The organism is Cupriavidus sp. GW821-FHT07C08 (assembly GCF_059419025.1).
In genome coordinates this window covers 55,368-110,129 of record NZ_JBWKQZ010000025.1, presented here as the reverse complement: position 1 = coordinate 110,129, position 54,762 = coordinate 55,368, and the positions used below count along the sequence as shown (strand labels likewise).

At 66.5% G+C, this 54,762-nt stretch carries 53 protein-coding genes and 4 tRNA genes (2 of these 57 running past the window's edge); 34 read left to right on the top strand and 23 right to left on the bottom strand.

Annotated features, from left to right (window positions below; translation table 11 throughout):
• Both AC07UK_RS27120 and AC07UK_RS27115 read right to left on the bottom strand, forming a co-directional pair.
• Positions 1-622, bottom strand: partial view of an NAD(P)/FAD-dependent oxidoreductase gene (locus AC07UK_RS27120; RefSeq protein ID WP_436221307.1) — the 5' portion only. 485 nt of this gene lie to the left of the window's left edge; the window shows 622 of its 1,107 coding nt (coding positions 1-622); its start codon is at positions 620-622; its stop codon lies off the left edge, out of view.
• Between the two features lie 36 nt (positions 623-658).
• Positions 659-1,372 (bottom strand): FadR/GntR family transcriptional regulator, encoded by a 714-nt coding sequence (locus AC07UK_RS27115; protein WP_436221308.1) that lies wholly within the window; start codon positions 1,370-1,372, stop codon positions 659-661.
• A 240-nt stretch (positions 1,373-1,612) separates the two neighbouring features.
• Between AC07UK_RS27115 and AC07UK_RS27110 the strand changes: the two genes are divergently transcribed.
• The 3 genes from AC07UK_RS27110 to AC07UK_RS27100 all read left to right on the top strand — a co-directional run bounded on the left by AC07UK_RS27110 (position 1,613) and on the right by AC07UK_RS27100 (position 4,735).
• A complete protein-coding gene (locus AC07UK_RS27110) occupies positions 1,613-2,500 on the top strand; it encodes a flagellar brake protein (RefSeq protein WP_436221309.1) in 888 nt (295 codons plus the stop codon).
• Between the two features lie 89 nt (positions 2,501-2,589).
• On the top strand, positions 2,590-3,699 hold the full coding sequence (locus AC07UK_RS27105) for an esterase/lipase family protein (protein WP_494686830.1): 1,110 nt from the start codon (positions 2,590-2,592) through the stop codon (positions 3,697-3,699).
• On the top strand, positions 3,686-4,735 hold the full coding sequence (locus AC07UK_RS27100) for a lipase secretion chaperone (RefSeq protein ID WP_494686829.1): 1,050 nt from the start codon (positions 3,686-3,688) through the stop codon (positions 4,733-4,735). Before AC07UK_RS27105 ends, AC07UK_RS27100 begins: the two co-directional genes overlap by 14 nt.
• A 75-nt stretch (positions 4,736-4,810) precedes the next feature.
• Here AC07UK_RS27100 and AC07UK_RS27095 read toward each other — a convergent pair whose 3' ends face one another.
• The gene (locus AC07UK_RS27095) at positions 4,811-6,499 is read right to left on the bottom strand and encodes an electron transfer flavoprotein-ubiquinone oxidoreductase (protein WP_494686828.1); all 1,689 of its coding nucleotides are present in this window, start codon (positions 6,497-6,499) and stop codon (positions 4,811-4,813) included.
• Between the two features lie 311 nt (positions 6,500-6,810).
• Here AC07UK_RS27095 and AC07UK_RS27090 point away from each other — a divergent pair, with 311 nt between their 5' ends.
• From AC07UK_RS27090 to AC07UK_RS27070, 5 genes are all read left to right on the top strand, one after another.
• Positions 6,811-7,596 carry an SDR family oxidoreductase gene (locus AC07UK_RS27090; RefSeq protein ID WP_018310306.1) on the top strand — a complete coding sequence of 262 codons (786 nt, stop codon included), beginning with the start codon at positions 6,811-6,813 and terminating at the stop codon, positions 7,594-7,596.
• A 267-nt stretch (positions 7,597-7,863) separates the two neighbouring features.
• On the top strand, positions 7,864-8,466 hold the full coding sequence (locus tag AC07UK_RS27085) for a TRAP transporter small permease (protein ID WP_436221313.1): 603 nt from the start codon (positions 7,864-7,866) through the stop codon (positions 8,464-8,466).
• Positions 8,463-9,767: a TRAP transporter large permease gene (locus AC07UK_RS27080; RefSeq protein ID WP_436221314.1), complete on the top strand. Its 1,305-nt coding sequence runs from the start codon at positions 8,463-8,465 to the stop codon at positions 9,765-9,767. Before AC07UK_RS27085 ends, AC07UK_RS27080 begins: the two co-directional genes overlap by 4 nt.
• Positions 9,768-9,816: 49 nt before the next feature.
• On the top strand, positions 9,817-10,845 hold the full coding sequence (locus tag AC07UK_RS27075; RefSeq protein ID WP_436221315.1) for a DctP family TRAP transporter solute-binding subunit: 1,029 nt from the start codon (positions 9,817-9,819) through the stop codon (positions 10,843-10,845).
• A gap of 52 nt (positions 10,846-10,897) precedes the next feature.
• Entirely contained in the window at positions 10,898-11,299 is a 402-nt protein-coding gene (locus AC07UK_RS27070; RefSeq protein ID WP_494686827.1) for an acyl-CoA thioesterase, read from the top strand.
• Positions 11,300-11,314: 15 nt separating this feature from the next.
• Here AC07UK_RS27070 and AC07UK_RS27065 read toward each other — a convergent pair whose 3' ends face one another.
• On the bottom strand, positions 11,315-11,860 hold the full coding sequence (locus AC07UK_RS27065) for a LuxR C-terminal-related transcriptional regulator (RefSeq protein ID WP_436221316.1): 546 nt from the start codon (positions 11,858-11,860) through the stop codon (positions 11,315-11,317).
• Between the two features lie 182 nt (positions 11,861-12,042).
• On the opposite strand from AC07UK_RS27065, the gene AC07UK_RS27060 reads away from it, so the two are divergent.
• The 3 genes from AC07UK_RS27060 (at position 12,043) to AC07UK_RS27050 (ending at position 14,003) form a co-directional block, all read left to right on the top strand.
• On the top strand, positions 12,043-12,744 hold the full coding sequence (locus AC07UK_RS27060) for a CoA transferase subunit A (RefSeq protein ID WP_010813110.1): 702 nt from the start codon (positions 12,043-12,045) through the stop codon (positions 12,742-12,744).
• A gap of 11 nt (positions 12,745-12,755) precedes the next feature.
• A complete protein-coding gene (locus AC07UK_RS27055) occupies positions 12,756-13,394 on the top strand; it encodes a CoA transferase subunit B (protein WP_013956320.1) in 639 nt (212 codons plus the stop codon).
• Between the two features lie 225 nt (positions 13,395-13,619).
• Positions 13,620-14,003 (top strand): putative zinc-binding protein, encoded by a 384-nt coding sequence (locus AC07UK_RS27050; RefSeq protein WP_436221317.1) that lies wholly within the window; start codon positions 13,620-13,622, stop codon positions 14,001-14,003.
• Positions 14,004-14,038: 35 nt separating this feature from the next.
• On the opposite strand, the gene AC07UK_RS27045 is transcribed toward AC07UK_RS27050, so the two are convergent.
• Together AC07UK_RS27045 and AC07UK_RS27040 are read right to left on the bottom strand one after the other, a co-directional pair.
• Positions 14,039-14,521: a DUF411 domain-containing protein gene (locus tag AC07UK_RS27045; protein ID WP_436221318.1), complete on the bottom strand. Its 483-nt coding sequence runs from the start codon at positions 14,519-14,521 to the stop codon at positions 14,039-14,041.
• A 10-nt stretch (positions 14,522-14,531) separates the two neighbouring features.
• A complete protein-coding gene (locus tag AC07UK_RS27040) occupies positions 14,532-15,308 on the bottom strand; it encodes a 3-hydroxybutyrate dehydrogenase (protein ID WP_436221319.1) in 777 nt (258 codons plus the stop codon).
• 217 nt (positions 15,309-15,525) lie between these two features.
• Here AC07UK_RS27040 and phaZc point away from each other — a divergent pair, with 217 nt between their 5' ends.
• From phaZc to AC07UK_RS26970, 14 genes are all read left to right on the top strand, one after another.
• On the top strand, positions 15,526-16,407 hold the full coding sequence (phaZc, locus tag AC07UK_RS27035; RefSeq protein ID WP_436221320.1) for a 3-hydroxybutyrate-oligomer hydrolase PhaZc: 882 nt from the start codon (positions 15,526-15,528) through the stop codon (positions 16,405-16,407).
• Positions 16,408-16,451: 44 nt separating this feature from the next.
• Positions 16,452-16,814, top strand: coding sequence for a RidA family protein (locus AC07UK_RS27030; RefSeq protein ID WP_010813105.1), 363 nt, complete (start codon positions 16,452-16,454; stop codon positions 16,812-16,814).
• A 15-nt stretch (positions 16,815-16,829) separates the two neighbouring features.
• Entirely contained in the window at positions 16,830-19,058 is a 2,229-nt protein-coding gene (locus AC07UK_RS27025) for a RelA/SpoT family protein (RefSeq protein WP_436221321.1), read from the top strand.
• A gap of 21 nt (positions 19,059-19,079) precedes the next feature.
• Positions 19,080-19,156, top strand: a tRNA-Val gene (locus AC07UK_RS27020).
• A 361-nt stretch (positions 19,157-19,517) separates the two neighbouring features.
• Positions 19,518-21,425 carry a threonine--tRNA ligase gene (thrS, locus tag AC07UK_RS27015; RefSeq protein ID WP_436221322.1) on the top strand — a complete coding sequence of 636 codons (1,908 nt, stop codon included), beginning with the start codon at positions 19,518-19,520 and terminating at the stop codon, positions 21,423-21,425.
• A 48-nt stretch (positions 21,426-21,473) separates the two neighbouring features.
• Positions 21,474-21,995 carry a translation initiation factor IF-3 gene (gene infC, locus AC07UK_RS27010; protein ID WP_078195944.1) on the top strand — a complete coding sequence of 174 codons (522 nt, stop codon included), beginning with the start codon at positions 21,474-21,476 and terminating at the stop codon, positions 21,993-21,995.
• A gap of 167 nt (positions 21,996-22,162) precedes the next feature.
• A complete protein-coding gene (gene rpmI, locus AC07UK_RS27005) occupies positions 22,163-22,360 on the top strand; it encodes a 50S ribosomal protein L35 (RefSeq protein WP_006575466.1) in 198 nt (65 codons plus the stop codon).
• Between the two features lie 28 nt (positions 22,361-22,388).
• Complete coding sequence (rplT, locus tag AC07UK_RS27000; RefSeq protein WP_008650487.1) at positions 22,389-22,745, top strand: 50S ribosomal protein L20; 357 nt, start codon at positions 22,389-22,391, stop codon at positions 22,743-22,745.
• A 237-nt stretch (positions 22,746-22,982) separates the two neighbouring features.
• A complete protein-coding gene (gene pheS / locus AC07UK_RS26995; RefSeq protein ID WP_010813101.1) occupies positions 22,983-24,014 on the top strand; it encodes a phenylalanine--tRNA ligase subunit alpha in 1,032 nt (343 codons plus the stop codon).
• A 57-nt stretch (positions 24,015-24,071) separates the two neighbouring features.
• Entirely contained in the window at positions 24,072-26,519 is a 2,448-nt protein-coding gene (gene pheT / locus AC07UK_RS26990) for a phenylalanine--tRNA ligase subunit beta (protein ID WP_494686826.1), read from the top strand.
• 101 nt (positions 26,520-26,620) lie between these two features.
• Entirely contained in the window at positions 26,621-27,031 is a 411-nt protein-coding gene (locus AC07UK_RS26985) for an integration host factor subunit alpha (protein ID WP_013956330.1), read from the top strand.
• A 116-nt stretch (positions 27,032-27,147) separates the two neighbouring features.
• Positions 27,148-27,573, top strand: coding sequence for a MerR family transcriptional regulator (locus AC07UK_RS26980; RefSeq protein WP_013956331.1), 426 nt, complete (start codon positions 27,148-27,150; stop codon positions 27,571-27,573).
• A gap of 55 nt (positions 27,574-27,628) precedes the next feature.
• A tRNA-Pro gene (locus AC07UK_RS26975) sits at positions 27,629-27,705 on the top strand.
• 142 nt (positions 27,706-27,847) lie between these two features.
• Positions 27,848-28,159 carry a hypothetical protein gene (locus AC07UK_RS26970; protein ID WP_494686825.1) on the top strand — a complete coding sequence of 104 codons (312 nt, stop codon included), beginning with the start codon at positions 27,848-27,850 and terminating at the stop codon, positions 28,157-28,159.
• A gap of 91 nt (positions 28,160-28,250) precedes the next feature.
• On the opposite strand, the gene AC07UK_RS26965 is transcribed toward AC07UK_RS26970, so the two are convergent.
• The 4 genes from AC07UK_RS26965 to AC07UK_RS26950 all read right to left on the bottom strand — a co-directional run bounded on the left by AC07UK_RS26965 (position 28,251) and on the right by AC07UK_RS26950 (position 29,964).
• Entirely contained in the window at positions 28,251-28,553 is a 303-nt protein-coding gene (locus AC07UK_RS26965) for a HigA family addiction module antitoxin (protein ID WP_436221325.1), read from the bottom strand.
• 12 nt (positions 28,554-28,565) lie between these two features.
• On the bottom strand, positions 28,566-28,844 hold the full coding sequence (locus AC07UK_RS26960; RefSeq protein ID WP_494686836.1) for a type II toxin-antitoxin system RelE/ParE family toxin: 279 nt from the start codon (positions 28,842-28,844) through the stop codon (positions 28,566-28,568).
• Between the two features lie 309 nt (positions 28,845-29,153).
• The gene (locus AC07UK_RS26955) at positions 29,154-29,660 is read right to left on the bottom strand and encodes a cupin domain-containing protein (protein WP_436221326.1); all 507 of its coding nucleotides are present in this window, start codon (positions 29,658-29,660) and stop codon (positions 29,154-29,156) included.
• 43 nt (positions 29,661-29,703) lie between these two features.
• The gene (locus tag AC07UK_RS26950; RefSeq protein WP_035817461.1) at positions 29,704-29,964 is read right to left on the bottom strand and encodes a hypothetical protein; all 261 of its coding nucleotides are present in this window, start codon (positions 29,962-29,964) and stop codon (positions 29,704-29,706) included.
• Positions 29,965-30,268: 304 nt separating this feature from the next.
• Between AC07UK_RS26950 and AC07UK_RS26945 the strand changes: the two genes are divergently transcribed.
• From AC07UK_RS26945 to AC07UK_RS26930, 4 genes are all read left to right on the top strand, one after another.
• On the top strand, positions 30,269-30,577 hold the full coding sequence (locus AC07UK_RS26945; protein ID WP_436221327.1) for a DUF6566 family protein: 309 nt from the start codon (positions 30,269-30,271) through the stop codon (positions 30,575-30,577).
• A gap of 40 nt (positions 30,578-30,617) precedes the next feature.
• Positions 30,618-30,851, top strand: a complete 234-nt coding sequence (locus tag AC07UK_RS26940) for a hypothetical protein (protein WP_035817458.1) — start codon at positions 30,618-30,620, stop codon at positions 30,849-30,851.
• A gap of 91 nt (positions 30,852-30,942) precedes the next feature.
• On the top strand, positions 30,943-31,131 hold the full coding sequence (locus tag AC07UK_RS26935) for a hypothetical protein (protein WP_018310329.1): 189 nt from the start codon (positions 30,943-30,945) through the stop codon (positions 31,129-31,131).
• 101 nt (positions 31,132-31,232) lie between these two features.
• Positions 31,233-31,592 carry a hypothetical protein gene (locus tag AC07UK_RS26930; RefSeq protein ID WP_436221328.1) on the top strand — a complete coding sequence of 120 codons (360 nt, stop codon included), beginning with the start codon at positions 31,233-31,235 and terminating at the stop codon, positions 31,590-31,592.
• A gap of 22 nt (positions 31,593-31,614) precedes the next feature.
• Here the strand turns inward: AC07UK_RS26930 and AC07UK_RS26925 are convergent, their stop codons facing one another.
• Together AC07UK_RS26925 and AC07UK_RS26920 are read right to left on the bottom strand one after the other, a co-directional pair.
• Positions 31,615-36,471 (bottom strand): NAD-glutamate dehydrogenase, encoded by a 4,857-nt coding sequence (locus tag AC07UK_RS26925; RefSeq protein ID WP_494686824.1) that lies wholly within the window; start codon positions 36,469-36,471, stop codon positions 31,615-31,617.
• A gap of 168 nt (positions 36,472-36,639) precedes the next feature.
• Entirely contained in the window at positions 36,640-37,194 is a 555-nt protein-coding gene (locus tag AC07UK_RS26920) for a winged helix DNA-binding protein (RefSeq protein ID WP_436221330.1), read from the bottom strand.
• A gap of 394 nt (positions 37,195-37,588) precedes the next feature.
• Between AC07UK_RS26920 and scpC the strand changes: the two genes are divergently transcribed.
• Positions 37,589-39,106, top strand: coding sequence for a succinyl-CoA:acetate CoA-transferase ScpC (gene scpC / locus AC07UK_RS26915; protein ID WP_494686823.1), 1,518 nt, complete (start codon positions 37,589-37,591; stop codon positions 39,104-39,106).
• Between the two features lie 81 nt (positions 39,107-39,187).
• On the opposite strand, the gene AC07UK_RS26910 is transcribed toward scpC, so the two are convergent.
• The 3 genes from AC07UK_RS26910 to AC07UK_RS26900 form a co-directional block, all read right to left on the bottom strand.
• Positions 39,188-39,547: a hypothetical protein gene (locus AC07UK_RS26910; protein ID WP_010813085.1), complete on the bottom strand. Its 360-nt coding sequence runs from the start codon at positions 39,545-39,547 to the stop codon at positions 39,188-39,190.
• 319 nt (positions 39,548-39,866) lie between these two features.
• Positions 39,867-40,847, bottom strand: a complete 981-nt coding sequence (locus tag AC07UK_RS26905) for a Bug family tripartite tricarboxylate transporter substrate binding protein (RefSeq protein WP_436221332.1) — start codon at positions 40,845-40,847, stop codon at positions 39,867-39,869.
• A 336-nt stretch (positions 40,848-41,183) separates the two neighbouring features.
• Positions 41,184-41,259, bottom strand: a tRNA-Lys gene (locus tag AC07UK_RS26900).
• A 145-nt stretch (positions 41,260-41,404) separates the two neighbouring features.
• Here AC07UK_RS26900 and AC07UK_RS26895 point away from each other — a divergent pair.
• Together AC07UK_RS26895 and AC07UK_RS26890 are read left to right on the top strand one after the other, a co-directional pair.
• Complete coding sequence (locus AC07UK_RS26895; protein ID WP_494686822.1) at positions 41,405-42,313, top strand: LysR family transcriptional regulator; 909 nt, start codon at positions 41,405-41,407, stop codon at positions 42,311-42,313.
• 132 nt (positions 42,314-42,445) lie between these two features.
• Entirely contained in the window at positions 42,446-43,834 is a 1,389-nt protein-coding gene (locus tag AC07UK_RS26890) for an 8-oxoguanine deaminase (protein WP_494686821.1), read from the top strand.
• A gap of 115 nt (positions 43,835-43,949) precedes the next feature.
• Here AC07UK_RS26890 and AC07UK_RS26885 read toward each other — a convergent pair.
• Positions 43,950-44,025: transfer RNA gene (locus AC07UK_RS26885), tRNA-Lys, on the bottom strand.
• 226 nt (positions 44,026-44,251) lie between these two features.
• On the opposite strand from AC07UK_RS26885, the gene AC07UK_RS26880 reads away from it, so the two are divergent.
• Entirely contained in the window at positions 44,252-44,515 is a 264-nt protein-coding gene (locus tag AC07UK_RS26880) for a DUF1488 family protein (RefSeq protein ID WP_010813081.1), read from the top strand.
• Positions 44,516-44,736: 221 nt separating this feature from the next.
• On the opposite strand, the gene AC07UK_RS26875 is transcribed toward AC07UK_RS26880, so the two are convergent.
• From AC07UK_RS26875 to folD, 5 genes are all read right to left on the bottom strand, one after another.
• Positions 44,737-46,527: a SulP family inorganic anion transporter gene (locus AC07UK_RS26875; RefSeq protein ID WP_494686820.1), complete on the bottom strand. Its 1,791-nt coding sequence runs from the start codon at positions 46,525-46,527 to the stop codon at positions 44,737-44,739.
• Between the two features lie 19 nt (positions 46,528-46,546).
• Positions 46,547-47,065, bottom strand: coding sequence for a homoprotocatechuate degradation operon regulator HpaR (gene hpaR / locus AC07UK_RS26870; protein WP_436221337.1), 519 nt, complete (start codon positions 47,063-47,065; stop codon positions 46,547-46,549).
• 86 nt (positions 47,066-47,151) lie between these two features.
• Positions 47,152-47,982, bottom strand: a complete 831-nt coding sequence (gene xth, locus AC07UK_RS26865; protein ID WP_436221338.1) for an exodeoxyribonuclease III — start codon at positions 47,980-47,982, stop codon at positions 47,152-47,154.
• The gene (locus AC07UK_RS26860; protein WP_013956385.1) at positions 47,979-50,063 is read right to left on the bottom strand and encodes a M3 family metallopeptidase; all 2,085 of its coding nucleotides are present in this window, start codon (positions 50,061-50,063) and stop codon (positions 47,979-47,981) included. Before AC07UK_RS26860 ends, xth begins: the two co-directional genes overlap by 4 nt.
• Before the next feature lie 103 nt (positions 50,064-50,166).
• A complete protein-coding gene (gene folD / locus AC07UK_RS26855) occupies positions 50,167-51,018 on the bottom strand; it encodes a bifunctional methylenetetrahydrofolate dehydrogenase/methenyltetrahydrofolate cyclohydrolase FolD (protein WP_013956386.1) in 852 nt (283 codons plus the stop codon).
• A 160-nt stretch (positions 51,019-51,178) separates the two neighbouring features.
• Between folD and AC07UK_RS26850 the strand changes: the two genes are divergently transcribed.
• Positions 51,179-51,859: a hypothetical protein gene (locus AC07UK_RS26850; RefSeq protein WP_436221339.1), complete on the top strand. Its 681-nt coding sequence runs from the start codon at positions 51,179-51,181 to the stop codon at positions 51,857-51,859.
• 102 nt (positions 51,860-51,961) lie between these two features.
• On the opposite strand, the gene AC07UK_RS26845 is transcribed toward AC07UK_RS26850, so the two are convergent.
• Positions 51,962-52,594, bottom strand: coding sequence for a response regulator transcription factor (locus tag AC07UK_RS26845; RefSeq protein WP_010813074.1), 633 nt, complete (start codon positions 52,592-52,594; stop codon positions 51,962-51,964).
• 169 nt (positions 52,595-52,763) lie between these two features.
• Positions 52,764-54,762 carry the 3' portion of a PAS domain-containing sensor histidine kinase gene (locus AC07UK_RS26840; RefSeq protein ID WP_436221340.1) on the bottom strand. Its footprint extends 587 nt past the window's final position, so the window shows 1,999 of its 2,586 coding nt (coding positions 588-2,586); its start codon lies off the right edge, out of view; it ends in the stop codon at positions 52,764-52,766.

The window sequence follows — 54,762 nt, the reverse complement described above, 5'->3', positions numbered from 1 at the left end:
TCAGCCCGGCCGAGTTCACCACCGTGCGCGCCAGCAGCGTGGTGGTGCTGCCGTCTTCGTTGCCGATCTCCAGCCGGATGCCGTCCGGCGTCACCGCGCCGCCCAGCACCGGCGACTGCACCGCCAGCATCGCGCCCGCGTTTTCCGCATCGCCCAGCAGTGCGGTCATCAGGCCATGGCTGTCGACAATCCCGGTCGACGGCGACAGCAGCGCGGCATGGCACTGCAGTTGCGGCTCCAGCGCCTGCGCCTCGGCGCGGCTGACGAGGCGCAGGTCGTCCACGCCGTTGGCCGCCGCCTTGGCGCGGATGCCTTCAAGCGTGGCGACCTGGGCCTCGCTGGTGGCCACGATCAGCTTGCCGCAGCGCTGGTGCGCCACGTGGTGGCTGGCGCAGTAGTCGTACAGCATGGCCTTGCCGCGCACGCACAGCTGCGCCTTGAGCGAGCCGGCCGGATAGTAGATGCCGGCGTGGATGACCTCACTGTTGCGCGCGCTGGTGATGGTGCCGAAGGCGTTCTCGGCTTCCAGGATGACCACTTCGCGGCCCTGCAGCGCGAGGGCGCGCGCCACCGCCAGTCCCACCACGCCTGCGCCGATGACGACGCAATCCACTGTTTCCATGGTTGTTCCTTGCTTCAATGTCTGTGTGTTCGGGACTCAGGCCGTCAGGCCGAGGCGGGCGGCGGCGGCCGCAAGGTGCTGCTGTGCGGCGTCGCGGGCGGCCGCGGCGTCGCCGGCGGCAATGGCTTCGGCCAGCGCCGCATGTTCCTGGTCGGCGGCGCGCGGCGCGCCTGTCGTCACGCTCAGCCGCGCGGTGTTCTCCCAGGCGCGCTGGCGCGCCGCCAGCATCTGCTGGCTGACGAAATCGGTCAGGCCGGTAAAGCAGGGGTTGTGCGCGGCCTCGGCAATGGCATGGTGGAAGGCCATGTCGGCCGCGGCCGCGCTGGCCATGTCGCCCTGGCCGTCGGCCTGTGTCTGCATCGCCGCCAGTGCGCCGCGGATGGCATCAATATCGGCATCCGTGCGCCGCTGCGCGGCCATTTCCGCGCAAGCGGTTTCCACCACCCGGCGCAGTTCGAACAGCTGCGCCAGTGTCGGGCCGCCGTCGGGCGCGCTGGCCACGCGCCAGGCCTGGCCGCCCGGCGTCTCCGACACATAAGCGCCCGAGCCCTTGCGCGTCACCAGCACGCCATCGGCCTTCAACTGGGCGATGGCCTCGCGCACGATCGGCCGGCTCACGCCGAAGGTGTCGGCCAGGCTGGCCTCGGCCGGCAGGCGCGCGCCCGCGCCATAGCGGCCGGCGAGGATATCGTCGTGCAGGGTCTGGGCGATACGGCTGGCGAGGGAGGCCGGGCGAGGCAGGATGGTCATGGCTTGATATGTCAGGCTGTCAGACAGCTTTTGCGGATTTTCGGCCTAACTTTGCGGCGCGTCAAGGTTTCCGTAGGGGGCGAATGCTACACATGCGGCCTTAGTCAATCGCCGAGGGCTTAATTTCGCCGCCCCGGCGCCGATAGAAGCCTGATACAGGTGGCGGATCCTGCGCGTCAGCTCCGCCCAGGGCTTGCCATGCCCCGTGGCGTCCAATGCCGGGGCCTACTGCGAACAGCCATGATCCAGCTCACACCTAACGATCTTCCCGTCGGATACCCGCTGCCCTGGTCATTGCTCGATGGCGAGGGCAACCTGGTGCTCGGCAGCGGCAGTGTCATTCCCGATGAACGCGACCTGGCGCTGGTGTTCCACCATGGCGTGGTCTGCCGCGAAGATGGCCACGACGATGCCGATGACGAACTGCGTCCGACCACCGGGCCGCTTGGCCTGCAGGTCGGCACGCTGCTGCATGTCAAGCATGAGGGCGAGGCCGCGCGCCCGGCCGCCAGCCGCCTGATCGGTTTTATCGAGCAGGGCCTGTTTGTCACCTGGCCGCAGCTCGGCGGGCGCGACCTGCCGCTGCAGGCGGGCGATGCCGTGCTGCTGCGCGGCTTCTCCGGACAGGCCATCCACAGCTTCACCTCGACCATCACCGCCGTATGCCGCAGCCCGTTCCGCTACCTGGTGCTGTCGGCGCCGGTGCAGAAGCACGCGACGCCGGTACGCAAGGCCGCGCGCGTGCCTACCCGGCTGGCCGCCTACCTGACCGAGCCCGGCGATGACGACGGCATCGACACCGGCACGGCGCGGCTGGCGCTGCTGTCCGACCTCAGCACCGGTGGCGCGCTGGTGCAGACCACCGCGCCGGCGCCGGCGCCGGGCAGCCGCGTACGGCTGCGCTTCAAGATGCGCACGGCGTCGCTGGACAGCGAGGTCATCATCGACGGCTGGGTCCGCCTCGCGCCCCCCGGCGCGGCCAGCGACGATGCCGACTTCCCGGCCTTCGGCGTGGCCTTCGACGTGCTGGCCGAGCGCGAGCTGACGCTGCTGCAGTGCTACATCTACGAACAGCTGCTTTCCAGCACCCGCATGCCCTTGCAGCCCGCGGCTGTAGCGGCCGTTTAGAGGGAATCCGCTAATGTTTTGATTGTCTCGTCGGGGAGGCCAGTCTTTACTGCTTCCAACATAAAAAGACCCACCACCGAGGAGACAAGATGGAGCACAGCGGACACCACGCGTGCGGACAACGCACGCCCGCGCTACGCGAGCAGAAGGCCGGCAAGGCCTGGCGCAGGCTCGCAGGCACAGCCGCGCTGGCCGTGGCGGCCATGCTGGCGCAGCCGGCGCCGGCCCTGGCCGCGAGCGGCGACTACGCGAAGACGCGCTACCCGATCGTGCTGGTCCACGGACTGACCGGCGCGGCCAGGATGGGTGGTGTGCTCGACTACTGGTATGGCATCCCCGAAGTGCTGCGGGCCAACGGCGCGCAAGTCTATGTGGCCACGGTGCCGTCGTTCAACAGCGACGAAGAGCGCGCGCTGGCGCTGCAGGCCTATGTGCGCGCGGTCAAGCTGGAAAGCGGCGCCGACAAGGTCAACCTGATCGGCCACAGTCAGGGCGGGCCGACCTCGCGCATGCTGGCGGCGATGTCGCCGCAGGACGTGGCCTCGGTCACCACCATCGGCAGCCCGCATCGCGGCAGCGAAGTGGCCGACACCGTGCTGGACCTGATCAATGGCGTCAACAGTATTCCGATCGCCGGGCCGGTACTCGTCGGCATCATCCAGGGCGTGCTCGATACGGTGGGCTGGTTCAACGGCATCGGCAACGGGCAGGCGCTGGACCAGGATGCGCTGGCCTCGCTCAAGATCCTGACCACGCGAGGCGCCGCCGAGCAGAATGCGCGCCTCGATGCCACGCTGGTGCCCGGCACGAAATCGGCACTGGGGCCGGATTGCAATACCGCTGGCGCGGTGTCCGAGCAACGACAGGCGCGCGATGCCGCGGGCAACCTTGTCACCCATACCCAGGCCGCGTATTCGTGGACCGGGCAGGGCGGGCCGTTCAGCCTGCTGCGCTCCAACCTGCTGGACCCGACCACGGTGATGATGTCGACCTCGGCCGGGCTGATGGACCTGAAGGGCGCCGGCCCCAATGACGGGCTGGTCTCGGTCTGCAGCAGCAAGTGGGGCCGGGTGCTGGCCACTGGCTACTACTGGAACCACCTCGACGAGGTGAACCAGATGGCCGGCCTGTACCAGGACGTCGATCCGCGCACAGTCATCCTCAGCCACGCCAACCGGCTGCGCAATGACCAGCTCTGAGCGCTCGCCGCGGCTCTGGCTGGCCTTGCTGCCGGCCGGCGCAGCGGCGGCAGCGGTGTACTGGCTGACGATGCCGTCCGGCCCGGTCGTCGTGCCGCAGCGCACGGCAGCACTCACCACCGCCGCGAGTCCTTCGACCACATCGGCTGACGCCGGACCCGCCGGCGTGGCTGCGCTGCCATCGCTGTCCGGCGTCGACGTGCCCGCGGGCCCCGAACTCGACGCGCAGGGCAACCTGCGGCTGACGCGCGCGCTGCGCACCTACTTCGACTACTTCCTCAGCGCCCGCCACGACGCCGGCGGCGCGGATGCGCTGGACCAGCTGGTGCACGACGATATCCGCCGCCGCGTGCCGCAGCCCGCGGCAGGGCAGGCGTGGCAGCTGTGGCAGCGCTACCTGACCTATCTTGCCGAGATTCAACCGCGGGCCACCCGCAAGCCGCGGGCGGATTCGAACGGCACGCTGGATGCGGCGCAGGTGCAGCAGCTGCGCGCGCTGCAGGCTGAGCGCAACGGTGCGCGGCAGCGCCTGCTGCCGGAGGTGGCGGCAATCTGGTTCGGCGACGAGCAGGTGTATGACGATGCCATGCTGGCGCGGCTCGACATCGCGGCGCAATCCCGCCTGGATGATGCGCAGCGGCAGCAGCGGCTGGCCGAACTCGAAGCCATGCTGCCCGAGCCATTGCGCGCGGCACGGGAGGCCAGCGCGCGTCCGCAGGCGATCAGCGACACCATCGCCGGCATGCAGGCCGCCGGCCGCAGTGCGCAGGACATCGGCGCGGCATTGGCGCAGGCCTACGGCCCCGACGTGGCGCAGCGCTACCAGCAGCAGGCGCAAGCCGGGCAGGCCTGGCAGCAGCGCTACGACGACTACGCCGCGCGCCGCGCCCAGATCGAGGCCTTCCCGGGGTTGTCGGAGCAGGACCGCCGGCAGCAGCTGGATGCGCTGCGCAGCCAGGCCTTCGGCAATCCCAGCGAAGCGCTGCAGGCCGAGGTCGTCGACAAGGCGATGGCCGCGCGGCGGCAGGCACGATAGCCGCGCTGCATCGCCCAAAGAAAAAAACGGCACCGGGTTCCCGGTGCCGTTTTTACAGCCGCTGGCTCGGCAGGTTTACATCCCGACGTAGTTCGGACCGCCGCCGCCTTCCGGCGTCACCCAGACGATGTTCTGGGTCGGATCCTTGATGTCGCAGGTCTTGCAGTGCACGCAGTTCTGCGCATTGATCTGCAGACGCTCCTTGCCCGACGTCTCGTCCTGCACGAACTCATACACACCTGCCGGGCAGTAGCGCGACTCGGGGCCGGCGTACTTGTCCCAGTTGATGTTGACCGGCACGCTGGCGTCCTTGAGCGTCAGGTGCGCCGGCTGGTTCTCTTCGTGGTTGGTGTTGCTGATGAACACCGAGCTGAGGCGGTCGAAGGTCAGCTTGCCGTCCGGCTTCGGGTATTCGATCTTCTGGCACTCGGCCGCGGGCTTCAGGTACACATGGTCCGGCTTCACGCGGTGGATGGTCCACGGCGGGTTGCGGATGCCCAGCTTGGGCAGCAGCCATTGCTCGATGCCGGTCATCAGCGTGGCGGTAGTGCGCCCCCTCTTGAACCACTGCTTGAAGTTCTTGGCCTGCAGCAGTTCCTTGTGCAGCCAGCTCTGCTCGAACGCAGCCGGGTAGGCGGCCAGCTCGTCGTGCTGGCGGCCGGCCTGCAGCGCGTCATAGGCGGCCTCGGCGGCCATCATGCCGGTCTTGATGGCGGCGTGGCTGCCCTTGATGCGCGAGGCATTCAGGTAGCCAGCATCGCAGCCGACCAGCGCGCCGCCCGGGAACACGGTCTTGGGCAGCGACAGCAGGCCGCCGGCGGTGATGGCGCGCGCGCCGTAGGAGAGGCGCTTGCCGCCTTCAAAGTACTGGCGGATTTCCGGATGCGTCTTGAAGCGCTGGAATTCCTCGAACGGCGACAGCCACGGGTTGGTGTAGTCCAGGCCGACCACAAAGCCGACCGCGACCTTGTTGTCTTCCATGTGGTACAGGAACGAGCCGCCGTAGGTGGCGGGGTCCAGCGGCCAGCCGGCGGTGTGCACCACCAGGCCGGGCTTGTGCTTGGCGGGATCGATCTCCCACAGTTCCTTCAGGCCGATGCCATAGCTCTGCGGATCCTTGCCAGTGTCGAGCTTGAATTTCTCGATCAGCTGCTTGCCCAGGTGGCCGCGCGCGCCTTCGGCGAAGATGGTGTACTTGGCATGCAACTCCATGCCCAGCTGGAAGTTCTCGGTGGGCTCGCCTTCCTTGTTGATGCCCATATTGCCGGTGGCCACGCCCTTGACCGAGCCGTCTTCGTTGAAGAGCACTTCGGCGGCGGGGAAGCCCGGGAAGATCTCCACGCCCAGCGCTTCGGCCTGCTGGCCCAGCCAGCGCACGAAGTTCGACAGGCTGATGATGTAGTTGCCTTCGTTGTGGAAGCACTCGGGCAGCAGCGCGGGCGGCGTGCCCTTGGAGCCGGACTCGTTCAGGAACAGGAACTTGTCTTCGGTGACCGCCTGGTTCAACGGCGCACCCAGTTCCTTCCAGTTCGGGATCAGCTCATTGAGGGCGCGCGGATCCATGATGGCGCCCGACAGGATGTGGGCGCCGGGCTCGGAGCCCTTTTCCAGTACGCACACGTTGACGTCGGCGCCTTTCTCCTGCGCGAGTTGCTTCAGGCGGATGGCCGTGGCCAGGCCGGCGGGGCCGCCGCCGACGATGACCACATCGTATTCCATGGCTTCGCGCGGGCCGAACTGCTCCAGGAGCTGTTGCTGATCCATTGTCTCTAACCCTCTATTTCTTTGCTGCGTGCTTGCAATTGTGGGAAATGCGGTGATCGTTTTGCCGAGAACCGGGCCAGCGCGCGGATTGGAACCGCGGGTGGGTGAGTTGGCAGCGATTTGGGGTCCAAAGACGCCCGGATCGCGCGTTTTCCCTCTTTCCCTTTGCTGGCCAAGTTCTTAGAATCTCCGGCATTGTCCGGGACTCGCCACCCACAGGCAAGGATTTTTTTGGAACGGTCGTTCTTTTTTTTGATATGCTGCCTTCTGCTCCCGCATAGGCCGGAGGAGCTCCCGCACAAGAGGTAATCATGGGTTTGTCGATCAATCTGGAAGGCAAGGTCGCGCTGGTCACCGGCGCTTCAAGCGGGCTGGGCTCGCGTTTCGCCACGGTGCTGGCCGCCGCCGGCGCCAAGGTGGTGCTGGCCTCGCGCCGAACCGAGCGGCTCAAGGAACTGCGCGCGGCGATCGAGGCCGAGGGCGGCAGCGCCCATGTGGTGCGCCTGGACGTCACCGACCCGGACAGCATCCGCGCCGCGGTGGCACACGCCGAAACCGAGGCCGGTTCCATCGACATCCTGGTCAACAACTCCGGCGTGTCGACCACGCAGAAGCTGACCGATGTGACCGCCGATGACTTCGATTTCGTCTTCGACACCAATACCCGCGGTGCCTTCTTCGTCGCCCAGGAAGTGGCCAAGCGCATGATCGCGCGCGCCAAGGGCGCCGAGCGCAACGGCAGTCCGCTGCCGCAGGCGCGCATCGTCAATATCGCCTCGGTGGCCGGGCTCAAGGTGCTGTCGCAGATCGGCGTCTATTGCATGAGCAAGGCGGCCGTGGTGCACATGACCAAGGCCATGGCGCTGGAATGGGCGCGCCACGGCATCAATACCAATGCCATCTGCCCGGGCTATATCGACACCGATATCAATCACCACCATTGGGACTCGGACGCCGGGCAGAAACTGATCCAGATGCTGCCGCGCAAGCGCCTGGGCAAGCCGGAGGATCTCGACGGCCTGTTGCTGCTGCTGGCATCCGATCAGTCGCAATTCATCAACGGGGCTGTCATTACCGCCGACGACGGCATGGTCTGACCGCCTGATCGCTGACCGGGGGCGCAAGGCCCCCTGCATCCCGGCTGTGCGCCAAAAGTGCCGCGGGATGGCCAGATTGCACACCCAGGGCTTATCCGGTCCCCTTGGGTGCGCCGTCGTCAGCACACATCAACAATCAGAAAATTCGTGCGTGATGGGCCAGTCTTGGCATAATCCGCCATGTCTGCAGATTAAGTCTTTACATACAAATAGAAAAACGCCGCGGCGGCCGCATGGCCCGAGCGGCCCGGACCGGAGGCCGGGGAGATGGAGCAACAAGAAGAGGCACGGCGCAACGCCGTGCCGCAACACGTCGTCGATTCCGCGGTGATCCCGCAGGCCGCCGACGAAGCGCAGGACGCTGAATTCCGGGTATCGCCCCGCATCGAGGACTGGATTGGCGTGATCGTGATGGTGCTGCTGGTCGGCATCACCTTCGCCAACGTGGTGGTCCGCTATTTCACCGACGAATCGTTTGCCTGGACCGAGGAGTTTTCGGTCTTCCTGATGATCGTGCTGGCGCTGGTCGCCGGCAGCGCCGCGGTGGCGCGCGACCGCAATATCCGCATCGAATTCTTCTTCGAGCGTGGCAGCGCGGCCCGGCAGCGGCGCCTGGCGATCCTGTCGGCGCTGGCCGTGGCGGTGATGTTCATCGCGCTGGCAGTGCTGGGGGCGCGCATCACGTGGGACGAATACACCTTTGGCGAGACCTCGCCGGGCATCGGCGTGCCGAGCTGGTGGTACTCGATCTGGCTGCCGGTGCTGTCGGCCGGCATCGCGCTGCGCGCGCTGGGGCTGGTGCTGCGCAACGTGCGCGCGCTCAAGGCGCTGCATGCCGCCAGGGCAGGCACGCTGGAGCAGGCGCCATGACTCTCGTTGCCATCATCCTGTTCGTGGTCTTTATCGGCCTGATGCTGCTGGGCGTGCCCATCGGCGTGTCGCTGGGCCTGGGCGGCCTGGTTGCCATCGGCCTGTCCAATCTCGATACCCAGATGTTCGGCCTGCTGGCCGTGCCGCAGAACTTCTACGCGGGGCTGGCCAAGTATCCGCTGCTGGCGATCCCGATGTTCGTGCTGGTCGGCTCGATCTTCGACCGCTCCGGCGTGGCGCAGCGGCTGGTGACCTTTGCCATCGCCATCGTCGGCCGTGGCCCGGGCATGCTGCCGCTGGTGGCGATCCTGGTGGCGATGTTCCTGGGCGGCATCTCCGGTTCCGGTCCGGCCAACGCGGCCGCGGTGGGCGGAGTGATGATCGCGGCGATGTCGCGCGCGGGCTATCCCGGCTCGTACAGCGCCGCGGTGGTCGGCGCGGCGGCAGCGACCGACATCCTGATCCCGCCGTCGGTGGCGTTCATCATCTACAGCGTGCTGGTGCCCGGCGCGTCGGTACCGGCGCTGTTCGCGGCCGGCATGATTCCGGGCATCCTGGCCGGCGTCGCACTGATCGTTCCGGCGGTGTGGCTGGCGCGCAAGCACAATATGGGCGCGATCGAGGCCGGGTTGCCGCGCCCGCCGTTCTGGAAGAGCCTGCGCGAGGCCGCCTGGGGCCTGGTGGCGCCGTTCCTGATCCTCGGCGGTATGCGCGCCGGCTGGTTCACGCCGACCGAGGCCGCCGTGGTGGCCGTAGTCTACGGTCTCTTTGTCGGCATGGTGGTGTACCGCAGCATCGGCATGCGCGACCTGTTCACCATCTTCCAGGAGGCGGCCGAGACCTCGGCGGTGATCCTGCTGGTGGTGGCGCTGGCCGGCATCTTTGCCTATGCGCTGTCGACACTCGGCGTGATCGACCCGCTGGCGCATGCCATCGCCACCTCCGGGCTGGGCGAGTACGGCGTGCTGGCGCTGATCGTGCTGCTGCTGATGACGGTGGGCATGTTCCTGGACGGCATCTCGATCTTCCTGATCTTCGTGCCGCTGCTGCTGCCGATCTCCAATGCCTTCCACTGGAACCCGGTATGGTTCGGCGTGGTGCTGACGCTGAAGGTGGCGCTGGGCCAGTTCACGCCGCCGCTGGCCGTGAACCTGATGGTGTCGTGCCGGATTGCCCGCGTGCGCATGGAAGAGACCGTGCCCTGGGTGATCTGGATGCTGCTGGCGATGTTTATCGCCATGCTGATGGTGCTGGCCTATCCGCCGCTGGCGACCTGGCTGCCTGAGTACCTCGGCTACTGATGTTCCGCATTCACAAACAAGAATTGACGCTTTCCCGAGAGGAGATGAAATGAAACGTCGTGCCCTGATGCTCGCAACGGCTGCCGCCATTGCCGCTTCCGCCTTCGCCCCCGCCGGCGCAATGGCCCAGACCTACAAGTCCGAGTACAAGATGTCGCTGGTGCTCGGCCCGGCCTTCCCGTGGGGCAAGGGCGGCGAGATCTGGGCCGACCTGGTCAAGCAGCGCACCAACGGCCGCATCAATATCAAGCTGTACCCGGGCACCTCGCTGGTGGCCGGCGATCAGACCCGCGAATTCTCGGCGATCCGCCAGGGCGTGATCGACATGGCGGTGGGCTCGACCATCAACTGGTCGCCGCAGGTCAGGGAACTGAACCTGTTCTCGCTGCCGTTCCTGATGCCCGACTACAAGGCGCTGGACGCGCTCACGCAGGGCGAAGTCGGCAAGTCGCTCTTCACCACACTGGAAAAGGCCGGCGTGGTGCCGCTGGCCTGGGGCGAGAACGGCTTCCGCGAAGTGTCCAACTCCAAGCGCGAAATCCGCAAGCCGGAAGACCTCAAGGGCATGAAGCTGCGCGTGGTCGGTTCGCCGCTGTACATCGAGACCTTCAACGCGCTGGGCGCCAACCCGACCCAGATGAGCTGGGCGGACGCGCAGCCGGCGATGGCCTCGGGCGCGGTCGACGGGCAGGAGAACCCGCAGTCGGTGTTCGCCGCCGCCAAGCTGTACACGGTCGGCCAGAAGTTCGTCACGACCTGGGGCTACGTGGCTGACCCGCTGATCTTCGTGGTCAACAAGCAGATCTGGGAAAGCTGGACCCCGGCCGACCGCGAGATCGTCAGGCAGGCCGCCATCGACGCCGGCAAGCAGGAAATCGCGCTGGCCCGCAAGGGCCTGGCCGAGGCCGGCGCGCCGGCATGGAAGGACATGGAGGCGCACGGCGTCAAGGTCACGCACCTGACGCCGGCCGAGCATGACGTCTTCCGCAAGGCCACCGCCAAGGTCTACGACAAGTGGAAGAAGCAGATCGGCACCGACCTGGTGACCAAGGCCGAAGGCGCGATCGCCAAGCGCTAAGCCACGCAGAGGGCCCGCCAGTATTGGCGGGCCTGTTCCTTTGGAGACTGTGATGAAGCACGTCTATACGGTGGTCATGCCGATCCGCTGGGGCGACATGGATGCCATGGGCCATGTCAACAACACCGTCTATTTCCAGTACCTGGAGCAGGCGCGCATCGAGTGGTTCGCGTCGCTGGGCCGCGGCGGCAAGGATGCGGGCGGGCAGGGGCCGGTCATCATCAATGCGCATATGACCTTCCTGAAGCAGCTGCGCTATCCGGGCGACATCGAGTGCCGCGTCTACGCCGGCCAGTTCGGCCGCACCAGCTTCGAGACCCGCATGGAAATCCGCCGCACCGACCTGCCCGACGTGGTCTGGGCCGAGGGCGGGGCCAAGGTGGTGTGGTGCGATTACACGCAGGAGAAGTCGGTGCCGGTGCCGGCCGAGATCCGCGCGATCATCGAGGGCTGACGCCCGCCACAGGGCTCAATGGTTGACCAGCCGCTGCACCAGGTCCACCGAGGTACTGGCCCCGTACTTCTTCATCAGCCGCGCCCGGTAGATGTCCACCGTGCGCGGGCTGATCGCCAGCAGCTTGCCGATCTGCTTGCTGGTCTTCCCCTCCACCAGTTGCGCCGCGATCTCGCGTTCGCGCGCGGTCAGCTCGGCCGTGACCTGGCGCTTCTGCGACAGGTCCTCGAAGGTCCAGATCCCGGCGCCCAGCGGTTGCGTGCGGTCCAGCGCGCGCCCGGTGACATGGCACCAGAACAATTCCCCGCCGGCGCGCTTCATGATGCGCTCGTCCGAGTACATGCCGCGCTTGCCCATGATTGGCACGATGCGCGCGCCGGTGCGCTCGAATTCGTCGGCGGTGGGGTAAAGCACCTGGAAGGACTGGCCCAGCAGCGCCTCGCGCGTGGTGCCGAAAATGCGGCAGACCTCCTCGTTGCAGTCCTCGATCACGCGTTCGCGTGACAGCACCAGGCCCACGGGGGCGAGCTGGAAGGCGGTCTGGTAGTCGATTGCGGGCATCTGCTTATGTATTTTTACGTAATGGCGTAGCCGGCTGCGCTTGCGTATGCTGTCGGTCGGACGAGTTGCGGCGACTGTCGCCCGCCTGTTGCCGATTGTACCGTTACAATTTCCCTGCGTCGCCCGCCGCACAACCCGGTGGCGGGAAGAGCGACAGGGAACTACCGAGGAAGGAGCGAAGCATGAACAAGGTCTACGCCAGCGCCGCAGAAGCGCTTGCAGGCGTCGTCCGCGACGGCCAGACGATCGCCGTTGGCGGTTTCGGCCTGTGCGGCATCCCCGAGGCGCTGATTGCCGCGCTGCGCGACAGCGGCGCCAAGCAGCTGACCTGCATCTCCAACAACGCCGGCGTCGATGGCTTCGGCCTGGGCCTGCTGCTGGCCACGCGCCAGATCAGGAAGATGATCTCGTCCTACGTGGGCGAGAACAAGGAGTTCGAGCGCCAGTACCTGGCGGGCGAACTGGAGCTGGAATTCACGCCGCAAGGCACGCTGGCCGAGAAGCTGCGCGCCGGCGGCTCGGGCATCCCGGCCTTCTTCACCAAGACCGGTGTCGGCACCATCGTCGCCGAAGGCAAGGAAATCCGCGAATTCGACGGCCAGCAGTACGTGATGGAGCGTTCGCTGACCGCCGACGTCGCGCTGGTCAAGGCATACAAGGCCGACAAGGCCGGCAACCTGGTGTTCCGCCGTACCGCGCGCAACTTCAACCCGATGTGCGCGATGGCGGGCAAGGTCACCATCGCCGAGGTCGAGCATATCGTCGAGACCGGCGAACTGGACCCGGATGAAATCCACCTGGCCGGCATCTTCGTGAAGCGCCTGGTGCTGAACACCACCCCCGAGAAACGCATCGAGCAGCGCACCGTGCGCGCGGCCAGCTGAGGAGACCCATCATGGCATGGACACGTGACGAAATGGCCGCGCGCGCCGCGACCGAGCTGCAGGACGGTTTCTACGTCAACCTGGGCATCGGCCTGCCGACGCTGGTGGCCAACTGGGTGCCGGAAGGCATGGAAGTGTGGCTGCAGTCCGAAAACGGCCTGCTGGGCATCGGCCCGTTCCCGACCGAGGACGAAGTCGACGCCGACATGATCAACGCCGGCAAGCAGACCGTGACGACGCTGCCGGGCTCGTCGATCTTTTCTTCGGCGGACTCGTTCGGGATGATCCGCGGCGGCCACATCAACCTGGCCATCCTGGGTGCAATGCAGGTCAGCGAGAAGGGCGACCTGGCCAACTGGATGATCCCGGGCAAGATGGTCAAGGGCATGGGCGGCGCGATGGACCTGGTGGCCGGCGTCGGCCGCGTGGTGGTGCTGATGGAACACACCGCCAAGAAGAAGGACGGCACCGAGGACATCAAGATCCTGAAGGACTGCAACCTGCCGCTGACGGGTGTTGGGGTGGTCAACCGCATCATCACCGACCTGGGCGTGATCGACGTGACCGAGGCCGGCCTGAAGCTGGTGGAAACCGCTCCGGGCGTCAGCCGCGAGGAAATCCAGGCCAAGACGGGCGCGCCGCTGCTGTAAGCGGGCTGAGCTCCGAAGCCTGACAGGGCCCCTGCGGTGCGATGCGCCGCAGGGGCTTTTTTGTCAGGTCGCTCCGCCTTGGAACTCCCCGGCCGGGCTACGCCAGCCGGCTGCACTCCCTAGCTCTTCCGGCGAATAGCCCGGCAGCATCGCTGCGCACTATGCTGGCTGCTCTCCGGCAAGGCGCAGACCCTGTCGCGGTCGAACCCTCACGGAAGGTGCGTCATGCCGGCTTCCCCGAACCAATCCTTGCCACTGGTCTACGCCTGCTCCGGCTGCTCCAGCGTGGCGCAACTGGCCAATGCCTGCGCGGTGCGGCTCGACCGCAGCGGCCGTGCGGAAATGTCCTGCATCAGCGGCGTGGGTGGCGGCGTGCCGGCGCTGACGCGGGTGGCGCGCTCGGGGCGGCCGATCCTGGCGCTGGACGGCTGCCCGTTGGCCTGTGTCAAGGCCTGCCTGGCCAGCGCGGGCGTGGCGGCGGACCGGCACCTGGTGCTGAACCGGCTCGGCGCGACCAAGCGGCAGCACGGCGCATGCACCGAGGCCGAGGAACAAGCGATCTGGGGAGAGGTAGAGGCGGCACTGACGAGCCTGGCAGCCGCAGGCTGAAGCCGGGCGCGCCGTGGCACGCCCGGTGCGGCAGGTCAGCCGGCCTGCTTGTTGTAGCTTGCGAACACCGAAGCGGCGCCGTCCGCTTTTACGATCAGCACGTCGAACGGGTCCTTGCGCGGGCCCTGTTCCATGCCGGGCGAGCCGACCGGCATGCCCGGCACGGCCAGCCCGACGGCCCTGGGCTTTGCGGCCAGCAGCTTGCGGATATCCGCCGCCGGCACATGGCCCTCGATGGCGTAGCCGCCGACATACCCGGTGTGGCAGGAGCCAAAGCGTTCCGGCATGCCGAAGCGCTTGCGGTACACGCCGGTGTCCTCGACATCATGCACCGACACGGTGAAGCCGTTGCTGCGCAGGTGCTTGACCCAATCCTCGCAGCAGCCGCACAGCGGGCTCTTGTAGACGTCGATGGCAAGCGGCCTGGCGGCTTGCGCCAGCGCGCCGGCCACCGGTGCCAGCGCCCCGGCCGAGACCGCGCCCAGCACCAGCGCGCGCAGGAAACTGCGTCGTTGCATCGCTTGCTCCTTACTGCGCCACCCAGCCGCCGTCCATGTTCCAGATCGCGCCGCGGACCTGGCGGGCCGCTTCGGACGACAGGAACACGGCCAGCGCGCCTAGCTCATCGGGCGTCACGAACTGGCCCGAGGGCTGCTTCTCCAGCACCAGCTCGCGCTTGGCCTGCTCCACCGGAATGCCTTCCTTCTGCGCGCGGGCTTCGACCTGCTTCTGCACCAGTGGCGTGAGCACCCAGCCCGGGCAGATCGCGTTGGCGGTGACACCGGTCTGTGCGGTTTCCAGCGCGGTCACCTTGGTGAAGCCGACGATGCCGTGCTTGGAGGCCACGTAGGCGGACTTCTGCGCCGAGGCCACCAGCCCGTGGGTGGAGGCAACATTGATGATGCGGCCCCAGTCCTTCTGCTTCATGCCGGGCAGCGCCAGGCGCGTGGTGTGGAAGGCCGAGGTCAGGTTGATGGCGATGATCGCGTCCCAGCGCTCGGGCGGGAAATCCTCGATGGCGGCCACGTGCTGGATGCCGGCGTTGTTGACCAGGATGTCGGCGCCGCCGAAGTCGGACTGCGCGTAGCGCATCATGTCTTCGATCTCGGCCGCCTTGCTCATGTCGGCGCCGTGGTAGCCGACCTTGATGCCCTGGCCAGCCTGCGCGATCTCGCTCTTTGCGGCGTCCACATCACCAAAGCCGTTGACGATGATATTGGCGCCCTGCGCAGCCAGCGCCTTTGCAATGCCGAGTCCGATGCCGCTGGTCGAGCCAGTCACAAGTGCGGTCTTGCCGTTGAGCATGTAAGCCTCCGTCGAAAGAGAGATTCCACAGGAAAGGCGGACCGGGATGGCCGGACCGCGGGGTCTGGCGCAGCAGCGCACCGGCTTGGCGGCGCGTGCGGTGGCGCAGACAGTGTGCTGTGGCATTGTACCCGCTGCGGCGTACAATCCAGCTTTGCTCAACCTCCGGCAGCACCGTCTTTTTGCGGTCCGCGGTCCGGTTCGCCAGGGAGTCCAGATGTCTGCCAGTCCGCGTCTCGGTTTTGTCCAGTGCATCAGTCCGGCGGGCCTGCACCGCATGGCCTACCACGAGTGGGGCGACCCCGCCAATCCGCGCGTGCTGGTGTGCGCGCATGGGCTGACGCGCACCGGCCGCGACTTCGACACCGTTGCCAGCGCGCTGTGCGGCGACTACCGCGTGGTCTGCCCCGATGTGGCCGGGCGCGGCCGCTCGGAATGGCTGGCCGATGCCAACGGCTACGTGGTGCCGCAGTACGTCGCGGACATGGTCACGCTGATTGCGCGGCTCAATGTGGAGAAAGTGGATTGGTTCGGCACCTCGATGGGCGGGCTGATCGGCATGGGCCTTGCCGGGCTGCCGAAGTCGCCGGTGCGCAAGCTGCTGCTCAACGACGTGGGCCCGAAGCTGGCGCCCTCGGCGGTGGAGCGGATCGGCGCCTACCTGGGGCTGCCGGTGCGCTTCAAGACCTTCGAGGAAGGCCTGGCCTACCTGCAGACCATCAGCGCATCGTTCGGGCGCCATACGCCCGAGCAGTGGCGCGAGCTCAACGCCGCCATCCTGAAACCGGTGCAGGGCACGGATGGCCTGGAATGGGGCTTGCATTACGATCCGCAGCTGGCGGTGCCGTTCCGCAAATCCACGCCCGAGGCCATTACCGCCGGCGAGGCCGCGCTGTGGCGCAGCTTCGAGGCCATCGAAGGCCCGGTGCTGGTGGTGCGCGGCGCGCAGTCGGACCTGCTGCTGCGCGAGACCGTGGCCGAAATGGTGGCGCGCGGCAAGCATGTGAGCTCGGTGGAAGTGCCCGACGTGGGCCATGCCCCGACCTTTGTCGATCCGGCGCAGATTGCGATCGCCCGGCAGTTTTTTACCGGGGCCTGATGGCATCGCATGCCGGCCTTGTTTTTATCAGTCAACGCATTGTCATGAGTAACCTTGAACTGAAGCGCGCCCACGTGGGCAAGCGGTTGTCCGAATACGCGGTCTATAACGGTGTGGTGTATCTCGCCGGTCAGGTGCCCGAGGTCGATCCCAAGGCCGATATCCGCGGCCAGACGCGCGAGGTCCTCGGCCATATCGACCGCCTGCTGGCCGAGGCCGGCAGCGACAAGACCCGCATCCTGTCGTGCCAGATCTTCCTGACCAATGTCGACCAGATCGGCGAGATGAACGAGGTCTGGGACGCCTGGGTGCCGCAAGGCAACACGCCCCCGCGCGCCACCGTCGAAGCCCGCCTGGCCAATCCCGATTACCTGATCGAAGTGGTGGTGACCGCTGCGCTCAACTGATGCAGGCGTTGTGACATGGTGACGTCCACCGACCTGACCGGTCGGGTCGCGGGCATTCCGGATGCCGAACTGGTCGAACGCGCACTGGCCTACGTGCGCGAGCATGGTGCCGAGGTAGCGCTGCCCACCGGCGAGACCGTGCTGGGGCACGCGCAGGGCATGCTGCGCATCCTCGACGGCCTGCGCGTCGACGACGCCGCGCGCGCCGCCGCCTGCCTGTTCGGGCTGGTGGCCTTCGTGCCCGGCACCGAGGCCGAGATCGCGCCGCGCTTTGGCGACGAGGTGGCGCGGCTGGTCGACGGTGTGCGGCAGCTGCTGCGCATCGGTGCCATCGCCGGCAGCCGCCCCGAGGCCGAGCCGGCCGCGCCGTCCAAGAACGAAGCGCAGGCGCGCCACGAACAGGTCGAGGCGCTGCGCAAGATGCTGCTGGCGTTTGCTCAGGACATCCGGGTGGTGCTGGTGCGCCTGGCCTCGCGGCTGCAGACCCTGCGCTGGATGGCCGAGACCAAGCAGGCGCCGCAGCCCGGCGTGGCGCGCGAAACGCTGGACATCTACGCGCCGCTGGCCAACCGCCTCGGTATCTGGCAGATGAAGTGGGAGCTGGAGGACCTGGCGTTCCGCTTCGAGCAGCCCGATACCTACAAGCGCATCGCCAAGCTGCTGGATGAAAAGCGCATCGAGCGCGAAGGCTATATCGCCAGCGCCATCGAACGGCTGCAGTCCGAGCTGGCGACCGCCGGCATCCCTGCCGAGGTCAGCGGGCGGCCCAAGCATATCTACAGCATCTGGAAGAAGATGCGCGGTAAGGAGCTGGATTTTGCCGACCTGTACGATGTGCGCGCCTTCCGCGTGATCGTCGACGATATCAAGGACTGCTACACGGTGCTGGGTATCGTCCACCATATCTGGCAGCCGATCCCGCGCGAGTTCGACGACTACATCTCGCGGCCCAAGGCCAACGGCTACAAGTCGCTGCATACGGTGGTGATCGGTGATGACGGGCGCGCCTTCGAGGTGCAGATCCGCACCCACGAGATGCACCACTTCGCGGAATACGGCGTGGCCGCGCACTGGCGCTACAAGGAAGCGGGCAGCCGCGGCTATGCCGGGCAGTTTTCCGCCAGCGAGCGCTATGACGAGAAGATTGCCTGGCTGCGCCAGCTGCTGGCGTGGAAGGACGATGCCGACCACAGCGTGGCGCACGATGAATCGTGGGAGCAGATCAAGCACGCCGCGATCGACGACCACATCTACGTGCTGACGCCGCAGGCGCGCGTGGTGGCGCTGCCGCAGGGCGCCACCGCGGTGGACTTTGCCTACTACCTGCACAGCGATCTCGGCCACCGCTGCCGCGGCGCGCGCGTGGACGGCACCATGGTGCCGCTGAACACGCCGCTGAAGAACGGCCAGACCGTGGAGATCATCGCGGTCAAGCAGGGCGGACCGTCGCGCGACTGGCTCAACGCGGACCTGGGCTACCTGGCCAGCAGCCGCGCGCGGGCCAAGGTGCGGGCCTGGTTCAATGCGCTCGATTCGCAGGAGACCATCGCCCAGGGCCGCGTGCTGATCGACAAGACCCTGCAGCGCGAAGGCAAGACCGCGGTCAAGCTGGAAGACCTGGCCACGCGGCTGGGCTTCAAGATGCCGGAGGACCTGTTTGCGGCAGTGGCCAAGGATGAGTTCAGCCTGCGCCACGTGGAGCACGCGCTGCGACACCCGGAGGGCGAGATCCAGGCGCCGCTGAGCGAGGAAGACGCTGTCACCAAGAAAAGCCGTGCCACCAGCGTGGCGCGCGGCGCCAAGAGCGGCGTGCTGGTGGTGGGGGTGGATTCGCTCATGACGCAGATGTCGCGCTGCTGCAAGCCGGCGCCGCCGGACGACATCGTCGGCTTTGTCACGCGCGGGCGCGGGGTGTCGATCCATCGGCGCAGCTGCCACACCTTCCAGCAACTGGCCGGGCGCGCGCCGGAGCGGGTGATCCAGACCGAGTGGGGCCAGAAGAGCCACGCCGCGGTCTACCCGGTCGATATCCATGTCGAGGCGATCGATCGCCAGGGGCTGCTGCGCGATATCTCCGAAGTGCTGTCGCGCGAGAAGATCAACGTCACCGGCGTGAAGACGCTCTCCAGCAAGGGCGTGGCGCGCATGCAGTTCACTGCCGAAGTGTCCGAGGCCACGCAGCTGCAGCGCGCGCTGCAGTTGATCGAAGACGTCCAGGGGGTGTTGCAGGCGAAAAGAAAGTGATGCTATACTTGCGGCTTCGCTAGGCTCGTAGCTCAGCTGGTTAGAGCACCACCTTGACATGGTGGGGGTCGTTGGTTCGAGTCCAATCGAGCCTACCAACGAATTGCAGTAAAGCAGTAAAAAGAAGTGTGGCAAGTCCGATTCAACCCCATACGGAACGGAAGGGCATCATGGTTATGACACCGCGAACTACTACCGCTGGCAAGCGACAGTAGTCGAGGTGCGCCTTCGACCCGGTTGGATCGGGTTTGACAAAGAGAAACGCGGCCTTGGCCGCGTTTTTTTTCGTCTGTCGCCTGCCAGCGCCCTGATAAGCTGCCGCCTTTCCGGTGCGGCAGAGCAGGGCCGTAAAGAATAAATCGCCAGTCCCGCAGGCATGCCGGGGCCGGTGCCACAAGATGCAGTTTGATCCGCTCAGGCGATGCGCAAGGCGCAGCTAGCGGAACCTGGAGAGTCGAAATGATCGCAATCACGCTGCCGGATGGGTCCCGCCGCGAGTTTCCCGGCCCGGTGACGGTTGCCGAAGTGGCGCAGAGCATCGGCGCCGGCCTGGCCAAGGCCGCGCTGGCCGGCAAGGTGGACGGCCAGCTGGTCGACACGAGCTACAAGATCGACCGCGATGCCGAGCTGGCCATCGTCACGGACAAGGACGCCGATGGCGTCGATGTGATCCGCCACTCCACGGCGCACTTACTGGCCTATGCCGTCAAGGAGCTCTATCCGGAAGCGCAGGTGACGATCGGGCCGGTGATCGAAAACGGCTTCTACTACGACTTTGCCTACAAGCGTCCCTTCACGCCCGAAGACCTGGCCGCCATCGAGAAGAAGATGACGGAGCTCGCCCGCAAGGACGAGAGGGTCGTGCGCGAAGTGTGGAACCGCGACGAAGCGGTGGCGCTGTTCGAGTCGATGGGCGAGAAGTACAAGGCCGAGATCATCGCCTCGATCCCCGCCGACCAGGAAATCGGCCTGTACCGCGAAGGCAGCTTCGTCGACCTGTGCCGCGGCCCGCACGTGCCGTCCACGGGCAAGCTGAAGGTCTTCAAGCTGATGAAGGTGGCCGGCGCCTACTGGCGCGGCGATGCCAACAACGAGATGCTTCAGCGCATCTACGGCACGGCCTGGGCGAAGAAGGAAGACCAGGAAGCCTACCTGCACATGCTGGAAGAGGCTGAGAAGCGCGACCACCGCAAACTGGGCAAGACGCTCGACCTGTTCCACCTGCAGGAAGAGGCGCCCGGCATGGTGTTCTGGCATCCGAAGGGCTGGCAGGTGTGGCAGGCCGTCGAGCAATACATGCGCGGCCGCCTGACGGACGCCGGCTACGATGAAGTCCGTACGCCGCAGGTGATGGATCGTTCCCTTTGGGAAAAGTCCGGCCACTGGCAGAACTACAAGGAGAACATGTTCGTCACGGAGTCGGAGAAGCGCGACTACGCGATCAAGCCGATGAACTGCCCGGGCCATGTGCAGATCTTCAACCACGGCCTGCGTTCGTACCGCGACTTGCCGCTGCGCCTGGCCGAGTTCGGCGCCTGCCACCGCAACGAGCCGTCGGGCGCGCTGCACGGGCTGATGCGCGTGCGCGGCTTTGTGCAGGATGATGCGCACATCTTCTGCACGGAAGAGCAGATCGTGGCGGAGGCCAAGGCCTTCAACGAGCTGGCGTTCTCGGTCTACGACGACTTTGGCTTCAAGGACGTGAAGGTCAAGCTGTCGCTGCGCCCGGACCAGCGTGCTGGCTCGGACGAGGTCTGGGACCACGCCGAAGAGGGCCTGCGCCTGGCGCTGCGCGCCTGCGGCGTGGATTGGGAAGAGCTGCCGGGCGAGGGCGCCTTCTACGGCCCCAAGGTCGAGTACCACATCAAGGACGCGATCGGCCGCTCTTGGCAGTGCGGCACGCTGCAGCTTGACCTGGTGCTGCCGGAGCGCCTGGATGCCGAATACGTCTCCGAGGACAACTCGCGCAAGCGCCCGGTGATGCTGCACCGTGCCATCCTGGGTTCGTTCGAGCGTTTCCTGGGCATCCTGCTGGAAAACCACGCCGGTGCGTTGCCGGCCTGGCTGGCCCCGGAGCAGGTGGTGGTCATGAATATTGCGGATTCGCAGGCGGAATACGCCGAAAGCGTCGTGCAATTGCTGCAAAAACAAGGGTTTAGGGCCAAGGCCGATTTGCGTAATGAGAAAATTACGTATAAAATCCGCGAGCATTCGCTTCAAAAGGTTCCCTACCTGCTGGTAGTGGGCGACAAGGAGCGGGATGCCAGTCAAGTGGCCGTGCGTGCCCGTGGCAACGTGGATCTGGGTGTGATGCCCGTCTCCGCGTTTGTTGAGCGTCTGCAAAACGACGTCGCCAGCAAAGCCTGATGGGTGGTGAGCACGGCTTGTTTTTTTGTCTTCTTGAGGTAACGCAACATCGCTACGGACAAAGGTCATCGCATCAACCGGGAAATCAGCGCGCCTGAGCTGCGCCTGGTAGGGGTTGATAACGAACAGCTCGGCATCGTCAAGTTCATGGACGCACTGCGGCTGGCTGAAGATAAGGACTTGGACCTGGTCGAGATCGCGCCGAACGCGGTTCCGCCCGTCGCCCGGATCATGGATTACGGGAAGTTCAAGTACGAGGAAGCCAAGCGCGCCCACGAGGCGAAGCTGAAGCAGAAAATCATCCAGGTCAAGGAAGTCAAGTTCCGGCCGGGTACGGATGATGGCGACTACAACGTCAAGCTGCGCAACCTGAAGCGCTTCCTGGAAGATGGCGACAAGACCAAGATCACGCTGCGGTTCCGTGGTCGCGAGATGGCGCACCAGGAAATCGGCGCGCGCATGCTCGAACGCCTGAAGGCGGACCTGGAAGAAATCGGCCAGGTCGAGCAGATGCCGAAGATGGAAGGGCGCCAGATGGTGATGGTGCTCGCTCCCAAGAAGAAGAAGTAATTCCTGCGCGGTGCAGCGGCCGGGATGCCAGGCATCCCGGCGTTGCCTCGTGCGGAAGTCGCGCGCGGCCCGCAAGGGCCGCTGTGCAACAACAAGTGGATGCGGGTCTTGCAAGCGTCGGCGTGAGCCGTCCACCTGCATGCATGTCATATGAGCTGGAGTTTTTCATGCCGAAGATGAAGACGAAGAAAAGCGCCTCCAAGCGCTTTACTGCCCGTCCGAACGGTTCGTTCAAGCGTGGCCAGGCCTTCAAGCGTCACATCCTGACCAAGAAGACCACCAAGAACAAGCGTCAACTGCGCGGTACTCAGGACGTCCATGAGACGAACCTGAAGTCGGTGCGCGCGATGATGCCTTACGCATAACCCCTGACGAAAACGAAAGGAGAATTACATGCCTCGAGTAAAGCGTGGGGTCACTGCACGGGCCCGTCACAAGAAAGTCATCGATGCTGCCAAGGGTTACCGCGGCCGTCGCAATAATGTCTATCGCATCGCCAAGCAGGCGGTCATGCGTGCTGGCCAGTACGCATACCGCGATCGCCGCAACAAGAAGCGCGTGTTCCGCGCCCTGTGGATTGCGCGTATCAATGCCGCGACGCGTGAGCATGGCATGACCTACAGCGTGTTCATGAACGGTCTGAAGAAGGCCTCGATTGAACTGGACCGCAAGGTGCTGTCGGACATGGCTATTCACGACAAGCCTGCCTTTGCCGCCATCGTCAACCAGGTGAAAGCCACCGTTGCCTGATGCCGGCTGCGGCAGCGCGTAAGCGCTGCCGGGCAAGCACCGACCGCAAGGTCGACCGCTGACCGCAAGGTCCGCTGAAACGGGGCTCCTCACCGAGCCCCGTTTTTATTTCGAATGCCGTTTCAGTTGCCGGTATCCGGTGCCGAGACCGCATTCGAAACGAACACCGCACGTAGTGCCAACCCACGTCGGACCGGTGCGTACCGGCCCGACGCCAAAAATCCCACGACCGCCGCCATGTCTCAGGATCTGGATCAAATTGTCGCCGATGCCCAGGCCGCCTTCGCTGCTGCCAACGACAACGCCACGCTGGAAAACGAAAAGGCCCGCTTCCTGGGCAAGACCGGCGCGCTGACCGAACTGCTCAAGGGCCTAGGCAAGCTCGACCCGGAAACCCGCAAGACGGAAGGCGCCCGCATCAACCAGATCAAGCAGCAGGTTGAAGCCGCCCTGCAGGCACGGCGCCAGGCGCTGGCCGATGCGCTGATGAACGCGCGCCTGGCCGCGGAGGCCATCGACGTCACGCTGCCTGGCCGTGCGGTCAGCCGCGGCAGCCTGCACCCGGTGATGCGCACGTGGGAGCGCGTCGAGCAGATCTTCGGCTCGATCGGTTTCGATGTGGCCGACGGCCCCGAGATCGAGACCGACTGGATGAACTTCACCGCGCTGAACAACCCGGACAACCACCCGGCGCGTTCGATGCAGGACACCTTCTATGTCGACGGCCGCGACAGCGAAGACAAGCTGCTGCTCCTGCGCACGCACACCAGCCCGATGCAGGTCCGCTACGCCAAGATGCATGTCGAGAAGTACGCCGGCAAGGCGATGCCGCCGATCAAGGTGATCTGCCCGGGCCGCACCTATCGCGTCGACAGCGACGCCACGCACTCGCCCATGTTCAACCAGGTCGAAGGCCTGTGGATCGGCGAGGACGTCAGCTTTGCCGACCTCAAGGGCGTGTACACCGATTTCCTGCGCAAGTTCTTCGAGCGCGATGACATCCAGGTGCGCTTCCGCCCGTCGTACTTCCCGTTCACCGAGCCGTCGGCAGAGATCGACATGGCCTTCGGCAATGGGAAGTGGCTGGAGATTTCCGGTTCGGGCCAGGTGCATCCGAACGTGCTGCGCAATATGGGCCTCGATCCCGAGCGCTACATCGGTTTCGCGTTCGGCTCCGGCCTCGAGCGCCTGACCATGTTGCGCTATGGCATCAACGACCTGCGCCTGTTCTTCGAGGGCGACGTGCGCTTCCTGCGCCAGTTCGCCTGACGCGCCGCCGTCCCCTCGTCAACGACCACACAGAATACTTACCGGATCAGAAGCGCCATGCAATTCTCGGAATCCTGGCTTCGCACCTTCGCCAACCCTGAAAAGATCTCCACCGACGCGCTGTCGCACACGCTGACCATGGCCGGCCTGGAAGTGGAAGAGGTGGGCTCGGTCGCGCCGCCGTTCGACAAGGTGGTGGTCGCGCGCGTGCTGTCGACCGAGCGCCATCCCAATGCCGACCGCCTCAACGTGTGCCAGGTCGATGCCGGCACCGGCGAGACCCTGCAGATCGTCTGCGGCGCGCCCAACGTCAAGCCCGGCATCCTGGTGCCGTGCGCACTGGTTGGCGCCGTGCTGCCCCCGTCCGAGGACGGGGGCCAGCCGTTCGAGATCAAGGTCGGCAAGCTGCGCGGCGTGGACAGCTACGGCATGCTGTGCTCGGCGCGCGAACTGAAGCTGTCGGAAGAGCACGGTGGCCTGCTGGTGCTGCCGGAAGACGCGCCGGTCGGCCAGAACATCCGCCAATACCTCGACCTGGATGACCAGATCTTTGTCATCAAGCTCACGCCGAACAAGGCCGACTGCCTGTCGATCCACGGTGTGGCGCGCGAAGTGTCGGCGCTGACCGGCGCCGCGCTGACGCTGCCCGAGATGACGCCGGTGGCGGTGACGATCCAGGACAAGCTGCCGGTCAAGGTATCGGCGCCGGACCTGTGCGGCCGCTTCTCCGGCCGCGTGATCCGCGGCGTCAATGCGCGCGCGGCCACGCCGGCATGGATGGTGCAGCGCCTGGAGCGCTCGGGCCAGCGCAGCGTTTCCGCACTGGTCGATATCTCGAACTACGTGATGCTGGAACTGGGACGTCCGTCGCACGTGTTCGACCTGAACAAGATCCACGGCGGCCTGGACGTGCGCTGGGGCCGCAAGGGCGAGCAGATCAAGCTGCTCAACGGCAATACCATCGAGGTCGACGAACAGGTCGGCGTGATCGCCGATGACAAGGAGATCGAAAGCCTGGCCGGCATCATGGGCGGCGACAGCACCGCCGTGACGCTGGACACCACGGACATCTATCTCGAGGCCGCATTCTGGTGGCCCGCTGCGATCCAGGGCCGCGGCCGCCGCTACAATTTCTCGACCGACGCCGGACACCGCTTCGAGCGCGGCGTTGACTATGCCACCACCGTCGAGCATATCGAGCGCATCACCGCTCTGATCCTCGAGATCTGCGGCGGCCAGGCCGGTCCGGTGGACGACCACGTGGTCAACCTGCCGCAGCGCAAGCCGGTCAGCCTGCGCGTGGCGCGCGCCGAGCGCGTGCTGGGCATCGAGCTGTCGCCGGCGGCCATCGCCGATGTATTCCAGCGCCTGCAGCTGCCGTTCGTGCGCACCCAGGGCGCCGAGGGCGAGGTCTTTGAAGTCACGCCGCCGAGCTACCGCTTCGATATCGAGATCGAGGAAGACCTGATCGAGGAAGTGGCCCGCATCTATGGTTTCGAGCGCATCCCGGCCCGTCCGCCGATCGCCGAGAGCGAGATGCGCCCGACCAACGAGGCCCGCCGCTCCGCCCACGTGGTGCGCCATGCCGTGGCCGCGCGCGACTACCAGGAAGTCATCAACTTCGCCTTCGTCGAAGAGAAGTGGGAGCGCGACTTCGCCGCCAACGACAACCCGATCCGCCTGCTGAACCCGATCGCCAGCCAATTGGCGGTGATGCGTTCGACGCTGATCGGCGGCCTGGTCGACAAGGTGCGCTACAACCTGAACCGCAAGGCTGCGCGCGTGCGCCTGTTCGAGGTGGGCCGCGTGTTCCATCGTGACGACAGCGTGAAGGACGGCGGCCTGACGGTGGCCGGCTACGATCAGCCGATAATGGCCGCGGGCATCGCCTATGGCTCGGCGTTCGAAGAGCAGTGGGGCATCCCGACGCGCAACGTCGACTTCTTCGACATCAAGGGCGATGTCGAGGCGCTGTTCCATCCGCGCGTGCCGCGCTTCGAGCCGGTATCGCACCCCGCGCTGCACCCGGGCCGCGCCGCGCGCGTGCTGCTCGACGGCAAGGCCGTGGGCGTGGTCGGCGAGCTGCATCCGCGCTGGCTGCAGGAATACGAGCTGACGCACGCCCCGGTCGTGTTTGAACTGGCGCTTGACGCGCTGCGCGACACCGGCCTGCCGGTGTACACCGAGATCTCCAAGTTCCCGGCCGCCGTGCGCGACCTGGCCGTGGTCGTGAAGCAATCGGTGCGCGTGCAGGACCTGCTCGACGCCATGCGCGCGGCACTGGAAAAGCAGGGCTACGGCCGCTACTGCCAGAGCCTGGTGGTGTTCGACGAGTTCCGTCCCAAGGGCGCTTCCGCTGCCATTGGCGCGGACGAGAAAAGCCTTGCGTTCCGGGTGACCTTGCAAGATACTGGGTCGACCCTCCAGGACGAAATCGTCGACAGCGCAGTGCGCTGCATGGTCGACGCGCTGACAGAGGCCTTCCAGGCCCGGCTGCGCGGCTAAGCCATCGCCAGTACGCGACAAGTACGCGACGGACACACGATAAACAAGGGCGCCCGGGCTTGCCCCGGGCGGATCGCCAGACACACACTTGAGCGATCGACATGAATGATCGAGACGCGAATTCCATGACCGCTGCAGCACTGGGTGAGATGAGCGACCGGCAGGCTTCCTCCCTTGACGACGCGATGCCGGATAACCGCGCGACCGAAGTTCCCACGCTGACCAAGGCCGAACTCGCCGAGATGCTGTTCGACCAGGTGGGCCTGAACAAGCGCGAATCGAAGGACATGGTCGAAGCCTTCTTCGACGTTATCCGCGAAGCGCTGGAGCAGGGCGACAGCGTCAAGCTGTCCGGTTTCGGCAACTTCCAGTTGCGCGACAAGCCGCAGCGGCCCGGCCGCAATCCCAAGACCGGCGAAGTCATTCCAATCACCGCGCGCCGCGTGGTCACGTTCCACGCCAGCCAGAAGCTCAAGGGCCTGGTGGAAGAGCGCGCAGGCATCGCCGGCTGACGCGTCACCCGAACGGCGGATTGCTTCCCGAAGCCGGCATCGGTATGCTTCTGGGCGCGCACCTGGTGCGCGCCAACCGCATGGCCGGCATGGCCTGACGCTCGTCTACACACCACATGTCGGACAAATCCAGCGATCGCATCGCGTTGCCGCCGATTCCGGCCAAGCGCTACTTCACCATCGGTGAGGTGAGCGAGCTTTGCGCCGTCAAGCCGCACGTCCTGCGCTATTGGGAGCAGGAGTTCACGCAACTCAAGCCCGTCAAGCGCCGCGGCAACCGCCGCTACTACCAGCACCATGAAGTCCTGCTGATCCGCCGCATCCGCGAGCTGCTCTACGAACAGGGCTTCACCATCAACGGGGCGCGCAACCGCCTCGATGAAGGCCGTCATCACAGTGGGGCAGCGGCAGCGCCTGAGGCCGCAGAGGTTGGCGAAGAAAACGCGGCGGCATTGTCGGTCGACATCAGCGGCCTGCGCAATGAACTGGTCGAAGTACAGCACCTGCTTGCGCAACTCCGGGAGATCGCGAAGCACGGATAATTTCGACGTCAGGAGCTAGTCATACGAGAAATGCTTCTGTTATAATCTTTTGCTTCGGGGCGTAGCGCAGCCTGGTAGCGTACCTGCATGGGGTGCAGGTGGTCGGAGGTTCAAATCCTCTCGCCCCGACCAGACAGAAACCCGCTTGGTGAATAGCCAAGCGGGTTTTTTATTTTCCGCGTGGAAATGGCCGGCCGGTGCGGTAACGCTTTGATACAGCCGTCGCCGATGCCCGTTGCTATGCTCTGCCATCCTCCTGACCGATTCCCCACTTATGTTCCGAAAGCTCTTTGTGGCTACCTTTGCGCTCCTCTGGCTGACGGCTGCGCCTGCCGCACGCGCCGATGACCGCGGCTACCCGAACGCCTATCGGGGCGGTGAGTACAAAGAGAAGTTCCGTAGCGGCCCTTGTGAAATCGAACGCGAACAGAAGCGCGATGGCGAATACAAGGAAGAGCGCAAATGCAAGGGCGGCCCGCGTGGCTATGAGCAGAAGCAGAAGTACCGCGACGGCTCTTGCCTGATCGAGCGCGAATGGAAGGACGACGGTGAATACGAAGAGAAGGTCGAATGCAAGCGTGGATGAGTGCATGACCCTTTGGTCCGCCAGCCGGGTGGCGTGGCTGGGCCGCAGCCCCATTGGCGGCTGCCCCCAATGCCGAATTCAGGCTTGCGCATCATGCCAGCACGGCATGCTGCCTGATCGACTCCAGCTTCTTCTCGCCGATCTTCGCCTTTGCCATTTCGGTGTCGAAGTGCGTCTGCAGGTTCATCCAACTCTGGGGATCGGTGCCGAAGAACGCACCAAGGCGTACAGCGGTGTCCGCCGTTATGGCGCGGCCACCCTTCACAATTTCATTGATACGGCGAGGCGGTACGTCGATGGCCTTGGCCAGGGCGTACTGAGAAATGCCGAGCGGGTCGAGCCAGTCCAGTTGAAGGATTTCTCCCGGGGTGGCCAGGGGTACTTCGCGTGCCATGGAGGCCTCCTTTCAGTGGTAGTCGACGATCTCGACGTCGGTTGCATGGCCATTGGCGAAGCAAAAGCAGATTCGCCATTGGTCGTTGATTCGGATGCTGTGCTGACCAGCCCGGTCCCCTTGCAGCGCTTCTAGCCTGTTACCCGGCGGGACTCGCAAAAAGCTGAGGTCGCCGGCCGCGTGCAACTGCTGGAGCTTGCGCATGGCAACAGATTCTATGTTGACGAACCGGGCGATCCGCGTGCCTGCGAAGAGCAGTGCCGTGTCGCGGCAGTTGAACGAAGTGATCATGGTCATATTAACGCGAAGCGTTAATAACGTAAAGCGTTATTACTGTTTCCCGTGCGGCCTTGTCGAGCGGTTCGATTTCGGGAGCCCGCTCCAGACCGGGGGTGATAGGCGAGCTTCTGTAGCCGCAGATATTGATCTGCATCCTGAGTGCCTGTTGGGCTATACGCGCTGCTCAGCCGTTGCCAGAAAAAACGGCGAGATACCCGGGTTCTCCCATCATGGCCCGCCGGGGCCCTGGCTTAGACTCGTGCCGCTGCACTTGCCAGCCCGCCCGCACCCCGCCGTGGCGGGCTGTTTTTTTTGGGGGGGCTAGCGCGCCAGCCTGCGCAACAGCGCGTCATGTCCGCTTGCCAGGCCGGCAACCGCCGTTGCGTCGGCCAGTTCGAAATCGCTGAACCGGAAGGCTGGTGCCACGGTGCAGCCGACCAGGGCGAAGTCCACGCCATCGTCCAGATCCACGCGTTCGGCGGCAAACCATAGTCCGGCGGGCACCATTGCCTGGAAGGCCGCGCCGGGATGCCGCAGCGGGTCGCCCAGGCGCTGCGTGACGATGGTGCCGTCCACGATCCGGTGCACGTCCACGGGGGAGCCTGCGTGGTAGTGCCAGAGTTCGTCGGACCGGATGCGATGCCACGCGGAATAGTCGTTGCCGCACAGCATGTAGTGGATTGCGGTGCAGGCTTCGCGCGTGCGCCCGTCCTGGCAGACGACCTGTTCTTCCCCGCGATAGGTTTCGCGGTAGTAGCCGCCTTCCGGATGTGGCTGCAGGTTTAGCGAGCGGATCAGTTGGCGGGCGGTCGGACTGAGGTCTGGCATGTGGGCAAGGGGCGTGGCGCATCGGGGATGCGGAAGCCGTAGCTTAAAGCAGCGCGAAGCGTGCCTGGCCGGGGCCGACAAGGGCGGGGCGGCTGACCGGGTAGCGGTGACGGGTGCCCTGGGCGTCGAAGGACAGGAAATCCGGCGTCCAGCGCAGCGCCTGCAGCTGGCGTGGCTCGATGCCGTCGACGAGGATGGCGCCGGCGCCCACGCAGACACTGCCGCAGGGCAGGCGCAGGGATTCGCTGTCGTCGCCGAAGTAGTAGGCCTCGAGCAGGATGGAATCGGACTGGTACAAGGGCATGGGGCAGTATCCGGATACTGTATGGATGTACAGTATAGCCCTGGCCGGCGGTTCGGTCATCCCCCACGATTCTCATTTTCGTGCGCCGGCACACTCTGTGGTGCTGTGCATTTGCCGCGTGGAAGCTGGTGGCAAGCGGTGTCGGTCTGTATTGGTATAACCTGAAAACGATGCCGGTCGCACAGCGTGGTCGTGCCAGGCCGGCAGGGTCGCTACGGGGGATGCCATGGCGAGGTGCGGGAGCAGGGCTTGCTGGTTTGGCTTGGGCGTGGTGCTGGGCGCGGCGGCGGGCGGTGCCTGCGCGATGTTGGTGCGCTCGGCCGCGGAGCAGCGGGTGCTGCGCCAGCGCGATGCGCCGCTGGTGCCGTCCGACCCCGCGGCGGATCAGGCGCTGACCGATACCGCCACCGACGTGGTGGAGTACGGCGGCTTCGTGATCCACGTGTATTGCCACGCGCTGGGCATGGGGCGGTTCAAGGCCCTGTGCGATATCTGGGAGTCGGGCGCCGTGGTGCTGGAGGGCGGCGCGCCGCCGGCCACGCACGCGACGCCTGAAGACGCGCGGGCCGCGGCGATTTCGTGGGCGCGGCAATGGGTGCAGCACAATGGCTGAAGGCGCCGCCGCGCAATCATCGCCATGACAGGAGATGCCGATGCACGCCTGTGACCTGTGTCATCAGCTGGTGGGCGAACCGTCCAGCGTGCCGCCGCACGAGAACCTGGCTGCCTCGGGCATGGCTGCGATGAGCAACCGCTGCAAGGTCGACAGCCGCTGGCGCTGCACTGGCTGCGGCGCCTGGATGTATCAGAGCACGGCATTGGGTGAGCCGCCGAATATGTGGCGAATGGGCCCGCGGCCGGCCGACTGGCCTGATAATCACGGCTGAGCAGGCATGGCCGCGCCGCCACCAGGCGGTGCGGCCATGCCCGGTATCGCGCCCGGCTCAGGCTCTCGGGCGTCTGTTTCAAGGAGAATTCATGTTTGTTTGTGGGAACCAGGCTTGCGGTGCGCGCTGGGAGCCGAATGAGGTGCAGATCCGCAATGAAGGGCAGGGTCCCGTGTTCCGCTGCCCGCAATGCGGTGCACGCAATCACGTCCAGGCACGCACCGCGCGCGACGGCAGCACGGTCTACCGCCAGGTGGCGGCGAAGCCGGCCCCGCGCTAGTCCGGACCGGCGGGCGGCACGCCATATCACCCCACGCTTGTGGGGTCAAATACACATGGCTGCTGCCTTAAGCTTGCTCAGGCGGGACCGTTATACACATCATGGACTTTGCCGACCCACCTCAAGACTCTGCTTCCAATGCCGAACGCATGGGCTGGGCGAACGCTTCGCCGGAAGTGATCGCCAAGGTATTGAATTCAGCACTGGCAGCGCAGGATCTCTCAGGGTTTGCCGCGCTGCTGTCGGATATCGCGCGCGACCGCGGCCTCAAGGGCGAGCGTGCCGCGCACCAGTCGATCTACGACATGCCGTACGCCAGCCTGCTGCCCAGGCAGAAGCACCTGCTTTCCGATGCCTTCGACCTGCTGGTCCTGCTCGGGCTGGAACTGCGCCCGCGTGGTGCCGACGCAGGCTTCGGCGGCGCTGCGGACATCGACACGGACGCAGAAGCAGACCAATAACCCCCGGCTGGACAGCGCCGCGCTATGCGCGTTCCAGCATACCGATTTCGCGCACCGCGACCGACAGCATCGACAGCCCAGCAGCCCCCGAGGCGCGCTGGTCGGCCAGCATGCGCGTAAAGCGTTCCAGCGCGCCATGACGGCTGGACCGCCACGCATCGATCATGGCTTCGGGCGTATCCAGTTCACCCGCCTGTGTCAGCACGCTGACGGTCAGTGCGCGCTTGAGCCGCCCCAGGTCTTCCAGCGTGGTGGTGCGTGCCAGCAGGTCCCAGTGCGTGTCCGATGGCAGCGCCAGCGCGCGCTCGCGCAGCCAGCTGAAGCTCAGGTGGCTGTCCAGCGCGAAATAGACCCCCGCCACCAGGTCCAGGCTGCGTTCGCACGCGGTGGCCACTTCGGCGATATCGAGCGCGGCAGCGGAGATCTCGCTGCCGGCCACGCGCACGGCCAGCGCTTCGTCGACCCCCGCATCCGTCAAGGCGCGGGTGCGCTCTGCCAGCGCCGTCGCATCGGCCGGCGGCAGCAGCCGCGGCAGTTGCGGTGCCAGCCATTGCGCTGCCTGGGCAAAGCGCGCCAGGTCCTCGGGGGCCTTGCTGCCGCTACGCAGATAGCGGATGAACCACAGGCACGCGCGCTCCAGCAGCAGCGCCACGGCCCCGAACATGCGCGCCTGCTCGGCATCGGCCACACGGTTGTCCAGCGCATCGATCTCCTGCCACAGGGTGGTCAGGCCGAAGACATCGCGTGCGATCAGGCAGGCGCGCACGATATCGGCCGGGCCTGCGTCGGTCTCTTCCATGATCCGGTGCACGAAGGTGGCGCCGATGCGGTTGACCAGCATATTGGTCAGGTGCGTCGACAGGATCTCGCGCCGCAGCGGGTGGCGCTGCATCGCGTCGGCGTAACGCTGGCGCAGCGGTACCGGGAAATAGTCCGACAGCAGTCCGGCAACCAGCGCGTCTTCCGGCACGTCGGAGGCCAGCAGTTCGTCGTACAGCCACATCTTGCTGTAGGCAAGCAGCACCGCACGTTCGGGCGATGCCAGGCCTTCCTCGGCCAGCTTGCGCTCGGCGATTTCCTCCTCCGAAGGCAGGAACTCCAGCGGGCGGTTGAGCCGCCCGGCGCGCTCCAGCCAGCGCACCAGGCGCGCCTCGCCGTCGAGCAGCGCGGGGCTGCTGCGCCCGGCCACGGACAGTGCCTGGGTCTGGTAGTAGTTGTCCTGCAGCACCAGCAGGCCGACCTCGTCGGTCATCTCGGCCAGCAGCTTGTTGCGCTGCTTCTCGGTCATTTCGCCGTCTGCAACCACCAGTCCGAGCAGGATCTTGATATTGACCTCGTGGTCCGAGCAATCCACCCCGGCCGAGTTGTCGATGGCATCGGTGTTGATGCGACCGCCGTTGCGCGCGAACTCGATGCGGCCCAGCTGGGTGAAGCCGAGGTTGCCGCCTTCGCCGACCACCTTGCAGCGCAGGTCGTTGCCATTGACGCGCACCGCGTCGTTGGTGCGGTCGCCGGCCTGCAGGTGGGTTTCCTGGCTGGACTTGACGTAGGTGCCGATGCCGCCGTTGTAGAGCAGATCGACCGGCGCCATCAGGATGGCGTGGATCAGCTCGGCCGGCGACAGCGTGGCTGCCGTGACCCCCAGCACTGCCTGCACCTGTGGCGACAGCGCGATGGTCTTGGCGCTGCGCGGATAGATGCCGCCGCCGGCGGAGATCAGCGTGGCGTCGTAGTCGGCCCAGCTGGAGCGGGGCAGGCCGAACAGCCGCGTGCGTTCCTGCAGGCTCCTTGCCGTGTCCGGGTCGGGATCGAGGAAGATATGCCGGTGGTCGAAAGCCGCCACCAGCCGGATATGCGGCGACAGCAGCATGCCGTTGCCGAACACGTCGCCCGACATGTCGCCGACGCCGGCCACGGTGAAGTCCGTGGTCTGGATATCGACACCCATCTCGCGGAAATGCCGCTTGACCGATTCCCACGCACCGCGCGCGGTAATGCCCATCTTCTTGTGGTCATAGCCGACCGAGCCCCCGGACGCAAAGGCATCGCCCAGCCAGAAGCCGTACTCGGCCGAGATCGCGTTGGCGAAGTCGGAGAACGTCGCGGTGCCCTTGTCGGCGGCCACCACCAGGTAGGGGTCGTTGGCGTCGTGGCGCACCACCTCGGGTGGCGGCACCAGCTGGCCGCCGACGAGGTTGTCGGTCAGGTCCAGCAGCCCGCGCAGGAAGGTCTGGTAGCAGGCAATGCCCTCTTGCAGGAAAGCATCGCGGTCGGTGGGCGGGGGCGGGCGCTTGACCACGAAGCCGCCCTTGGAGCCCACCGGCACGATCACCGTGTTCTTGACCATCTGCGCCTTCATCAGTCCCAGCACTTCCGTGCGGAAGTCCTCGCGCCGGTCTGACCAGCGCAGTCCGCCGCGGGCCACGCGCCCGCCGCGCAGGTGCACGCCCTCAACGCGCGGCGAGTAGACCCAGATCTCGAACATCGGGCGCGGCTCGGGCAGGCCGGGGACCAGCGCGGGATTGAACTTGAACGATACATAGGGGCGCGGCTGGCCTTCCTCGCCACGGTGGAAATAGTTAGTGCGCACGGTGGCGTTGATCACGCCCAGGAAGAGCCGCAGGATGCGGTCCTCGTCCAGGTTGGGCACCTTGTCCAGCGCCGCGCCGATATCGGCCAGCAGCTTGTCGCAGCGCGCCTGGCGGGCGGTGTCGGTGGCGACCTCGCTGAAGGTGTCGAAGCGCGCCACGAAGAGGCCGACCAGCATGGCGGCAATGGCCGCGTTGCCGGTCAGCGCGCGCTCGATATAGGCGTCGCTGAAGGTCGAGCCGACCTGGCGCAGGTAGCGGGCATAAGCGCGCAGGATGGTGACGTCGCGCGCGGCCAGCTCGGCGCGCAGCACCAGGCGGTTGAAGTCGTCGTTCTCGATCTCGCCGTGCCAGGCGCGCGCGAAGGCATCCTCGAACAATGCCTTGACGCGTGCGATATCGAATTCCGCCGCGCCGCCGCTGTCGGCAATCTCCAGCCCGAAGTCGTGCACCCATACCGGCGTGCCGCTGTCGGGTTCGATCAGGTAGGGGCGCTCTTCATCCACGCGCACGCCCAGGTGTTCCAGCATGGGCAGGCTGTGCGACAGCGCGATCGGCTCGCCGGCACGGTACACCTTGAAGCGGAACACCCCCGGCGCGGCCTCGATCGGCCGGTACAGGTTCATCGCCATGCCGTTGCCGCGCAGCGCGTGCTCCATCAGCTCGATATCGCGCACCGCGGTGCGGGCCGGATAGTCCTCACGGTAACCGGCGGGGAACGAGCCGCCGTAGCGCTGCAGCAGCCGGTTGCCTTGCTCTTCGCCGTGGCTTTCATGCAAGGCTTCGGCGAGATCGTCCTGCCAGCGGCGGCTGGCGTGCACGATGCGCGCCTCCAGCTCACGCGTATCAACATGCGGCATGGTGCCGGGCTCGCCGCGCACGGTCAGCTGGATGCGCGCCAGCGGCGACTCGGACAGCAGCGGCGTGAACTCGCAGCTGGTGCCGTGGAAGGCCGCGGTCAGCAGCCTCTGGATCTTCTGGCGCAGGTCGGTGTTGTACTTGTCGCGCGGCACGAACACCAGGCACGAGACAAAGCGGTCGAAGCGGTCGCGCCGTACAAAGAGCCGGGTGCGCTGGTGTTCCTGCAGCCGCAGGATGCCGGTGGTGATGTCGAACAGTTCATCCTCGGTGGCCTGGAACAGTTCATCGCGCGGATATTGCTCAAGGATGGTCACCAGCGACTTGTACAGGTGCCCCTTGGCCAGGAAGCCCGCGCGCGCCAGGATATTGGCGCACTTGAGCCGCACCAGCGGAATTTCCGCGATCGGCGCCGTATAGGCAGTCGAGGTGTACAGGCCGACAAAGCGCCGCTCGCCGAACAGCTGCCCCTTTTCATCGAGCAGCTTGACGCCGACATAGTCGAGATAGCCCGGCCGGTGCACGGTGGCGCGCGAATTGGCCTTGGTCAGGAAGATCGGCGAGGCCCCTTCGATGATCGCGGTGGCCGCGGCGGGCAGCAGCGTGAGGTCTTCGGCATCAGGCTCGCGCAGGCTTTCGCGCAGGATGCCCGCGCCCGAGCCCGGCACGCCGCGCAGGAAGTAGCGGCCGTCCTGCGACACCAGCTGGTAGTCACGCTGGCCGAGGAAGGAGAAGTGGTCATCCATCATCCAGTCCAGGAAGGCGCGCGCCTCGGCGCTTTCCGGCGCGGCCGCGTCGGGCGCCTGCGCCATGGCGGCGATGGTGGCCTGGGTGATGCCGCACATCTTCGACCAGTCTTCCACCGCAGCGCGCACGTCGACCAGCACCTGCGCAATGCCGCTGCGCAGCGCCTCCAGCCGCGCGGCCTCGCCGCTGCGGTCGATCTCGAAATGGATAAAGGATTCCAGGCGCGAGCTGTCCCCGGCCTCGCCGGCGCCGCCCGGGGCGATCCGCTCGATGCCGCCGCGCGCGTCGCGCCAGACCCGGAACACGGGATGGATGGCCGAGTGCAGCGCCAGTCCCTGCCGGTTGATCTCCATCGTCACCGAGTCGACCAGGAAGGGCATGTCGTCATTGACGATCTCGACCACGGTGTGGTCCGAGTGCCAGCCGTGCTCTTCCAGGTTGGGGTTGTAGACGCGGATGCGCGCATTGCCGGGGGTGAACTTCTGTGCGGTCTGCCAGTGCGCCATCACGGCACCGTAGAGATCGTCGACGTCGCGCTGGAGCAAGTCTTCGGCGTCGGCCTGGTCGTAGTAGTGCAGCAGGAAGGGCTCGACCACGGCGAACATTGCCGCCGGCAGCCGCTCGCGCGCGAAGCCGGCCAGTTCGTCCAGCAGGTGCGCGACCTTGTCTTCGTTCTCCTGCGGCATGATCCCTCCTCGCGGTGTCGATGGGCGGCCCGCGGCATGTGCCGGGGCATGCTCATACTTTAGGAAAAAACCGCATGCCCGGCGCAAGAAAAGTGGCGGGTATGAGAATGGCGCGTGAAGAAAAGGGTCGGTTCCCGCGGCTGCCCGCGGGACCGGCTTGCGCGGCGCTCAGAGGCGCGTGGCGGCGAGGGTGGGGCAGGTGGTGGGGCGGTGGGCGACCGGCGGCAGGCCGGGGCAATGCGAGGGCGCGGCGGCTGTCTCCTGCCGGGCGGCTTCGGTGCCCGCGCGAACCTGGCGCGTGGTGTGGTCGCTAAGCGTGGTCTTCATCCGCTCCAGCAGGGAGCCCAGCGCAACACGCTCTTGCGAACTGAACGCCGCCACTGACACGCTGTGCAGCGCGCTGAGGGCCTGCGCGGTGCGCTGCAGCCGGCTGGCTGCGCTATCTGCAATGCGGGGCGCCTGGGTGCCTGCGTACTCGATCCAGCCGTCGCGCTGCAGTTCATCCAGCATCGTCTCGGAACGCGCGACATCGATCGGCATCGGGCCGGTCAAGGGCGAGCCGCGCACGAAGGCGTCCTGGCGGATGGCCCGCAACAGAAGCCACTGGGCGTAGTTCAGGCCAGAGGCGCACAGCGTCTGTTCCAACGCACTTTGCCAGGCGGTTACGGCATCAACCAGGGCAAGGACAACCGGCTCGCTGGGTTCGAGGGGTCTTGGCTGCATGAATGGCGTCTCCTGTTTTGGTTTGCCGCCACTGCGATGCGCTGGCATCCGTCGCACGGATACCAGGGGCCGGAGCATGGCCGGCCCGGGCGGCACGGACGCCGCAGCCTCTCTGGCGGGGCACGGTCGACCGATGGGGCAGACACTACCAGAAACCTTTGCCGGCAATGTGACAGCGAGGGAATGCCCTGTGGCATCACAGGGACATAGTGGCCCGCACGTCTCCCAGCATTGTTTTAGCTATGAATAAAGCGACTGGAAACTATGACTTTAAATCGCAGCCAGAATGTATGCGGCTGGCTACACTGCCTGCCGGAGACCCCGCCAACGAGCCTTCAGGCCAGCAGGGGCGCGCGGCGCGGGCACAGGCCCGGCCGCCAGACCGGAGATAAGGATGTACAAGGAACGCATTCGCCTGGCCAGGCTGCACGACAAGGTAGTTTCGGCCGACGAAGCCGCCGCGCTGATCCGCGACGGCATGACGGTAGGCATGAGCGGCTTCACGCGCGCGGGCGACTGCAAGGAAGTCCCGTTTGCGCTGGCGCGGCGGGCGGCAACCGAGCCACTGCGCATCACGCTGATGACCGGCGCCTCGCTGGGCAACGATATCGACCGGGTACTGGCAGAGGCCGACGTGATTGCGCGCCGCCTGCCGTTCCAGTCCGACGCCACGCTGCGCCGCAAGATCAACGCCGGCGAAGTGATGTTCATCGACCAGCACCTGTCCGAGACCGTGGAGCAACTGCGCTCCGGCCAGATCGCGCCGGTGGACGTTGCGGTGGTGGAAGCGGTGGCGATCACCGAGCAGGGCGGCATCATCCCCAGCACCTCGGTCGGCAACTCGGCCAGCTTCGCCATGCTGGCGCGCAAGGTGATCGTCGAGATCAACCTGAACATGCCGCTGGAGCTGGAAGGGCTGCACGACATCTACTTCCCCGTGCAGCGTCCGTACCGCCAGCCGATCCCGCTGATCGCGCCCGAGCAGCGCATTGGCCTGCCGTATATCCCCATCGATCCCGAGAAGATCGCGGCCATCGTCATCACCGCCAAGGACGACAGCCCGTCCAACGCGCTGCCGCCGGACGCCGAAACGCGCAGTATCGCCGGCCATCTCAACGATTTCCTGCTGCGCGAAGTCCGCGCCGGCAGGCTCTCGCCCTCGCTGCAGCCGCTGCAGGCGGGCATTGGCACCATTGCCAACGCGGTGTTGCACGGCATGGTCGATTCACCGTTCCGCGACCTGCAGATGTATTCCGAGGTGCTGCAGGACAGCACCATCGAACTTCTGGATGCGGGGCGCCTGGCGTTTGCCTCGGCCTCTTCGGTGACGCTGACGCGCGAGGTGTACCAGCGCTTCCTGTCGAACCTGGACCGCTATCGCTCGCGCCTGGTGCTGCGTCCGCAGGAGATCAGCAACCATCCGGAAATCCTGCGCCGGCTCGGGCTGATCACCATCAATACGGCGCTGGAGTGCGACATCTACGGCAACGTCAACTCCACGCATGTGGGGGGCACGCACATGATGAACGGCATCGGCGGCTCCGGCGATTTTGCGCGCAATGCGCACCTGTCGGTATTCGTGACCAAGTCCGTGGCCAAGGGCGGCGATATCTCCAGCATCGTGCCGATGGTGGCGCACGTGGACCATACCGAGCACGACGTCGACATCATCGTCACCGAGCACGGCCTGGCCGACCTGCGCGGCCTGGCGCCGCGCGAACGCGCGCGCACGATCATCGCCAACTGTGCCGACCCGCAATACCGCGAGCTGCTGGGCGACTACTTCCGGCGTGCCAGCACCCATGGCGGCCAGACCCCGCACCTGCTGGAAGAGGCGCTGTCCTGGCATGTCGGCTTCCGCGACCGCGGCACCATGCAGCCCGCGCAGCCGGCCCAGGCAATGGCAGCCTGAGCGCGGCCCCCGCCAGAAAGCAAAACAGCCCGCGCAAGCGGGCTGTTTGCCTTGGTGCCGCCGGTTGGCGGCGGGGCAGGTTTACTGCGCCTTGCCGCCCTGGCTGGCGGGTGCCTTGGCGCCGTCGGTGTACGGATCGGCCTTGCCGGCCTTGGCGCCGTCGGTGTACGGATCGAACTTGCCGGCCTTGGCGCCATCCGTGTTCGGGTCGAACTTCTTGCCCGAGTTGGTCAGGTCCGACTTGGTCGATTGCTTGGCGCCATCGGTGTACGGGTCGAACTTGCCGGACTTGGCCGGGTTCTGGTTCGGGCTGGCTTTCTTGGTGTGGCTGCCACCGTAGAGATCGCCGCCTTCGGTGTAGTTCTTCTGCGCGTAGACCTGCGTCGCGCCCAGCGCGGCCAGTGCTGCAACGATCAGGGTCGAAACGGTCTTCTTCAGCATCTTGCTTATCCTCGCGATTGACGGTCGCGCAGCGCCTGCGCGAATCCGGTTTTGGGGCCGAGCTTGGCCGGTGACGGCCGGGCACATGTGGCGGAACACCCGGTAAATGTACCGAGTCAGCGCTTGTCCGCAAAGTGAAAGTTTCTTCTACAAGTATTGAACACCGATGGCGTTGCCTGCGTACTGCGCCGGATCAAATGCAACGATCCTGAGGTAGATGTGGGTGACCCATGGCCCATTTTCAACCACCAGCCATAAAAAAACCGGCTGCCAGGTGGCAGCCGGTCATGACCCCTCGCGGGACGGTTTCGCCGTCCGGTTATTCCAGTGTGATGTTCTGGTCGCGTGCGATCTTCTTGCGCAGGTCCAGCTCGCGCTTGATCTGGGCGGCGTACTGCGCCGGGGTGTTGCCGTCGGCGTAGGCACCGCTGTCAGCCAGGCGGCGCTTGACGTTCGGGTCCTGCAGCGCCTTGACCGCGGCATCATGCACGCGCGTGATGATCGCTGCCGGCGTGCCGGCCGGGGCCACCAGGCCGTACCAGGCCATGTTGTTCATGTCCTTCATGCCGGCTTCGGCAAAGGTCGGCACGTCAGGCAGGCCCTCGACCCGCTTGGGCGCCGCCACTGCCAGCGCGCGCAGCTTGCCGGCCTGGATATGCGGCATCGACGACGGCAGGTTGTCGAACTGCGCGTTGACCTGGCCGGCCAGCGTGTCATTCAGCGCAGGGCCCGATCCGCGATAGGGGATATGGACCATGTCGGTCTTGGTGATGTCCTTGAACAGCTCGCCGTCCAGATGCGAGATGCTGCCCTTGCCGGCTGAGGCGTAGCTGTACTTGCCGGGGTTGGCCTTCAGCATCGCGACGAATTCCTTCAGGGTCTTGGCCGGCACCTTCGGGTTGACCGTCAGCACGTTCGGCACGTTGACCAGGTTGGTGATCGGCGCGAAGTCCTTGAGCGGGTCGTACGGGTTCTTGGGGTTGGTGGCGGGGTTGGTCGCCATTGTGCTGACGGTGGCGATACCCAGCGTGTAGCCGTCCGGGGCGGACTTGGCGAGCGCGTCGGCGCCGATCGTGCCGCCGCCGCCGCCGCGGTTTTCCACCACCACCGGCTGGCCCAGTTCGCGGCCGAGGCCGTCGGAGACCGCGCGCGCGACGATGTCGGTGGTGCCGCCGGCCGCGAACGGAACGATCAGGCGGATCGGCTTGTTGGGGTAGGACTGGGCGTGGGCCAGGCCGGCGTGGGCCAGGCCAAGGGCGGCGATGCAGGCGGCTGCGCCGGCGTTGATAACTGCTTTCAAGGAGTGCCTCCGTTCTTCTTTCACTGATTTGCCAGGCGGGCTGCAGGCGTTTCTTCGGGCGCGACCTTTCGTCTGCGCCCCGCGCTGTCACGGATCCCCGCGCTGGCATGACCGGGCCGTGCCGGGATGCGGCGACGGCCGGCACCTTGCGATAGTTCCGCGATACGGAACTATGTTCCACAATGTGCGCGGATGCGATTCAACCGGGAAAGCGGGCGCAGGGGAATTGGTGAGAACCCGCGTATCAAGAAACCGGCAGCCATGCCGACCGCGCAGAAGCTGGGCGGCGGAAATGAAAAAGCCGGAAGCAAGGCTTCCGGCTTTTCCTGAATTCGCTGGTGGGGCGTGAGTGACTCGAACACTCGACCTACGGATTAAGAGTCCGCTGCTCTACCAACTGAGCTAACGCCCCAACGAAGAAAAAGATTGTAGCAAGGTATCGGATAAGACGCAATAGCCTTCGCGCAATTTCTGCGAGCCAGGCTGTACTGGCCGCTACAATGCCAGGCCACGCGCGCATCCCGCGCGGTGGTTCCGATCCACCAGCTTGCCCAGCCATGCACGCCAGAGTCCTGCGCTATCTCGACGAGGTCGTCCGCCGCGGTTCGATCCGCAAGGCGGCCGAGCACCTGCATGTGGCGCCGACCGCGGTCAACCGCCAGATCCTGGATCTGGAGGCGGAGCTGGGCGCGCCGCTGTTCGAGCGCATCAACAAGCGGCTGCGGCTGACGCCGCTGGGCGAGATGGTGCTGGCCCACGTGCGCCAGACGCTGCGCGAGCACGACGCGCTGCGCGAGCGCATCGAGGACTTCAAGGGCGCGCGCCGCGGCGAAGTCACGGTGGCGGTCACGGCCGGCCTGGCGGGCTCGCTGATGCCGTCGCTGGTGCATGACTTCCGCCAGCGCTACCCGGGCATCGTGGTGCGCGTCGCCGACCTGCCGGTGGTCGACATCATCGCGGCTGTGGAGCAGGGCGACGCCGACCTGGGCCTTGGCTATGACCTGCCTGAACTGCCCGCCTTCCGCGCGCTGGCCACCAGCGACTGGCAGATCGGCGCGGTGGTGCCGCCGGGCCATGCGCTGGCGGCCCGGCAATCGGCGCTGCTGAGTGAATGCGTCGGCTATCCGCTGATCCTGCCGGCGCCCTCGCTGTCGATCCGCGCCATCCTTGACGCGGCCTTTGCCCGCAATGCAATCGAGGTCTCGCCGGTGGCGGAGTCCACCTCGACCGCGCTGATCCGGCAACTGGTGATGCTGGGCACCGGCATCGCGCTGCTGAACCCGCTCGATGTGATGGAGGAGCGCGCCCGCCAGGCGCTGGTCTATGTGCCGCTGCGCGACCGCCACCTGCAGGGCCAGACGCTGACACTGGTGGCGCGGGCCCGTGGCCCGCTCAGCGCCGCGGCCGAGCTGATGGCCGAGCGCATCGGCGACGCGCTGGCGGTGTTGTTCGCGCAGGCGCGCTGAGCAACAGGGTGCCGCAGGTGTCCACTTTTTGTGGACAGGATGATCGGAATTCTGCGCTTGGGGGTGGCTCCTCGCCGCCGTAGACTGGCGGCCATCCAGTCCCCCAATTCGCTTTGCAGAAGGAATTCCGCCATGACCCTGATTGCCCTGAACGCCGACGTGCTGGTCACCATGGACGCGCAGCGCCGCGAGATCCGCGATGGCGCCCTGGTTGCCGAAGGCCCCGCCGTGCAGTGGGTCGGCCCCACCTCGGAACTGCCGCCGCAGTACCGGCGCATGGTCGACGACGGCAGCGCGCAGGTGCTCGACATGCGCGGCCGCGTGGTCACGCCCGGCCTGGTCAACACCCACCACCACATGTACCAGAGCCTGACGCGCGCGGTGCCAGCGGCGCAGGATGCCGAGCTGTTCTCGTGGCTGACCAACCTGTACATGCTGTGGTCGCACCTGACGCCGGAAATGATCGCGGTGTCGACCAAGACCGCGATGGCCGAGCTGATGCTGTCGGGCTGCACCACCACCAGCGACCACCTCTACCTGTTCCCGAACGGCTCGCGCCTGGATGACTCGATTGCCGCGGCGCAGGAGATGGGCATGCGCTTTCACGCCGCGCGCGGCTCGATGAGCGTGGGCCGCAGCAAGGGCGGCCTGCCGCCGGATGTGGTGGTGGAAGAGGAAGCCGCCATCCTGCGCGACAGCCAGCGGCTGGTGGAGCAGTACCACGACAGTGCGCGCCACGCGATGCTGCGCGTGGTGCTGGCGCCGTGCTCGCCGTTTTCGGTGTCGCGCGACCTGATGCGCGAGTCGGCCAACATGGCGCGGCACTATGGCGTGTCGCTGCACACGCACCTGGCCGAGAACGACAACGACATTGCCTACTCGCGTGAGAAATTCGGCCTGACGCCGGCCCAGTATGCCGAGGACCTGGACTGGGTCGGCCACGATGTGTGGCATGCGCATTGCGTCAAGCTGGACGACGAGGGCATCGCACTGTTTGCCCGCACCGGGACCGGCGTGGCGCATTGTCCGTGCTCGAACATGCGGCTGGCGTCCGGCATTGCGCCGGTGCGCGCCATGCGCGATGCCGGCGTGCCGGTGGGCCTGGGTGTGGACGGCAGCGCCTCGAACGACGGCGCGCATATGCTGGGCGAGGCGCGCCAGGCCATGCTGCTGCAGCGCGTTGGCTACGGGCCGGCCGCCATGAGCGCGCGCGAGGCGCTGGAGATTGCCACGCTGGGTGGCGCGCGCGTGCTCAACCGCGACGATGTCGGCGCGCTGGCGCCGGGCATGTCGGCGGATTTTGTCGCCTTCGACATGTCGCAGGTCGGCTTTGCCGGCGCCGGCCATGACCCGGTGGCGGCGCTGGTGTTCTGCACGCCGGCCAATGTCGCGGCGAGCGTGATCAACGGCAGGGAAGTGGTGCGCGACGGTGCACTGCTGACGGCCGACCTGCCCAACGTGCTGCTGCGCCATCGTGCGCTGGCGCGTACGCTGTTCGAGCGGGCCAGCCAGGGCGCCTGATGCAGGGACCGCTGTGGCGTGGGCATGTGCCTGCGCCGCAGCGGATAAGCCAATCAAGCAAGCGCACAAAGCAAAAGGCCGGAAGCATTGCTGCTTCCGGCCTTTCTGTATTCGGTGGTGGGGCGTGAGTGACTCGAACACTCGACCTACGGATTAAGAGTCCGCTGCTCTACCAACTGAGCTAACGCCCCAACGAAGAGGGAGATTTTAACATGATTTCCGGCGCTGTCAAATGTTTGATGCACTTGCAGGAACAACCCCCGTCGTTGTGACCGGGAGCCACACATACGCGCGGATGGAACTCAAAGACGGCCGCGATGGTCTTCGCAATGAGCGCATTCGCATGGGCTCTATCCATACGATTTTGCCGGAGCCATGTTAGGATGTTTCTCCACTTGCATATGGAGGGCTGCACCGATGGAAATCAAATTCCAAGAGCAAGAGCGCTACGACATCAATAATGAAGGCTTGCTGTTCCAGGCACTTGTCAATGGCGAGAAGGTGACTTGCGTGGTGACACGCGAAGCACTGTGGGAAGGCTTCAGTGCCGACCAGGTACTGTCGCTGGAAGAGGCATTCCGTGCCGGTCGCGAAACCATCGAACGCGCCGCCGTGGTGCTGATCGAGCAGGGCGCGCCCCAGCCAATCGTCGTCAAGCGCGCCCACGTGGCGCCGATCTGATGCGGATGGATGCCCCGGCCAGCCCCCGGCATGCCGCGGGCGCCCATCTGTTGTCAGGTTCCCAGACGTAGGGCCGTCCGGCCTTGCGTGCCAAGCCGGCAACGCCGGCACAGGCAGTCTCCCGGTTTTCCCGTTTCAGTTTCCTGGTTTTCCTGCAGCCGTATTGTGGCTTGAACGCTGGTGCGCGGCCGCCGCTCATGCCGACGCGCCGGCGCTTCAGTTCATTGTGCTGCCGGGGCCGCGGCGCCAGGCCGTGACGCGCACTCTTCAAAGATCCGCACTGTGCATTGCGCGCAGATGTCCGGCGAGAGCTGGTCGACGATCGTGTGCAGCGCCTGCCGCTTGGTCGGGAAGATATGGTCGGCCCCGAGCTTGTCGGTAAAGCCGGTCTGCGCCCAGGTCTGCAGCACCTGCGTGCGCGGGCGGTGGAAGTACAGATCGCCGCCCAGCGCGCGCCGTTCGGCGAGCTCGTTTTCCCACATCTCGGCACCGGCCAGGTCGATGAAGTTCATGCTCTTGGTCATCGCCAGCAGGTGCGTCTGGCCGGCGTTGACCGTGCGCAGCCAGTGCAGGCGATCCGTCACGTATTGCACGGCGCCGAAGTAGATCGCGCCTTCCATGCGCAGCAGCTTCAGTTGCGGGCATTCCGGCTGCGGACGGCGCAGCTCGTCCAGCGGCGTGAAGCGCCGGCCGGGATCGTCGGCGTCGGGCACCAGGCTGCGCACGGCAGGCCGCGACGTGCGGTACAGGTAGGCCACCAGCGACAGCACGGTGCCGAGCAGCACCGCCATCTCCAGCCGGATCACCAGCGTGGCGGCGAAGGTGCCGATGGCAATGGCGAACTCCGTGCGGCTGAGCGTGAAGATGCGGCGCAGCCGCGCGGTGTCGAGCAGGCCCCACGCCACCAGCAGCAGCATCGCGGCGATCGCCGCCATCGGGATCTGTGCCAGCAGCGGGGCGCTGACGGCCACCAGCGCCACCAGCCACAGCGCCGAGAACACGCTGGCCAGCGGCGTGCGCGCGCCGGCTTCGAAGTTGGGCACCGAGCGGTTGAGCGAGCCGCACGAGATATAGCCTGAGAAGAAGCCGCCCGCGATATTGGACAGGCCCTGGCCGATGAACTCGCGGTTGGCGTCGATATGCTGGCCCGAGCGCAGCGCCACCGCCTTGGCGATCGAGATCGACTGGCCCAGCGCGACGATGGTCAGCGCCGAGGCGATGCCCAGCAGGTCGGGCAGCTTGCGCCAGTCGACATCGGGAAGGTGCAAGCGCGGCAGCGCCGACGGGATCGGCCCGACCACGTTGACATGGTGGGCGCCGCCCGCGCCGGACTGGTTCAGCAGCAGCGCCACGCCATAGCCGGCTAGCAGCCCCAGCAGCATGAACGGCAGCCGCCGCCACAGCCGCTTGCACAGCAGCGTCACCACCAGCGTGACCGCGCCTACGGCCGCCGCGCCCCAGTTGATGGTGTCGATGTTTTTGAACAGGTGACGCAGCACGCCGAACGCACTGGTGCCGGTCGGCACCGCCAGCCCGAACAGATCCTTGAGCGCATACAGGCCGATCAGCGTCGCGGCGCCGCAGGTGAAGCCGAGCAGCACCGACGGCGAGATAAAGTTGGCCAGCGTGCCAAGCCGCAACGTGCCCACGGCGAGCTGGATCACGCCCACCACGATGGTGACTGCCAGCGCCAGCCCGATATAGGCCGGGCTGCCGGCAAACGCAAGCGGGCTCAGCATCGCGAACAATGCCAGCGAATTGGCGTTGGTCGGCCCCGACATCACGTGCCAGCTCGAACCGAACAGCGCCGCCACGATGCACGGCACCACCGCGCTGTAGATGCCGTATTGCGGCGGCAAGCCGGCCAGCGTGGCGAAGGCCACGCCCTGCGGCAGCACCAGCACGGCGCCGAGCAGGCCGGCCACCAGGTCGGCGCGCAGCGTGGTCTTGTCGACGCGCTGGCTCCATGGGAACAGGCGCGGCAGGAGTGATCCGGGATGGGACGCGGGCATCGGCAATGAAGGGAAAGGCTCAGCCGGCCTCGCCGCCGCGCCCGGGCGGTGGCGAGGCAACGGATTCGGGTGGGGTGGATTCTGGCAGGTTCGGCTGCGGCGCAAGGCCGGCCAGCATGGCGTCGAGCGCGCGGTAGACCTCGGTCAGACGCTCGGGGCCGAGCCGCTGCGCCAGCTCCTGGTAGCGTGCATCGACCAGCGGCTCCATTTGCATGATGATGGCGCGCGCCGACGGCGTCAGGCTGACCAGCTGGCGGCGCTGGTCGGTGGCAGAGCGGGTCCGTTCGACCAGCCCGGCGTCTTCCATGCCGCACAGCATGCGGGTCAGGCTGGGGCTCAGGATCAGGCAGGCATCGGCCAGCTGGTTCGGCTCCATCGGCTCGTGCTCGTTGAGCGTGCGCATCACGCGCCATTGCTGCTCGGTGATGCCGAACTGCCGCAGGATCGGGCGAAAGCCGGCGAGCAATGTCTCGCGCGCTTGCAGCAGCAGGTGAGGAAGGTTGCGGTGGCGGAACATGGCCTGGCTGGTGTGGCTCATGCCCGCAGTGTAGCGGGCGCGGCGCCGCGCGGCGAGCGGGGCTTGTCCGGACTTCCCTGAACCTGCGCGCGGCGCCAGCGGCGCGTTCAGCCGCAGCTGAGTGTGGCGACCACCGGCGTGTGGTCCGACGGCTGCTCCCACGTGCGCGGCACGCGGTCGATCACGCAGGCGCTGCAGCCGCTGGTCAATGCCGGCGACAGCAGGATGTGGTCGATGCGCAGGCCCGCATTGCGGCGGAATGCCATCATGCGGTAGTCCCACCACGAGAAGGCCTTCTCAGGCTGCTCGAACTGGCGGAACGCATCCGCCAGGCCGAGCTCCACCAGCGCGGCGAATGCGGCGCGCTCCTGTGGCGAGACCAGGTTCTGGCCTTCCCATTTCTTGGGGTCGTGCACGTCGCGGTCTTCCGGCGCGATATTGAAGTCGCCCAGCAGCGCCAGCTTCGGGTAGCGCTGCATCTCTTCGCGCAGCCAGGCCGTCATTGCATCCAGCCACTTGAGCTTGTAGACGAACTTCTCCGAGTCCAGCGCCTGCCCGTTGGGAAAGTAGGCGCAGACCAGCCGCACGTCGCCGTAAGTGGCTGCGATCACGCGCTGCTGCGCGTCCTCGAAGCCGGGGATGTTGCGCACCACGTCGGCGGGGCCGGGCATGCTGGCGTCGCGGGCGAGGATGGCCACGCCGTTGTACGTCTTCTGCCCGGTGTAGATGCTGTGGAAGCCCGCGTTCTCCAGCTCGGCCAGCGGGTACTTGTCGTCAGGCAGCTTCAGTTCCTGCAGGCACAGCGCGTCGATCGGCGCGCCGGCCTGGTCCTGCTCGGCCAGCCATTGCAGCACCTGCGGCAGGCGCACCTTGAGCGAGTTGACGTTCCAGCTGGCAATGCGAAGCGGGCCGCTGGCGGGCAGGGCGGCGGCGCTCATGCTGCCATCCCGCCGTGACGCAGCAGCGCGTCGATCTGCGGCGCGCGGCCGCGGAATGCGACAAACGAGTCCATCGCCGGGCGGCTGCCGCCCACCGACAGGATCTCGCGCTGGTAGCGCGCGCCGGTCTCGCTGTCGAGCACGCTGCCCGACAGCTGCGCGGCTTCTTCGAACGCCGCGTACACATCAGCCGACAGCACCTCGGCCCACTTGTAGCTGTAGTAGCCCGCCGCATAGCCGCCGGCGAAGATATGGCTGAAGGTGTTCGGCCAGCGCGACAGCGGATGCTGCGGCACCACGTGCACGCGGTCGTTGATCTGGCGCGACAGGTCCAGCACCGAGGTGGCGCCGGCCGGGTCGAAGTCGGTGTGCAGGTGCATGTCGAACGACGAGAACACGATCTGGCGCAGCGTCATCATGCCGTTCTGGAAGTTCTTGGCCGCCAGCATGCGGTCAAACAGCGCGCGCGGCAGCGGCGCGCCGGTGTCGATGTGCTGCGTCATGCCGGTCAGTACCTCATACTCCCAGCAGAAGTTCTCCATGAACTGCGATGGCAGCTCCACTGCATCCCATTCCACGCCGTTGATGCCCGACACGCCCAGCTCGCCCACCTGCGTCAGCATGTGGTGCAGGCCATGGCCGAACTCATGGAACAGGGTGATCACTTCATCGTGCGTGAACAGCGCGGGCTTGCCGCCCACCGGCGCCGAGAAGTTGCAGGTCAGGTAGGCCACCGGCGTCTGCACGCCGCCTTGCTCCAGCACCTTGCGGCCGCGCGCGTCGTCCATCCAGGCGCCGCCGCGCTTGCCTTCGCGCGCGTACAGGTCGATGTAGAACTGGGCCAGCAGCGTGCCGTCGGCGGTGGTGACGCGGAAGAAGCGTGCGTCCTTGTGCCAGGTCTGCGCCTGCTCGGGCTCGATGCGCACCGAGAACAGCTTCTGCACCACGCCGAACAGGCCCTCGAGCACCTTCGCTTCCGGGAAGTACTGCTTGACCTCTTGCTCGGAGAACGCATAGCGCTGCTGGCGCAGCTTCTCCGAGGCATAGGCGACATCCCACGGCGCCAGTTCAGGTAGCCCCAGCTCTGCCGCGGCAAAGGCCTTCATTTCGGCCCAGTCCTTCTCGGCATAGGGGCGCGCCTTGACGGCGAGCTCGTCGAGGAACTTCAGCACCTCGGCCGGCGATTCGGCCATCTTCGGCACCAGCGAGACTTCGCCGTAGCACTGGTAGCCCAGCATCTGCGCCTCTTCGCGGCGCAGGGCCAGCTGCTCGCGCATATTGGCGGTGTTGTCCCAGTCGGCCTGGCCCTGGCCATGCTGCGGGCCCAGCTCCGAGGCGCGCGTGACGTTGGCTTCGTACAGGGTCTGGCGCAGCGCGCGGTCGTCCGCATACTGCAGCACCGGGAAGTAGGACGGGAAGTGCAGGGTGAATTTCCAGCCGGCCTTGCCATCCTTCTCGGCGGCATGGCGGGCGGCTTCCTTGGCGTCGTCGGGCAGGCCGGACAGGCGGGCCTCGTCCTCGACATGCAGCGCGTAGGCGTTGGTGGCATCCAGCACGTGGTCGGAGAAGGCCTTGGACAGCTGGGCCTGCTGCTCCTGGATCTCGGCGAAGCGCGGCTTCTTGTCCTCAGGCAGCTCGGCACCGCCCAGGCGAAAGCCGCGCAGTTCGTTTTCGATCAGCTGGTGGCGCGCTGCGCTCATGCCGGCGAACTCCGGGCTGGCGGCCAGCGCCTTGTACTTGTCGTACAGGGCCAGGCTCTGGCCGAGCGAGGACCAGAACTCGGTCATGCGCGGCAGGTTCTCGGCGTGAGCGCGGCGCAGTTCGGGCGTATCGGCCACGGCGCTCAGGTGGCTGACCACGCCCCAGGCGCGGCCCAGCGGCTCGGTGGCCGCTTCCAGCGCCTGCACGGCGCTGGCCCAGTCGGCGGGCGTGGCCGGATCTTCGGCGCGGGCGACGGCCTGCTGGGCGCGTTCCAGCAGCACGTCCAGCGCCGGGCTGATGTGCTCGGGCCGGATCTCGGCAAAGCGGGGCAGGTCGGAAAAGTCCAGCAGAGGATTGGTAGCGTTGGCGGCTTGGTCCATGGCGTGTTCTCGGTTGGCTGGCCTCGATCGGGCATTATTCCCGCAGATGGGGCCGGGGCGCCGGATTTTCCAGAGCCCCGGGTGGCGTATCGTACGCGCGGCCTCAGCCGGCGGCGCGCTCGGCGGCTTCCAGTGTATTGACCAGCAGCATGGTGATGGTCATCGGGCCGACGCCGCCCGGCACCGGCGTGATGTAGCCGGCGACTTCACGCACGCCGGCAAAGTCGACGTCGCCGCACAGCTTGCCGTTGTCGTCGCGGTTCATGCCCACGTCGATCACCACCGCGCCCGGCTTGACCATGTCGGCGGTGATCAGGTTACGCTTGCCGACCGCGGCCACCACCACATCCGCGTCGCGGGTGTGGGCGCCGATGTCGCGCGTCTTGCTGTTGCAGATGGTGACGGTGGCGCCGGCCTGCAGCAGCAGCATCGCCATCGGCTTGCCGACGATGTTGGAGGCGCCCACCACCACGGCGCGCGCGCCGCGCAGCGGGAACTGGACCGATTCCAGCATCTTCATGCAGCCGTAGGGCGTGCAGGGGCGGAACAGCGGGGCGCCGGTCATCAGCGCGCCGGCATTGGCCACGTGGAAGCCGTCGACATCCTTTTCCGGGGCGATGGCTTCAAGCACCTTGTGGCTGTCGATATGCTTGGGCAAGGGTAGCTGCACCAGGATGCCGTGGATGTTGGGGTCCTGGTTCAGTGCCTCGATGCGAGCCAGCAGTTCCGCCTCCGACAGGTCGGCCGGGTAGCGGTCGAGCGAGGAATGAAAGCCGTTGTCCTGGCAGGCCTTGACCTTGTTGCGGACGTAGACCTGGCTGGCCGGGTCCTCGCCGACCAGGATCACGGCCAGGCCGGGCCGGTGACCACGCTCAGTCAGGCGGGCGGCGCGCAGGGCGGCTTCGGAGCGGATTTGTTTGGCAAGGGCGTTGCCGTCGATCAGGTGGGCAGGCATGGAGGCTGGGCGGGTATGTGGCCGGGAGGTGGAGGTGCCGCCGCGCGCCGGAGCGCGGGTTGGGCTAAAGGCGGAATTATAAAGGTTGCGTGGGGCTTGCCGCACGGAGCTTGACCGTGTGCAAGGGCCGGGCGGGGGCAGCGCTGGTAGCATCGCCCGCATGCACACCGCGCTCCCGTCCCTGCTGTCCCACCCCTTGCTGCTGTTGCTGTCCCTGGCGGCACTGCTGTGGGCGCTGACGCGCCGGCCCTGGCAGCTGTTGCGGCGCAATGCGCTGCAGAACGCCTGGCTGGGTGCGATGGTGCTGGTGGCGCTGCTGTGGACGTTGCGCGCCACGCTGGTCGGCGGGCTGGTGATCCAGCTGCTCGGCGCCACGCTGATGGTGACGCTGTTCGGGCTGCCGCTGGCGCTGCTGTCGCTGTTCGTGGTGGACGTGGTGTCGCTGTTCGGGCTCGAATACTTGGCCGGGCACGGCTGGGCCCAGTTCGACTGGCCCTCGCTGTGGGTGCGCTACGTCTGGCTGGCGCTGCTGCCGGCGCTGATCTCCGCGGCGCTGCAGGCAATGCTGCGGCGCCTGCTGCCGCGCCATCCGTTCGTCTTTATCCTGGGGCACGGCTATTTCACGGCCGGGCTGGCCGCGCTGGGCGCCAGCGCGGCGGAGGCCGGCTGGCGCCACCTGACGGCACCGGGTCTGCCATGGAGCGTCGCCGATACCCTGACGGCAGCCGTCATCCTGGCCTTTGGCGAGGCCTTCCTGACCGGCATGCTGGTGGCGATTTTTGTGGTCTATCGGCCACAATGGGTCGTCACGTTCCGGGACGAGGAATACCTGGACCGCTGACGGGACTGAGGGGATGCAGAGGCGGCGCCGGACGGCGCGCGGAGAGGGCAGCCGGTGCGGCCGCGGGCCGCACCGGGTCAGGCGGAGGCAGGCGCCAGCCGCTCAGCTGTTGCGCGACAGCGCCAGGCGCAGCAGGTCGGCGACGGTGTTGACGTTGAGCTTTTCCATGATGTTGGCGCGGTGCGCCTCCACGGTCTTGATGGAAATGCCCAGGTCGTCGGCGATCTGCTTGTTCAGGCGGCCGGCCACGATGCGCTCCAGCACCTGCTGTTCGCGCGTGGTCAGCTTGCCCAGCAGGTCCTTGGCGGCGCGCTGCTCGCGTGCGGCGGAATGGTCGGTGCGGGCCTTGGTCAGCATGCGCTCGACCAGCGCGCGCAGCTCGGACTCATCGAAGGGCTTTTCGATGAAGTCGATGGCGCCGCGCTTCATCGTCGACACCGCCATCGGCACGTCGCCGTGGCCGGTGATAAAGACGATGGGAATGTCGATCTGCTCGGCCAGCATGCGCTCCTGCAACTCCGGGCCGCTCATGCCGGGCATGCGCACGTCGAGGATCAGGCACGACACCTGGCTGGCATCGTAGGCGGCGAGGAACTGCTCGGCGCTTGTGAAGCTGCGCACCTGATAGCCATTGCCCTCCAGCAGCCAGGTCAGCGAGTCGCGCATGGCTTCATCGTCGTCGACGATGAACACGGTCTCGCCGCGGTGGGGCGTGGGGTTTGGCGTTGCGGTCATGTAGTCTCCTCGGGACAACAATTCATTGCTGCGAAGTGTAACCGGCAGCGGCCCTCTGTGGCGAGACAGGCCCCCCACATCCGTGGGGAAACGGGGCGGGCCGGCTTTTTCTGGAATCCTTGGGTACGCCCGGGCGCGAAGGCCCCGGCAACAGGGCCTGTGGTTCGGCTTAATGCTCGGCCAGCGCCGATTGCAGCGGCAGCATGATTTTAAATGTACATCCGATGCCGTCGGCATTGTTCTCCACCCACAGGCGGCCCTGGTGCGACTCGATGATCGAGCGGCAGATGTTCAGCCCCATGCCCATGCCGTCGGACTTGGTGCTGAAGAAGGGTTCGAACAGGCGCTCCTTGGTGGCTTCGTCCACGCCCGGGCCCTGGTCGATCACGTCGATATGGACGTTGTCGCCGATCTCGCCCGGCTCCACCCGCGCGTGCAGGCGCACCACGCCGCCGGCATGCAGAGCCGGCAGGCCGGCCATGGCTTCCACGGCGTTCTTGAGCAGGTTCACCAGCACCTGCTCGATCAGCACCGGGTCGACATAGACCGTCAGCGGCGGGGTCGGCAGGCGGGTCAGGATGGTGACGCGGCGGCGCGTGGCCTCCAGGTCGGCCAGGCCTACCGCGTCGGCAACGATGTCGTGCAGCGCGGCCTCGCGCCGCTGCGGCTGGCTGCGCTTCACGAAGCCGCGGATGCGGCTGATGATGGTGCCGGCGCGCACCGCCTGGGCCGAGGTCTTCTCCAGCACCGGGATCAGGTCCTCGGGCGTGCTGCGGCCCGAGTGCAACCGCGCCACCGCGCCCATGCAGTAGTTGTTGATGGCCGCCAGCGGCTGGTTCAGCTCGTGCGCCAGCGACGAGGCCATCTCGCCCATGGTGGTCAGGCGGCTGGTGAACTGCAGGCGCTCTTCATGCTGGCGCGCCATTTCCTCGGCGGCCTTGCGCGCGGTGATGTCGGTGGCGATCTGCATCTGCGCCAGGTGGCCGTCGACCCACTGGATATAGCGGCGGCGTACTTCGAACCATTTCTGCATGTCCGGCACGAACACTTCGCGCGCATCCGATGCGTACGGCATCAGCTCGGATGCCGGCAGGCCGGCGTAGGCGTCGACATAGTCGGTGTTGTCGCTGGAGACCTGGTCCTTGTCGAGGTCGTCGCCGGCCAGCTTCAGGTGGCCCTCGGCCTCCCAGCCGAACAGCTGGCGGTAATAGCGGTTGGCAAAGAGCAGCTCCGCCTTGTCGGTGGCCAGCACCGACACCGCGGCGTCCAGGCTTTCCAGCACCGTGGTGAAGCGGTCATGCGCCGCGGCCAGTTCCTCGCGCGCGCGCTTGGGCTCGGTGATGTCCGTCATCGAGCTCATCCAGCCGGTATGGCGGCCGCGGCTGTCCACCAGCGGCGACACGTACATGCGCGCATAGAAGCTGCTGCCGTCGCGGCGCATCACGCGCATCTCATAGCCGCCGGCGGGCGACTTGCCCTGCAGGGTCAGGTCGATCTGCTTCTGCATCTCCTGCTGGTCGTTGGGCGGCCAGTAGGGGAAGGGCGGCAGGCGCCCGACCAGGTCGTTCTCCTGCCAGCCGGTCATGCGGCAGAAGGCCGGGTTGACATAGGTGATGCGGCCGTTCAGGTCGAGCGCGCGCAGGCCGATCAGCATCGAGTTTTCCATCGCGCGCCGGAACGAGGTCTCGGCCAGCAGCGCGCGCTGCGCCTCGGAGCGGCGGCTGGTGTGGCGCCACATGCTCCACAGGCTCCACAGCAGGAAGCACGACAGCCCCACCACCAGCCACAGCAGCATGTTGTTGGGCAGGTTCGACGCCGGCGGGTAGGCATCGGCGCGCAGCGACAGCGAGTGGCCCGGCGGATCCAGCAGCACCTCGTACGACAGCGCATTGCCCGGCACCGGCCGCAATGAGGTGCTGGCGCGGGTCTGGTTGTTCTTGTCGATCAGCGAGAAGCGGTAGCGCTCGGTCAGCTCGGGCGGCAGCAGGTGCGTGAGGATGCCGTTGATCGCGTACAGCGCGCCGAGCGTGCCGAGGAACTCGTTGTCGCGCACGATCGGCACTTCCATCAGCATGAAGCTGTCGCCGCGCTCGTTGACCAGCGGGCGCGAATAGACCACACGCTGGGTCTCGCGCGCGGCGTCGAAGGTGTCGAGCACTTCGGGCTCG

Excerpts from the sequence above, each read along its gene's own strand:
- AC07UK_RS27090 (WP_018310306.1), top strand. The coding sequence starts at position 6,811 with ATGGGTTTGTCGATCAATCTGGAAGGCAAGGTCGCGCTGGTCACCGGC.
- AC07UK_RS26965 (WP_436221325.1), bottom strand. The coding sequence starts at position 28,553 with ATGGCACGCGAAGTACCCCTGGCCACCCCGGGAGAAATCCTTCAACTG.
- AC07UK_RS26845 (WP_010813074.1), bottom strand. The coding sequence starts at position 52,594 with ATGACCGCAACGCCAAACCCCACGCCCCACCGCGGCGAGACCGTGTTC.
- AC07UK_RS27100 (WP_494686829.1), top strand. The coding sequence starts at position 3,686 with ATGACCAGCTCTGAGCGCTCGCCGCGGCTCTGGCTGGCCTTGCTGCCG.
- AC07UK_RS26925 (WP_494686824.1), bottom strand. The coding sequence starts at position 36,471 with ATGCCGCAGGAGAACGAAGACAAGGTCGCGCACCTGCTGGACGAACTG.
- AC07UK_RS26880 (WP_010813081.1), top strand. The coding sequence starts at position 44,252 with ATGGAAATCAAATTCCAAGAGCAAGAGCGCTACGACATCAATAATGAA.
- AC07UK_RS26920 (WP_436221330.1), bottom strand. The coding sequence starts at position 37,194 with ATGCAGCCAAGACCCCTCGAACCCAGCGAGCCGGTTGTCCTTGCCCTG.
- AC07UK_RS27030 (WP_010813105.1), top strand. The coding sequence starts at position 16,452 with ATGAGTAACCTTGAACTGAAGCGCGCCCACGTGGGCAAGCGGTTGTCC.
- AC07UK_RS27025 (WP_436221321.1), top strand. The coding sequence starts at position 16,830 with ATGGTGACGTCCACCGACCTGACCGGTCGGGTCGCGGGCATTCCGGAT.
- rpmI (WP_006575466.1), top strand. The coding sequence starts at position 22,163 with ATGCCGAAGATGAAGACGAAGAAAAGCGCCTCCAAGCGCTTTACTGCC.
- AC07UK_RS27050 (WP_436221317.1), top strand. The coding sequence starts at position 13,620 with ATGCCGGCTTCCCCGAACCAATCCTTGCCACTGGTCTACGCCTGCTCC.
- folD (WP_013956386.1), bottom strand. The coding sequence starts at position 51,018 with ATGCCTGCCCACCTGATCGACGGCAACGCCCTTGCCAAACAAATCCGC.
- AC07UK_RS26940 (WP_035817458.1), top strand. The coding sequence starts at position 30,618 with ATGCACGCCTGTGACCTGTGTCATCAGCTGGTGGGCGAACCGTCCAGC.
- phaZc (WP_436221320.1), top strand. The coding sequence starts at position 15,526 with ATGTCTGCCAGTCCGCGTCTCGGTTTTGTCCAGTGCATCAGTCCGGCG.
- AC07UK_RS27085 (WP_436221313.1), top strand. The coding sequence starts at position 7,864 with ATGGAGCAACAAGAAGAGGCACGGCGCAACGCCGTGCCGCAACACGTC.
- xth (WP_436221338.1), bottom strand. The coding sequence starts at position 47,982 with ATGAGCGCCGCCGCCCTGCCCGCCAGCGGCCCGCTTCGCATTGCCAGC.
- pheT (WP_494686826.1), top strand. The coding sequence starts at position 24,072 with ATGCAATTCTCGGAATCCTGGCTTCGCACCTTCGCCAACCCTGAAAAG.
- AC07UK_RS26985 (WP_013956330.1), top strand. The coding sequence starts at position 26,621 with ATGAATGATCGAGACGCGAATTCCATGACCGCTGCAGCACTGGGTGAG.
- rplT (WP_008650487.1), top strand. The coding sequence starts at position 22,389 with ATGCCTCGAGTAAAGCGTGGGGTCACTGCACGGGCCCGTCACAAGAAA.
- AC07UK_RS26955 (WP_436221326.1), bottom strand. The coding sequence starts at position 29,660 with ATGCCAGACCTCAGTCCGACCGCCCGCCAACTGATCCGCTCGCTAAAC.
- AC07UK_RS27080 (WP_436221314.1), top strand. The coding sequence starts at position 8,463 with ATGACTCTCGTTGCCATCATCCTGTTCGTGGTCTTTATCGGCCTGATG.
- AC07UK_RS26980 (WP_013956331.1), top strand. The coding sequence starts at position 27,148 with ATGTCGGACAAATCCAGCGATCGCATCGCGTTGCCGCCGATTCCGGCC.
- AC07UK_RS27095 (WP_494686828.1), bottom strand. The coding sequence starts at position 6,499 with ATGGATCAGCAACAGCTCCTGGAGCAGTTCGGCCCGCGCGAAGCCATG.
- AC07UK_RS27115 (WP_436221308.1), bottom strand. The coding sequence starts at position 1,372 with ATGACCATCCTGCCTCGCCCGGCCTCCCTCGCCAGCCGTATCGCCCAG.
- AC07UK_RS27065 (WP_436221316.1), bottom strand. The coding sequence starts at position 11,860 with ATGCCCGCAATCGACTACCAGACCGCCTTCCAGCTCGCCCCCGTGGGC.
- AC07UK_RS26895 (WP_494686822.1), top strand. The coding sequence starts at position 41,405 with ATGCACGCCAGAGTCCTGCGCTATCTCGACGAGGTCGTCCGCCGCGGT.
- AC07UK_RS26950 (WP_035817461.1), bottom strand. The coding sequence starts at position 29,964 with ATGCCCTTGTACCAGTCCGATTCCATCCTGCTCGAGGCCTACTACTTC.
- hpaR (WP_436221337.1), bottom strand. The coding sequence starts at position 47,065 with ATGAGCCACACCAGCCAGGCCATGTTCCGCCACCGCAACCTTCCTCAC.
- thrS (WP_436221322.1), top strand. The coding sequence starts at position 19,518 with ATGATCGCAATCACGCTGCCGGATGGGTCCCGCCGCGAGTTTCCCGGC.
- AC07UK_RS27110 (WP_436221309.1), top strand. The coding sequence starts at position 1,613 with ATGATCCAGCTCACACCTAACGATCTTCCCGTCGGATACCCGCTGCCC.
- AC07UK_RS26935 (WP_018310329.1), top strand. The coding sequence starts at position 30,943 with ATGTTTGTTTGTGGGAACCAGGCTTGCGGTGCGCGCTGGGAGCCGAAT.
- AC07UK_RS26875 (WP_494686820.1), bottom strand. The coding sequence starts at position 46,527 with ATGCCCGCGTCCCATCCCGGATCACTCCTGCCGCGCCTGTTCCCATGG.
- AC07UK_RS26850 (WP_436221339.1), top strand. The coding sequence starts at position 51,179 with ATGCACACCGCGCTCCCGTCCCTGCTGTCCCACCCCTTGCTGCTGTTG.
- AC07UK_RS27075 (WP_436221315.1), top strand. The coding sequence starts at position 9,817 with ATGAAACGTCGTGCCCTGATGCTCGCAACGGCTGCCGCCATTGCCGCT.
- AC07UK_RS27045 (WP_436221318.1), bottom strand. The coding sequence starts at position 14,521 with ATGCAACGACGCAGTTTCCTGCGCGCGCTGGTGCTGGGCGCGGTCTCG.
- AC07UK_RS26910 (WP_010813085.1), bottom strand. The coding sequence starts at position 39,547 with ATGCTGAAGAAGACCGTTTCGACCCTGATCGTTGCAGCACTGGCCGCG.
- scpC (WP_494686823.1), top strand. The coding sequence starts at position 37,589 with ATGTACAAGGAACGCATTCGCCTGGCCAGGCTGCACGACAAGGTAGTT.
- pheS (WP_010813101.1), top strand. The coding sequence starts at position 22,983 with ATGTCTCAGGATCTGGATCAAATTGTCGCCGATGCCCAGGCCGCCTTC.
- AC07UK_RS26945 (WP_436221327.1), top strand. The coding sequence starts at position 30,269 with ATGTTGGTGCGCTCGGCCGCGGAGCAGCGGGTGCTGCGCCAGCGCGAT.
- AC07UK_RS27070 (WP_494686827.1), top strand. The coding sequence starts at position 10,898 with ATGAAGCACGTCTATACGGTGGTCATGCCGATCCGCTGGGGCGACATG.
- AC07UK_RS26930 (WP_436221328.1), top strand. The coding sequence starts at position 31,233 with ATGGACTTTGCCGACCCACCTCAAGACTCTGCTTCCAATGCCGAACGC.
- AC07UK_RS26970 (WP_494686825.1), top strand. The coding sequence starts at position 27,848 with ATGTTCCGAAAGCTCTTTGTGGCTACCTTTGCGCTCCTCTGGCTGACG.
- AC07UK_RS26960 (WP_494686836.1), bottom strand. The coding sequence starts at position 28,844 with ATGATCACTTCGTTCAACTGCCGCGACACGGCACTGCTCTTCGCAGGC.
- AC07UK_RS27040 (WP_436221319.1), bottom strand. The coding sequence starts at position 15,308 with ATGCTCAACGGCAAGACCGCACTTGTGACTGGCTCGACCAGCGGCATC.
- AC07UK_RS27055 (WP_013956320.1), top strand. The coding sequence starts at position 12,756 with ATGGCATGGACACGTGACGAAATGGCCGCGCGCGCCGCGACCGAGCTG.
- AC07UK_RS27060 (WP_010813110.1), top strand. The coding sequence starts at position 12,043 with ATGAACAAGGTCTACGCCAGCGCCGCAGAAGCGCTTGCAGGCGTCGTC.
- AC07UK_RS26890 (WP_494686821.1), top strand. The coding sequence starts at position 42,446 with ATGACCCTGATTGCCCTGAACGCCGACGTGCTGGTCACCATGGACGCG.
- AC07UK_RS27105 (WP_494686830.1), top strand. The coding sequence starts at position 2,590 with ATGGAGCACAGCGGACACCACGCGTGCGGACAACGCACGCCCGCGCTA.
- AC07UK_RS26860 (WP_013956385.1), bottom strand. The coding sequence starts at position 50,063 with ATGGACCAAGCCGCCAACGCTACCAATCCTCTGCTGGACTTTTCCGAC.